The 56,567-nt window shown below is 62.5% G+C and carries 52 protein-coding genes, 1 tRNA gene and 1 other RNA gene (2 of these 54 cut by a window edge); 25 read left to right on the top strand and 29 right to left on the bottom strand.

Annotated elements, in window-relative coordinates:
* Positions 1–459, bottom strand: the 5' end (the start) of a protein-coding gene (locus BSY16_RS03700; protein WP_069058422.1) for a mechanosensitive ion channel family protein. Its footprint begins 2,028 nt before the window's first position; only the first 459 of its 2,487 coding nucleotides appear in the window; its start codon is at positions 457–459; its stop codon lies off the left edge, out of view.
* Positions 460–569: 110 nt separating this feature from the next.
* Positions 570–1,127 carry a DUF924 family protein gene (locus BSY16_RS03695; RefSeq protein ID WP_069058421.1) on the bottom strand — a complete coding sequence of 186 codons (558 nt, stop codon included), beginning with the start codon at positions 1,125–1,127 and terminating at the stop codon, positions 570–572.
* A 289-nt stretch (positions 1,128–1,416) separates the two neighbouring features.
* On the opposite strand from BSY16_RS03695, the gene BSY16_RS03690 reads away from it, so the two are divergent.
* On the top strand, positions 1,417–3,129 hold the full coding sequence (locus BSY16_RS03690) for a hypothetical protein (protein ID WP_150129865.1): 1,713 nt from the start codon (positions 1,417–1,419) through the stop codon (positions 3,127–3,129).
* 224 nt (positions 3,130–3,353) lie between these two features.
* Here the strand turns inward: BSY16_RS03690 and BSY16_RS03685 are convergent.
* From BSY16_RS03685 to BSY16_RS03675, 3 genes are all read right to left on the bottom strand, one after another.
* Positions 3,354–3,429: transfer RNA gene (locus BSY16_RS03685), tRNA-Lys, on the bottom strand.
* A gap of 119 nt (positions 3,430–3,548) precedes the next feature.
* Positions 3,549–4,466, bottom strand: a complete 918-nt coding sequence (locus BSY16_RS03680) for a PhzF family phenazine biosynthesis protein (RefSeq protein WP_069061349.1) — start codon at positions 4,464–4,466, stop codon at positions 3,549–3,551.
* 92 nt (positions 4,467–4,558) lie between these two features.
* Positions 4,559–5,665 (bottom strand): endonuclease/exonuclease/phosphatase family protein, encoded by a 1,107-nt coding sequence (locus BSY16_RS03675; protein WP_069058419.1) that lies wholly within the window; start codon positions 5,663–5,665, stop codon positions 4,559–4,561.
* A 157-nt stretch (positions 5,666–5,822) separates the two neighbouring features.
* Here BSY16_RS03675 and BSY16_RS03670 point away from each other — a divergent pair, with 157 nt between their 5' ends.
* Positions 5,823–7,439, top strand: a complete 1,617-nt coding sequence (locus BSY16_RS03670; protein WP_150129864.1) for a hypothetical protein — start codon at positions 5,823–5,825, stop codon at positions 7,437–7,439.
* A 1-nt stretch (position 7,440) separates the two neighbouring features.
* On the opposite strand, the gene BSY16_RS03665 is transcribed toward BSY16_RS03670, so the two are convergent.
* The gene (locus tag BSY16_RS03665) at positions 7,441–7,857 is read right to left on the bottom strand and encodes an Lrp/AsnC family transcriptional regulator (protein WP_069058417.1); all 417 of its coding nucleotides are present in this window, start codon (positions 7,855–7,857) and stop codon (positions 7,441–7,443) included.
* Positions 7,858–8,000: 143 nt separating this feature from the next.
* Between BSY16_RS03665 and BSY16_RS03660 the strand changes: the two genes are divergently transcribed.
* Positions 8,001–9,644: a M20/M25/M40 family metallo-hydrolase gene (locus BSY16_RS03660; RefSeq protein ID WP_069058416.1), complete on the top strand. Its 1,644-nt coding sequence runs from the start codon at positions 8,001–8,003 to the stop codon at positions 9,642–9,644.
* A gap of 106 nt (positions 9,645–9,750) precedes the next feature.
* On the opposite strand, the gene BSY16_RS03655 is transcribed toward BSY16_RS03660, so the two are convergent.
* From BSY16_RS03655 to BSY16_RS03645, 3 genes are all read right to left on the bottom strand, one after another.
* Positions 9,751–10,974 (bottom strand): aminotransferase-like domain-containing protein, encoded by a 1,224-nt coding sequence (locus tag BSY16_RS03655; RefSeq protein WP_069058415.1) that lies wholly within the window; start codon positions 10,972–10,974, stop codon positions 9,751–9,753.
* A gap of 556 nt (positions 10,975–11,530) precedes the next feature.
* The gene (gene ilvC, locus BSY16_RS03650; protein ID WP_069058414.1) at positions 11,531–12,550 is read right to left on the bottom strand and encodes a ketol-acid reductoisomerase; all 1,020 of its coding nucleotides are present in this window, start codon (positions 12,548–12,550) and stop codon (positions 11,531–11,533) included.
* 58 nt (positions 12,551–12,608) lie between these two features.
* Positions 12,609–13,256 carry a TetR/AcrR family transcriptional regulator C-terminal domain-containing protein gene (locus tag BSY16_RS03645; protein WP_069061348.1) on the bottom strand — a complete coding sequence of 216 codons (648 nt, stop codon included), beginning with the start codon at positions 13,254–13,256 and terminating at the stop codon, positions 12,609–12,611.
* A 400-nt stretch (positions 13,257–13,656) separates the two neighbouring features.
* Here BSY16_RS03645 and BSY16_RS03640 point away from each other — a divergent pair, with 400 nt between their 5' ends.
* The 5 genes from BSY16_RS03640 to BSY16_RS03620 all read left to right on the top strand — a co-directional run bounded on the left by BSY16_RS03640 (position 13,657) and on the right by BSY16_RS03620 (position 15,696).
* Complete coding sequence (locus BSY16_RS03640; protein ID WP_069058413.1) at positions 13,657–14,037, top strand: BRA0787 family protein; 381 nt, start codon at positions 13,657–13,659, stop codon at positions 14,035–14,037.
* Between the two features lie 134 nt (positions 14,038–14,171).
* Entirely contained in the window at positions 14,172–14,483 is a 312-nt protein-coding gene (locus tag BSY16_RS03635; protein ID WP_069058412.1) for a hypothetical protein, read from the top strand.
* Positions 14,484–14,622: 139 nt separating this feature from the next.
* Positions 14,623–14,919 (top strand): hypothetical protein, encoded by a 297-nt coding sequence (locus tag BSY16_RS03630; RefSeq protein WP_150129863.1) that lies wholly within the window; start codon positions 14,623–14,625, stop codon positions 14,917–14,919.
* Between the two features lie 10 nt (positions 14,920–14,929).
* Entirely contained in the window at positions 14,930–15,286 is a 357-nt protein-coding gene (locus tag BSY16_RS03625) for a DUF4087 domain-containing protein (protein WP_069058410.1), read from the top strand.
* A gap of 200 nt (positions 15,287–15,486) precedes the next feature.
* Complete coding sequence (locus BSY16_RS03620) at positions 15,487–15,696, top strand: cold-shock protein (RefSeq protein ID WP_069058409.1); 210 nt, start codon at positions 15,487–15,489, stop codon at positions 15,694–15,696.
* Positions 15,697–15,772: 76 nt separating this feature from the next.
* Here the strand turns inward: BSY16_RS03620 and BSY16_RS03615 are convergent, their stop codons facing one another.
* The gene (locus BSY16_RS03615; protein WP_069058408.1) at positions 15,773–16,237 is read right to left on the bottom strand and encodes an Lrp/AsnC family transcriptional regulator; all 465 of its coding nucleotides are present in this window, start codon (positions 16,235–16,237) and stop codon (positions 15,773–15,775) included.
* A 169-nt stretch (positions 16,238–16,406) separates the two neighbouring features.
* Here BSY16_RS03615 and BSY16_RS03610 point away from each other — a divergent pair, with 169 nt between their 5' ends.
* Positions 16,407–17,120 (top strand): aspartate/glutamate racemase family protein, encoded by a 714-nt coding sequence (locus BSY16_RS03610; protein ID WP_069058407.1) that lies wholly within the window; start codon positions 16,407–16,409, stop codon positions 17,118–17,120.
* A gap of 54 nt (positions 17,121–17,174) precedes the next feature.
* Positions 17,175–18,188: a bifunctional helix-turn-helix transcriptional regulator/GNAT family N-acetyltransferase gene (locus tag BSY16_RS03605; protein ID WP_069058406.1), complete on the top strand. Its 1,014-nt coding sequence runs from the start codon at positions 17,175–17,177 to the stop codon at positions 18,186–18,188.
* Here BSY16_RS03605 and BSY16_RS03600 read toward each other — a convergent pair.
* Together BSY16_RS03600 and BSY16_RS03595 are read right to left on the bottom strand one after the other, a co-directional pair.
* The gene (locus BSY16_RS03600) at positions 18,130–19,374 is read right to left on the bottom strand and encodes an FAD-dependent oxidoreductase (protein ID WP_069058405.1); all 1,245 of its coding nucleotides are present in this window, start codon (positions 19,372–19,374) and stop codon (positions 18,130–18,132) included. The two genes, BSY16_RS03605 and BSY16_RS03600, sit on opposite strands and share 59 nt — an antisense overlap.
* A gap of 33 nt (positions 19,375–19,407) precedes the next feature.
* Positions 19,408–19,815 (bottom strand): winged helix-turn-helix transcriptional regulator, encoded by a 408-nt coding sequence (locus tag BSY16_RS03595; RefSeq protein WP_069058404.1) that lies wholly within the window; start codon positions 19,813–19,815, stop codon positions 19,408–19,410.
* 173 nt (positions 19,816–19,988) lie between these two features.
* On the opposite strand from BSY16_RS03595, the gene BSY16_RS03590 reads away from it, so the two are divergent.
* Positions 19,989–20,876: an SDR family oxidoreductase gene (locus BSY16_RS03590; RefSeq protein ID WP_069058403.1), complete on the top strand. Its 888-nt coding sequence runs from the start codon at positions 19,989–19,991 to the stop codon at positions 20,874–20,876.
* Positions 20,877–20,914: 38 nt separating this feature from the next.
* On the opposite strand, the gene BSY16_RS03585 is transcribed toward BSY16_RS03590, so the two are convergent.
* Positions 20,915–21,667: a pyridoxine 5'-phosphate synthase gene (locus tag BSY16_RS03585; RefSeq protein ID WP_069058402.1), complete on the bottom strand. Its 753-nt coding sequence runs from the start codon at positions 21,665–21,667 to the stop codon at positions 20,915–20,917.
* 242 nt (positions 21,668–21,909) lie between these two features.
* On the opposite strand from BSY16_RS03585, the gene BSY16_RS03580 reads away from it, so the two are divergent.
* Positions 21,910–22,998, top strand: a complete 1,089-nt coding sequence (locus tag BSY16_RS03580) for a hypothetical protein (RefSeq protein WP_069058401.1) — start codon at positions 21,910–21,912, stop codon at positions 22,996–22,998.
* 320 nt (positions 22,999–23,318) lie between these two features.
* Positions 23,319–23,996: a MerR family transcriptional regulator gene (locus BSY16_RS03575; RefSeq protein ID WP_069061347.1), complete on the top strand. Its 678-nt coding sequence runs from the start codon at positions 23,319–23,321 to the stop codon at positions 23,994–23,996.
* Positions 23,997–24,074: 78 nt separating this feature from the next.
* On the opposite strand, the gene BSY16_RS03570 is transcribed toward BSY16_RS03575, so the two are convergent.
* Entirely contained in the window at positions 24,075–25,202 is a 1,128-nt protein-coding gene (locus tag BSY16_RS03570) for an ATP-dependent DNA helicase (protein WP_069058400.1), read from the bottom strand.
* A 117-nt stretch (positions 25,203–25,319) separates the two neighbouring features.
* Between BSY16_RS03570 and BSY16_RS03565 the strand changes: the two genes are divergently transcribed.
* Positions 25,320–26,435 carry an AbrB family transcriptional regulator gene (locus tag BSY16_RS03565; protein ID WP_083242819.1) on the top strand — a complete coding sequence of 372 codons (1,116 nt, stop codon included), beginning with the start codon at positions 25,320–25,322 and terminating at the stop codon, positions 26,433–26,435.
* Between the two features lie 58 nt (positions 26,436–26,493).
* Here BSY16_RS03565 and BSY16_RS03560 read toward each other — a convergent pair whose 3' ends face one another.
* Entirely contained in the window at positions 26,494–27,087 is a 594-nt protein-coding gene (locus tag BSY16_RS03560; protein ID WP_069058398.1) for a LysE family translocator, read from the bottom strand.
* A 124-nt stretch (positions 27,088–27,211) separates the two neighbouring features.
* On the opposite strand from BSY16_RS03560, the gene BSY16_RS03555 reads away from it, so the two are divergent.
* Positions 27,212–28,057, top strand: a complete 846-nt coding sequence (locus tag BSY16_RS03555; RefSeq protein WP_069058397.1) for an aldo/keto reductase — start codon at positions 27,212–27,214, stop codon at positions 28,055–28,057.
* A gap of 71 nt (positions 28,058–28,128) precedes the next feature.
* Here BSY16_RS03555 and ilvN read toward each other — a convergent pair whose 3' ends face one another.
* Together ilvN and BSY16_RS03545 are read right to left on the bottom strand one after the other, a co-directional pair.
* Entirely contained in the window at positions 28,129–28,701 is a 573-nt protein-coding gene (gene ilvN, locus BSY16_RS03550; protein ID WP_069058396.1) for an acetolactate synthase small subunit, read from the bottom strand.
* Between the two features lie 75 nt (positions 28,702–28,776).
* Complete coding sequence (locus tag BSY16_RS03545; protein ID WP_069058395.1) at positions 28,777–30,555, bottom strand: acetolactate synthase 3 large subunit; 1,779 nt, start codon at positions 30,553–30,555, stop codon at positions 28,777–28,779.
* Positions 30,556–30,902: 347 nt separating this feature from the next.
* Between BSY16_RS03545 and BSY16_RS03540 the strand changes: the two genes are divergently transcribed.
* Positions 30,903–32,996, top strand: coding sequence for an ATP-binding protein (locus BSY16_RS03540; protein ID WP_069058394.1), 2,094 nt, complete (start codon positions 30,903–30,905; stop codon positions 32,994–32,996).
* Here BSY16_RS03540 and miaA read toward each other — a convergent pair.
* A complete protein-coding gene (miaA, locus tag BSY16_RS03535; protein WP_150129861.1) occupies positions 32,983–33,897 on the bottom strand; it encodes a tRNA (adenosine(37)-N6)-dimethylallyltransferase MiaA in 915 nt (304 codons plus the stop codon). The two genes, BSY16_RS03540 and miaA, sit on opposite strands and share 14 nt — an antisense overlap.
* Here miaA and serB point away from each other — a divergent pair.
* Positions 33,896–34,789: a phosphoserine phosphatase SerB gene (gene serB / locus BSY16_RS03530; protein WP_069058392.1), complete on the top strand. Its 894-nt coding sequence runs from the start codon at positions 33,896–33,898 to the stop codon at positions 34,787–34,789. The two genes, miaA and serB, sit on opposite strands and share 2 nt — an antisense overlap.
* 97 nt (positions 34,790–34,886) lie before the next feature.
* On the opposite strand, the gene BSY16_RS03525 is transcribed toward serB, so the two are convergent.
* The 7 genes from BSY16_RS03525 to BSY16_RS03495 form a co-directional block, all read right to left on the bottom strand.
* Positions 34,887–36,416, bottom strand: coding sequence for a DegQ family serine endoprotease (locus BSY16_RS03525; protein WP_069061346.1), 1,530 nt, complete (start codon positions 36,414–36,416; stop codon positions 34,887–34,889).
* A 126-nt stretch (positions 36,417–36,542) separates the two neighbouring features.
* On the bottom strand, positions 36,543–36,731 hold the full coding sequence (locus tag BSY16_RS03520; RefSeq protein WP_069058391.1) for a DUF2065 domain-containing protein: 189 nt from the start codon (positions 36,729–36,731) through the stop codon (positions 36,543–36,545).
* Positions 36,732–36,735: 4 nt separating this feature from the next.
* The gene (hflC, locus tag BSY16_RS03515; RefSeq protein ID WP_069058390.1) at positions 36,736–37,686 is read right to left on the bottom strand and encodes a protease modulator HflC; all 951 of its coding nucleotides are present in this window, start codon (positions 37,684–37,686) and stop codon (positions 36,736–36,738) included.
* Entirely contained in the window at positions 37,686–38,825 is a 1,140-nt protein-coding gene (gene hflK, locus BSY16_RS03510) for an FtsH protease activity modulator HflK (protein WP_069058389.1), read from the bottom strand. Before hflK ends, hflC begins: the two co-directional genes overlap by 1 nt.
* Before the next feature lie 216 nt (positions 38,826–39,041).
* On the bottom strand, positions 39,042–39,563 hold the full coding sequence (locus BSY16_RS03505) for a dihydrofolate reductase (protein ID WP_069058388.1): 522 nt from the start codon (positions 39,561–39,563) through the stop codon (positions 39,042–39,044).
* A 20-nt stretch (positions 39,564–39,583) separates the two neighbouring features.
* Positions 39,584–40,378: a thymidylate synthase gene (locus tag BSY16_RS03500; protein WP_069058387.1), complete on the bottom strand. Its 795-nt coding sequence runs from the start codon at positions 40,376–40,378 to the stop codon at positions 39,584–39,586.
* 87 nt (positions 40,379–40,465) lie between these two features.
* Positions 40,466–40,777 carry a DUF2853 family protein gene (locus BSY16_RS03495; RefSeq protein WP_069058386.1) on the bottom strand — a complete coding sequence of 104 codons (312 nt, stop codon included), beginning with the start codon at positions 40,775–40,777 and terminating at the stop codon, positions 40,466–40,468.
* Between the two features lie 253 nt (positions 40,778–41,030).
* Here BSY16_RS03495 and BSY16_RS03490 point away from each other — a divergent pair, with 253 nt between their 5' ends.
* From BSY16_RS03490 to BSY16_RS03470, 5 genes are all read left to right on the top strand, one after another.
* Positions 41,031–42,362 (top strand): putative bifunctional diguanylate cyclase/phosphodiesterase, encoded by a 1,332-nt coding sequence (locus BSY16_RS03490; protein ID WP_171902380.1) that lies wholly within the window; start codon positions 41,031–41,033, stop codon positions 42,360–42,362.
* 26 nt (positions 42,363–42,388) lie between these two features.
* Positions 42,389–42,748, top strand: a transfer-messenger RNA (tmRNA) gene (ssrA, locus tag BSY16_RS03485).
* 200 nt (positions 42,749–42,948) lie between these two features.
* Complete coding sequence (locus BSY16_RS03480; RefSeq protein ID WP_069058384.1) at positions 42,949–43,470, top strand: SspB family protein; 522 nt, start codon at positions 42,949–42,951, stop codon at positions 43,468–43,470.
* A gap of 8 nt (positions 43,471–43,478) precedes the next feature.
* Complete coding sequence (locus tag BSY16_RS03475; protein WP_069058383.1) at positions 43,479–43,676, top strand: DUF4169 family protein; 198 nt, start codon at positions 43,479–43,481, stop codon at positions 43,674–43,676.
* Between the two features lie 70 nt (positions 43,677–43,746).
* Positions 43,747–43,974, top strand: a complete 228-nt coding sequence (locus BSY16_RS03470; RefSeq protein WP_069061345.1) for a ribbon-helix-helix domain-containing protein — start codon at positions 43,747–43,749, stop codon at positions 43,972–43,974.
* On the opposite strand, the gene BSY16_RS03465 is transcribed toward BSY16_RS03470, so the two are convergent.
* The 4 genes from BSY16_RS03465 to BSY16_RS03450 form a co-directional block, all read right to left on the bottom strand.
* On the bottom strand, positions 43,971–47,771 hold the full coding sequence (locus BSY16_RS03465; protein WP_069058382.1) for an AsmA family protein: 3,801 nt from the start codon (positions 47,769–47,771) through the stop codon (positions 43,971–43,973). The genes BSY16_RS03470 and BSY16_RS03465 overlap by 4 nt on opposite strands.
* Positions 47,772–47,822: 51 nt before the next feature.
* Entirely contained in the window at positions 47,823–49,235 is a 1,413-nt protein-coding gene (locus BSY16_RS03460; protein WP_069061344.1) for an FAD-binding oxidoreductase, read from the bottom strand.
* Between the two features lie 106 nt (positions 49,236–49,341).
* Positions 49,342–52,497 carry an efflux RND transporter permease subunit gene (locus BSY16_RS03455; RefSeq protein WP_069058381.1) on the bottom strand — a complete coding sequence of 1,052 codons (3,156 nt, stop codon included), beginning with the start codon at positions 52,495–52,497 and terminating at the stop codon, positions 49,342–49,344.
* A complete protein-coding gene (locus BSY16_RS03450; RefSeq protein ID WP_069058380.1) occupies positions 52,497–53,666 on the bottom strand; it encodes an efflux RND transporter periplasmic adaptor subunit in 1,170 nt (389 codons plus the stop codon). The genes BSY16_RS03455 and BSY16_RS03450 overlap by 1 nt, the downstream gene beginning before the upstream one ends.
* Positions 53,667–53,965: 299 nt before the next feature.
* Here BSY16_RS03450 and BSY16_RS03445 point away from each other — a divergent pair, with 299 nt between their 5' ends.
* From BSY16_RS03445 to BSY16_RS03435, 3 genes are all read left to right on the top strand, one after another.
* A complete protein-coding gene (locus BSY16_RS03445) occupies positions 53,966–54,787 on the top strand; it encodes a cyclase family protein (protein ID WP_069058379.1) in 822 nt (273 codons plus the stop codon).
* A 49-nt stretch (positions 54,788–54,836) separates the two neighbouring features.
* Entirely contained in the window at positions 54,837–55,250 is a 414-nt protein-coding gene (locus BSY16_RS03440) for a carboxymuconolactone decarboxylase family protein (RefSeq protein WP_069058378.1), read from the top strand.
* 103 nt (positions 55,251–55,353) lie between these two features.
* Positions 55,354–56,567 carry the start of an ATP-dependent helicase gene (locus tag BSY16_RS03435; RefSeq protein WP_069061343.1) on the top strand. Its footprint extends 1,246 nt past the window's final position, so the window shows 1,214 of its 2,460 coding nt (coding positions 1–1,214); its start codon is at positions 55,354–55,356; the stop codon falls past the right edge of the window.

The raw sequence follows: 56,567 nt of genomic DNA, 5'->3' as shown, positions 1-56,567 counted from the left end.
CGTAATGCGGTTGGAAAGCTTGGTAGCTTCGATCGAGAGATTTTCTGCCTCCCCCGTCAACGCATTGATCTCGTTGCGTTCGGCGGCAAGTTTCTTGCGCTCCGCGACGACGACGTCTGCTTCCGCCGGAGCGCCCTCGCCCGGCGGATCGCCGAGCTCGGCCTGGCGGGCCTTGATTGCCTCCAGCCGGGGGCGTGTCGCGATGGAGATTGACAGGATGGATCGGTTGAGGGCCTCCGCCTCGACCTTCAGTTCGACAAGGTGCGCATCGTCGTCCTTGTACCGCTCGACCTGGTCGCGGATGGTGTTGAGCTGTCCGCCCGCACGGTCGAGGTCGGTGCTCGCCTGCTCAAGCTGCGTCGCCGTCGCATCAGCGGCAGGCGCTGCTGCGGTCTGCGCGGCGACAGGTCCTGCGGCAAACGAAAGGATCAGCAGCAGGACGAAGAGAAGGCGGGACATTGGCAAAAGGCCATCCTCGTTGGACAGGAACAGACGACGCAGCGAAACCACGCGATTCCGCACCCTTCTAGCCATGATTGCGGCCATTTTAAACCATGCCGCCTGTGCGGCTAGAATCCAGCACCCGGTTTGGCAAGATAGGCCTCCTCCTCTGGCGTCGAAACACGGCCGAGGAAGGCGTTGCGATGCGGGAAGCGACCATATTCGGCGATCACCTCGTGGTGGCGGAGCGCATAGTCGAGATACATCTCGTCGCCATGCGCCTTGAAAAGCTCGACTGAGAGATCCTGGTCGGCGAGCACCTCCGAATGCTCGAACGGCATATAGAAGAAATGCCGGCGGTCATAGCCCACAAGCCTGTCCGCGCCCGCCTCCAGCGCCAGCCGCGCCTCGCGCCGGGCGATCCAGTCGGTTGCAAAGGCCATGGGCGATGCGCGGTACATGTTGCGAGGAAACTGGTCGAGCACGATAATGGCCGCCAGCCGCGCCTCGGGGCCTGCACGCCACGGCGCCGCCACGTCACGCGAAAGCGCCAGATGCGTTGCGGCAAATCGCTCGGTGACATGCGCATCAAGAGCCGGCGCCGATTGCCACCAATCCTTCGCCGTCAGCGTCTCGCACCAATAGGCAATCACCTCGTCCGGCGTTTCGACCGTGTTGTCGCTCATGTCGATCTCTCCATTCATTACACCGGGAATATGGCCGTGCGAAGGGGCATGGCAAGAGAAAAACGTTCATAGGCGCAGCTCTCATTTCCTCTGCCCGTTACTCCGCTGACCGCGCAAAACACCGAGTGTTGACGAAATTTTGGAGCGAATGGCCGCTGGCGAAACGCAGCTTCGTTTTCCTCACCATGATCGCGGCCCGTAGATTAGCGCTGTCGTCGGGGCGCCTCTCTTCGTGAGGCAATACGGTGGCACGACACAGCAACGCGCTATCATGTTTTTGGAGATCGAGATGACAGGTAACATCGAAACCGCCGCGACACGTACGGCCTTGAAAGCACTCGACACCACGCAAATAACGACGGCCTATCTCTCGCAAGCCGGCCGCGCGGGCATTTTCAACTTCCGCGCCGGGAACTATTCAGCACAGATCACCGCCGATACGGAAGAAGGACTTTACATCAAGGCGAACGCGGTCGCTGCGAGCGCAGGTGTCTGGGTCCGGTCCTTCGACGGGCTTCCAATGGTCAACTGGTGGGGTGCCCTTCCCTCCAATGGAGCCGCGGCGAATGATACGGCATTCAACGCCGCTATTTCCCTCATCCAGCAGCAGACGAACATCCAGCGCCGTGCTCTGGGGATTCCGCCCGGCCACTACATCGTCAGCGATCTGCGCGTTGAAAATACCGGTCTTCAGTTCACCCTGATCGGTTCAGGCCGGTTTGCAACCGCACTTTACCGCCCCGCAAGCGCCCCCGCCGCCCTGATCCGCGTGAAGGGGGAAGGCATTTCGTTTACCGACATGAGTATCCAGCAGGGATCCTTCACGTCGGCGGATGCCTCCATCGGCATCCTGGTCAAGAAGGACTATGGTCCCGTCAACCCGCCAACGGCTGACAGTGATTTTTCTCTTTCGCGCGTCAGAATCACAGGCTTCGCAACCGGCGTCGAACACTGGGGACGCGGCCTAAAGGCGGAAGATTGCGACTTCAACGCTTGCGGCTGGGGTGTCGTTCATGAGTGGCCAAGTGTCGGAGACTACATGCAGGACGACAGTCCGGTAAAACGAGACGAAACTGGTTTTCGCTATTTCCAATACGACAGCATCCGCGGTCACTCGAATCTATTCGGCCTATTTCGAAACGACGGGACCAATGCCGGCAAGATCAACGGCATCAATGCTTCCGGCATCGACATGGATATCGGCCGGTGTCTATGGCAGGGCGTCTTGCGCCAAGGTGTCATCAGCAACTTCACCGTCACGCAGACGCCGGTGCCAGCCTTCAGGCTGGCGGACGGATCGGAAAACTACATCATCGAAGGCGGCACGATTCAGGGCGACCCCATAGCGGAGCGCGTGCCAACCTATCTGATCGAACTGACAGGCAATCATGACAGCGGCGTGTTCAGGGATATCCTTGGCCGTTACTGCGAGAGCCACGGCATTTATCACGACGGCTCTGGTACAGCTACGGACATGGTTATCGACGGTCTGGATTTTTCTGAGGTTTGCAAGGAGGTTTCCGGCGCAAATCCGATCCGCTTCAACGGCGCCAATCACACCGGCTACATCGACAATGTAACCCTGGACACCGTTTCTCCCCTGACCGGGGTCATCCGCGGCACCTCGTCCTCAAACGCAATGAAGGTTGGCAGAGTAGCACATCTGCGTGCCCCTACCCCTCCTCTCGATCCGTCTTCGCTCGGCATTCGGATGGACAACGACACGTTCAGCAGCGCGCCCACAAACGGTAACTTCGCGACCTTCAAGGATCACGACAACGCGATACGCGGAACGATCGAAGCCTCCGGCGCAAGCAGCATCGGGATCTGGATGAACAGGGGTCTCGATGTCGCTATCCGCGTTGGGTCCGGAAATCCGGAGGGAACGCAAATGGCGGGTCGCGGATCACTTTACATCGACCTCGGAGCAGGCGTGAACCTCTACATGAAGAGCACGACGAGCGGCAATACGGGCTGGAAACTCTTCGCACGCGAAGCATGAAAACCGGCTTCGAAACAAGATGACTTTTGCAGCTGCAGCCAGCGTGTTGCGGCAATTGCCACGGTGAACCGGGCCGCGCAAGCGTAACCCGGTTCGCTGCTATGGCACCGACAGTGAAAGTCGCAAGAGGTCACTTCAAGGAGAAGAGAGTGACACCCGGCCAGCCGCTCTTTTGGGAGCGGCGCCTACCAAGCACTTGTTTAATCAGCGGAATAAGAAAGTTTTGGTGGGTGATCACGGGCTCGAACCGTGGACCCGCTGATTAAGAGTCAGCTGCTCTACCAACTGAGCTAATCACCCACACACAACCGTTTCAGCGGTCTGGAGGGGCGTATAAAGGCCTTCGCCAGGGTTGTCCATACCGCACCCGGAAAAAAGTGCGCCGGCGCGTGATTTTCTTTTGCAGCGCAAAACAAGTGTCACAAATCCAGCATTCCGGAGGCAATGCGCACGGCCTCGCCGCCGATGCGCGCGCTGGCGATCGCGCCCCCGGACACATCGAGATGCAGGTGAATATGAGACGGGCGGCCCATTTCGACACCCTGTTCAATGAGATACGGATGGTGGCCATCCACCAGCTTGTCGAAAAAATGGATGGCACCCGACAGGGCGGCGACCGCAGCCCCCGTCGCCGGGTCTTCGACTATGCCCATGTCGGGCGCGAACATGCGCGTGTGGAAACGGGCATTGTGGTTCACCCCGCCGCGACAATAGAGATAGGCAGAGGCAAGCCGCCCCTCGGCAAAGGGCGCACAGCGCTCCCAGAGTGTCGGATCGAACTCCACGGCGATTGCGGCCGCAAGGTCATGCACCGGGATCATCACAAAGGCGACGCCGGCGCTCCAGAGCGAAGGCACGTGGTTCTCGAAACCGATCTGGCCCGGTTTCAGGCTGAAGGCATCGGCGAGCGCCTGCCGGTCGAAGTTTGCATCGAGGCGGGCGGATTTGCGCGGCACGTCGAATTCGGCAAAGGCCGCGTTGCGGTCGCCGAGCCGGACGGCACAGCGCACCGGCCCGACATTCTCCTCGAGCACGCTCACCAGGTCGCGCGGCCCTGCCCTGTCGCTTTCGCCCGCTTCGGCGATGGCGATCGCCGCCCCCACCGTCGGGTGGCCGGCAAAGGGCAGTTCGCGGCCGGGCGTGAATATGCGCAGGCGTGCGCTGTGTGCCGGGTTTTCCGGCGTCTTCACGAAGACGGTTTCGGAGAGATTGAACTCGCCGGCAATGCGCTGCATCGCGCTATCGTCGAGATCGTCGGCATCGAAGACGACGGCCAGCGGATTGCCGGCAAGCCGCGTATCGGTGAAGACGTCATAGATGGCGTAGCGACGAGGCAAGGTATTCTCCGTGTTCAATTTTACCGCGATGCGTTCTCCTAAACGTGCCCGAGCCCTCCTCCGTGGGCAAGCGGAAATGACACGCTGAAAGGCTAGAGATCGAGCGTCATGACCACCGGGCAATGGTCGGACGCCTTCGGGCGGTCCCAGCCGACGCGCGGATAGCGCTCCACCTCCTGCCCCGGCGGAAAGATCGTGCGGAAGGGCTGGCCAGCGCGAATGATTTCAGGAACGTGCTGTGCATTGCGCTCGGCCAGCGACGGCGACAGCCAGATGTAATCGAGCTGGCACAGATGGCGCTCCTCCGGCCCGCGGCTGTGGTAGAGCGTCCAGCGATCCTCGACCGGTCGGCGCAGCACCGGATTGACCGCGAAACCATCGGCGCTGAAGACATCGAGCGCGCTGACCTCCTCATCCTTCGGGACGAAACGGTAACCGTTGCGCCGGTCTCCTTCAATCGCCAGCTTCGCCTTATAGTCGTTCATGTCGCCACAGATCGCGAAGGCCTTGTCCGCCGTCTTCCCGACGCCAAAGCGGTTTTCGATGATCCGCCGCACCGCCCGCGCTTCCGCCATGCGCACCGGCATAGTGGACTGGCGGCCATCCATGCCCTCCCGTCCCGGCCCCATCGATTTGAAATGCACGACATAGAGCGTCAGCGGGCGGCCGCCGATGCGCAGGTCCATTTCCAGGCAATCGCGTTTGAAAATCCTGTCGTCCGGCTTGAGCCCCTGCCCGAGGTCCGGCGTATGGAGATCGAAATCGCGATAGGTGACGGCGGCATGGCTGCGGATATCGACACATTCGATGCGCTGGCCGTCGCGTGTCTCCTCGCGCATCAGCACCGAAACGTCGATGCCGCGGCTGTCATTGCCCTCGATCAGGTACTTCTGGCGATAGCCGTTGCCGACCATGCGAAAGAGATAGCCGTATTCGAAGGCCTGCAACGCCGCCATGTTGTCGGTTTCCTGCAGGCAGAGAATATCGGCATCCGCATCGGCAATGGCGAGCGCCGAATGCTGGCGGGCATCGTCGGTATAGGCAATGGCACGCGCCTCCTCCAGCCGCTGGTATTCCGCCTCGTTGCGGATGTCGAACAGGCGCAGCACACGATCCTGGCGAACCTGGTTGCGGAAACCCGTGAAGTCGAAACGGGTCATGAGGTTTTCGATGTTGAATGTGGCGAGGCGTAGTGACATGAGGTCCTTCCGGGTATGCCGGCGAAGTGTAACCGGCTGCCCGGCAATGGAAAGCGCCTTTTCGCGGTGACGCACGCCCTGCCGGAATAAACCGGCTTGCAACGCCGTTACCCAGCACGGATGATGCGCATTCCGGTGGCAGACGGAGGGAACGCTCATGGGACGTCTATCCAGCACGATACGTGCCTTGCTGGCGGCCTGGCTGGGCCTCTTGCTGCTCGCCGGCGTGCCCGCCCGCGCAGCCGAGAACTATATCACTGCACCGGGTGAAGCCGCCCGGGCGGTCGAGCGCATCGTCGGGGAACTCGGCCGGGCGCCGGCAGTGCACACGATCCGAATCACCGACAAATCGGTTTCCGTGCTGCTCGGCGGGTCGCGGCCGGACGACGTGGAGGAATGGCAGGTCCGGCAGGCGTCGCGCCTCATCTTCTTCGAAACCGAAGTCGTGGCCGGCCCCGCCGCGCGCGCCGCACCGGGCATGGTGGACGATGTTGCCAGCGGCCTGTTCTCTCTCGACGCAATCCCCCTCGACAAGACCGATGATGTTGCAAGCCGCGCCGTGGCCTATGCCAAGCTGGAAGGCGGCGGAAGCGTCCAGTCGATCGAAATTGCGAGGCGCGTCAGCCTGCTGCCGACGCCGTCCTACGGCGATATCCGCTGGTCAATCTATGTCGCCTCGCCGCGGGAAAGTGCAACGGTCTATGCGGATGCTCAGGGCACGATCATCGGCGGCGACCTGTCCAATACCGCGCGCGCGCGGACCATGCATTTCATCAACGACGAGGATTGGCCCAAGGAGGCGGCAATCGAAAGCCTGACCGGCGTCATCAGCGGCAAGCCGATCATCCGGGACATCACGATCTACCCGAAATCCGTGCAGGTGAAGGCCGACCATCCGTCGCTCAAGGAGACCACAGTCGGCTATTCGTGGGATATATCCGGCGTGACGCGCTCGCCGATCGCCTCGCCGATGTTTCCAGGTACTGCAGCGGAACCGGCCTTTTCGCTTGCCGATGTCGATCTCTGGCAACTCGGGAAAATCCGGGATGCCGCGAAAAAGGCCTGGGGCAACGACAAGTCGACAATGAACTACATGATGCTTCGGCTTTTCTCCGGCGGTCCTGGCAAGCCTGAACTGCGCTGGACCGTTCACTTCACGGATTGGACGCAATCCGGGGAGATCGCGTTGTTTTCCAACAGCGGAACCATCGAGCTGACGACCGACGGTACGGTGCGCGCCGCCAACCTGCCTGCCGCACGCCAGCCGAAGCGCAACTGGCTCGATCCGAAGACGACGCACGACACCCTCGCCGTGATCAGCGAGCAGTTCGGCAAGAACGCGCGGTTCGCCGAACTTAGCATCAGTCATGATTCGATGCAGATCCTCGCCGAAGTGCCGGATGCACCGGGCAAGATGCGCAGCTATACAGCCAACGACCGTGGCATCACCGCCATGACGATGATGATGCCCTGGGATTCGGAGTTCCGCCCGGAGCGGCTCTACCGGATGGGCGATCTCGCCTTCTTCTCTGCGGAAAAACTCAACGAACTGACAGCGCGAACCTTCTCGCGGCTGCAGGTCGGTCCGGAGATGGCGTTGTCGCGCTACACCTTCTCGGTCGGCCAGTTGATGACCCCGGACGGCAGCTTCATGGTGCCCTCGCCGGATGGCAAGGTGACGCTGGAAATCCGCCTCGAAAGCCCGGACGGCTGGAAGGGCGGTCGCGTCACCTATTCCTCGACGGGCGAGGAAATCGACATCGTGATGCCGTAGGTTAAAGCGTGGTGAGCAACAGGCTGGTTTCGGATTTCGAGACGCCATCCATGGCGCGTACCCCGCGCAGCACCCGTTCGAACTCGACCAGGTTATCAGCCTGAATCTCGGCAATAAGGTCCCAGGCGCCGTTCGTCGTGTGCAGCGCGCGGATTTCGGGAATGCCGCGCAGGGCCTTTATGGCGGAGAGTGTCTTCTGGCCGGTGATCTCGATCAACATGACGGCGCGAACGGCATGCGGATCGTCGGCAGCCGTCACCCGCACGGTAAAGCCGGCGATGACGCCGTCGCGCGTCAGCCGCTCGATGCGGTTCTGCACCGTGCCGCGCGAGACGTTCAATTCGGCAGCCAGCGCAGAGAGCGAAGCACGGCCATCCTTACGAAGGAGGGCGAGGAGTTTTCGGTCGATCGTATCCATATCCACTACCAAAATGTCAGTTCGGGATGACGAAACGGCAATTCAGATAGCGATTTTCTCAAAATATTGCCATTTCGCTTGCCGTTCTCCTTGGCTAGCCTAGCAGCAATCTCGACGCAACTGCTTCCGACAGGCCGATCCCCATGACCGATGAAACCACGCTCCACACTGCAGCCTCACGCGCCAAAAACCTCTCGCTGCTGATGACCCGCTGGCCGAGCGTGACCGGTTCACCGGACGAAGCCAGCTTCTCCGAAAAGCTGCGGGCGCATCTCGCGGAAACACCCTATTTCCAGCGCCACCCCCAGCAGCTTTTTACCGTGGACAGCCACGGCGAGCCGATGACGCAGAACGTCGTGGCTCTGGTGCGCGGCAGCGGGCGGCGCACAGTGGTGCTGGCCGGCCATTTCGACACCGTCTCCATTGCCAATTACGGCACGCTTGCGCCGCTCGCCTGCGATCCGGAACCGTTGACGGAAGCCCTTATGAAGGAACTCCGCAGCCGCCCGCTGAACGGCGCGGAGACGAAGGCCCTCAAGGATTTCGAGAGTGGCGATTTCATCGCCGGGCGCGGTCTGCTCGACATGAAGAGCGGCCTTGCCGCCGGCATCGCGGTGCTGGAGCGTTTCGCCGGGCTGGAGACACCGGAGGGGAACATCCTGTTCGTCGCAACCCCTGACGAGGAAAACCGCTCGCGCGGCATGCGCAGCCTGCGCAATGCGCTGCCGGAGATCGCGCGTCGTTTCGATCTCGACATCGTCGCCGGCATCAATCTCGATGCGTCGAGCTGCGAGCGCGATGGCGAGGAAGGCCGCGCGGTCTATCTCGGCTCCATCGGCAAGTTCGCCCCCTTCGCCTTCGTCATCGGCCGCCCGACCCATGCCGGCTATCCGTTCAATGGCACGAGCGCCCACCGTATCAGCGCCGAGATCATCCGTGCCATGGACACCATGCCGGAACTCAGCGACGAGGCGTTCGGCGAGCGCTCTCCGCCGCCGGTGTGCCTGGAAGCCCGCGACATCCGCGATGGCTACGACGTAACGACGCCGGATCGCGTCTGGCTCTCCTTCAACTGGCTGACACACCGCCGCAGCGCCGCCGAGATTTTCAGTGACTTCCGCACGCTGGTGACCGGTGCGTTGAACACAGCACTCGAAACACAGGACGCGCATCAGGCGCGCTACCGGGGTCGCCCGGCAGGAAAGACGGAAGGCAGCGTGCTGACCTATGCCGAGCTTCTAGAGCGGTTGAAGACACGCGGTGGCGACGCGCTCGATCGTCTTTCGGCGCTCGACCGGTCCCTCTCCGGCGGCACCGATCCCTTGAAGGTGAGCCGCGAGATCGTCGCGGCCGCGGCGACCGAAGCAGGCATCGAAGGCCCGGCCGTCATCATCGGCTTCGGCAGCCTGCATTATCCGCTGGTGCATCTGGAACGCGCAGGCGACACGGGGCGCACCATGCGTGACCGGCTTCAGGCGGTCATGGAGAACGTCGCGACGCGGCATGGCACGTCGATCAAGTTCAAGCAGATTTTTGCCGGTATTTCCGACATGAGCTTCTTCGGCCACCGGCCGGACGCCGGCGAAATCGGCCTGCTCGCCACCAACACGCCGTCAGCGGCCTTCACCGACGATGCAAGGCAAGGATTGCTCTCCTTCCCGACGGTCAACATCGGCCCGTGGGGGCGTGACTATCACCAGAAATGGGAGCGCGTGCATGCGCCCTATACGTTTGAGGTTCTGCCGGATCTGGTGTTCGAAGCGGCACGCTCGTGTCTCGCTGACTAGGCGAATTGGCCCCTCATCCGGCTTCCGCCACCTTCTCCCACTTCGTTGGGCAGGCCACCTTCTCCCCGCTTGCGGGGAGAAGGTTAGAGGCTACCTACATCGCCGATCAGGCAGCGAGGCGCTCGTTGGAGAGCAGCCGGCCAAGGCGGGAGATACCCTCCTCGATCGTCGCGGCGTCGGCGCAGGAGAAGCTGAGGCGCAACGTGTTGGCGCCGCTGCCATCCGCGTGGAAGGCCTGGCCGGGCACGAAGGCGACCTTTTCCGTTTCGATGGAGCGGGCAAGCAGCGTCGCGCCGTCCATGCCGGCCGGCAGCGTGACCCAGACGAACATGCCGCCTTCCGGTTTGGTCCAGGTAACACCATCCGGCATGTACTTCTGGAGCGCCGCCAGCATGGCGTTGCGGCGGGCGCTGTAGGCGGCACGGATCTTTGCGACCTGTGCATCGAAGCCGCGTTCGGCAACGTGGGCGATGACCATCTGGTTGATGGTCGAGGAATGCAGGTCCGCCGCCTGCTTCATCAACACCAGCTTGCGGATGACGGGAGCTGCCGCGACGATGTAGCCAACGCGCAGCCCCGGCGCGAGCGTCTTGGAGAAGCTGCCGCAATAGATGGTGCGCGCCGCGTCGATATCACCCTTGCGGGCGATTTCCAGCGCCAGGATCGGCGGTACGGCTTCGCCGTCGTAGCGCAGGGACTGATAGGCGGCGTCCTCGATAACAGGGATGTCCAGTTCTTCCGCCAGGTCGAGCAGCTTTTCGCGCCCGGCGCGGTCGACCGTTTCGCCGGTCGGGTTGGCAAAATCGGCGGAAAGGTAGGCAAACTTGACACGGCCGCCGGCTTCCGTCGCCGTTGCGCGATAGGCATCCGGGGTGCGGTTGCCGGAAAGATTCAGCCGGTCGTAGGTCGGCTCATAGGCATTGAAGGCCTGGAGGGCGCCGAGATAGGTCGGCCAGGTGACGAGGGCCGTATCCTTCGGCGAGAGGAAGAGCTTGCCGAGATAGTCGAGGCCCTGCTGCGAGCCGGAGACGATGAAGACGTTATCGGCCGAACAGGCGATGTCGAGCTTGGCCATTTCGCCGGCGAGCCATTCGCGCAGCGGCTTGTAGCCCTCGCTGACGGAGTACTGCAGACCGGCGGCCGCGCCCTCGCCGGCGAGGATATCGGCATAGGCGGCGGCGAAGTCTTCTTTCGGAAACAGGGCCGGATCGGGAATGCCGCCTGCGAACGAGATGATGTCGGGCCGTTCCAGCAGTTTCAGCAATTCACGGATTTCAGACGCCTTCATCCGCGACGCGCGCGTCGCGAAGGCCTGTTCCCATTTGAACATCGGGGTTTCCTCGGGCTTGTTGTTTGGACGTACCTCATCACGGCGCTGTTTTTATGTCAATAATGCTGACCTAAATATTCGCACCAAGAGAAGTTGCGCACGACCCAAGATTTCGCGCGACTTTATTCTCGCCGGAGCGGGTGCACTCCGGCGGCCATTTCAGGCACCCGACACACTCAGGTGGTGCGGTCGCCGTAGAGGCTGAGCAGCACAAGCATGGCGATACTGCCCAGGATTAAGAGATCGAACCAGGCGAAGTATTGGACAATGGTGGTCATTGCACGATCCTCCCGACAACTGAACGAAACACTTGCGTATTCTGTTCCTGTTTGCCGCTTCAGGCAAGCGTATTACTTGCTGCACCGCAATGGCGCCGAAGGATGCACTGCATTATTTCAGGTTTTCTGAAATAAAAGGCCGGGCGAAAAACCGCCCGGCCGATTGCTCTGCACGGAATGCAGAAACGTCTAGTTGCCAGCCTTATCGACCGGCTTGTTCTTGCCGATCACCGTATTGCCGCAGGCATGCCAGCGGGTAACGGGGATCGGCTCGTCACTTAGTTGACGGCCTTGTCAACCAGCTTGTTCTTGCCGATCCACGGCATCATGCCACGCAGCTTCGCACCGACTTCTTCGATCTGGTGCGAGTCGTTGTTGCGGCGGATGCCCTTGAAGCGTGCGCCGCCGGCCTTCCATTCCTGCATCCACTCGGAGGTGAACTTGCCGGTCTGGATGTCAGCGAGGACGCGCTTCATTTCAGCCTTGGTCTCGGCAGTGATGATGCGCGGGCCGGTGACGTATTCGCCCCACTCGGCCGTGTTGGAGATCGAGTAGTTCATGTTGGCGATGCCGCCTTCATAGATCAGGTCGACGATCAGCTTTACTTCGTGCAGGCATTCGAAATACGCCATTTCCGGCGCGTAGCCGCCTTCGACCAGCGTTTCGAAGCCGGCGCGGATCAGTTCGACGAGACCGCCGCACAGAACGACCTGCTCGCCGAAGAGGTCGGTTTCGCACTCTTCCTTGAAGTTGGTCTCGATGATGCCCGAACGGCCGCCGCCAACGCCGCAGGCGTAGGAGAGCGCAAGGTCAAGCGCGTTGCCCGAAGCGTTCTGGTGAACGGCAACGAGGCAGGGAACGCCGCCGCCCTTCTGGTATTCGCCGCGAACCGTGTGGCCCGGGCCCTTCGGCGCGATCATGACGACATCGACCGAGGACTTCGGCTCGATGAGGCCGAAATGCACGTTGAGGCCGTGGGCAAACGCGATGGCAGCGCCGTCACGGATGTTGCCGGCGATTTCTGCCTTGTAGATGTCGGCCTGGAGTTCGTCCGGCGTCGCCATCATCAGGAGGTCGGCCCACTTGGCGGCTTCGGCAACCGTCATGACCTTGAAGCCATCGGCTTCGGCCTTCTTGATGGTCGGCGAACCGGCCTTGAGCGCGATCACGACGCCGTTGGCGCCGGAATCCTTGAGGTTGAGGGCGTGGGCACGGCCCTGCGAGCCATAGCCGACGATGGCGACATTCTTCGCCTTGATGAGGTTGAGATCGGCATCACGATCGTAATAGACGCGCATCGATGGTTCCTTCCCTTGCTGTCTGTTTAATCTGAACCGGCGGCTTGTCCCGCCGGCCTTACCCTTTCGCGCCGTGAAGCGTCAGGAAGGCATCCACTGCCTTCTCCGCGCGTGGCGAGAATTCCTTTTTCAGCGCTGCGGCATCTTCCCCAAGCAGCATCCGCAGATGCATGTCGGAAACGATCAGGCCGTAGAGCGTGCCGTATGCCTCGTCGGCACTGTCGAATGCAAGCAGCTTCGCCTTGCGACCGGCTTCCAGCAGCGCCGCAGCGCGCTTTCCGATCTGCCGGCGACCGCGCTCCTGCAACAGGCGGCCGAGGCCTGCGCCCTCGCGGCTCGCCTGGCCGATGGCGAGACGGTTCAGCGCCAGCGAGACGTCGCCGGACAGCACGTCGATCAGGTCGCGCGCAAACGCCAGAAGATGCTTGCGCAGCGTCTCCGCGGTCAGGGCGCCAGCGGCAACCTCGACCGTGCGGACCTTGCCGGCCTGAAAGGTGATCATCGCCGAGATCAACCCGTCGCGATCGCCGAACCACTTGTAGAGGCTTTCCTTCGAACAGTTCGCCGCACGCGCCACACCGGCGGTCGTCAGCGCCCGTTCGCCGCCCTCGACGAGCAGACCAAGCGCACGCTCCAGCACCGCGCCCTGACGTTCCGTCAGTCCGCTGGCTGCTGCGCCTGCCCTGCTCTGCTCCGCGATCTGCAAGATGCCCACCCATTAATCCGCGTACCGTACCGTACGGTTCGGCATTTTCTAGCGATGTCTGGCTTTCGGGTCAACACCCTTCTTGCAAAGCGGTGAAATCAGGTGATTTGCCCGGCCAAACCCGACGAATTGGCCTGCTGCGCCACACAATTATGACCGCAACGCACAACGCAGAAGAAATTTTCTTTCCGCTATCTCGCTGATTTGAAACAGAAGTCGCTTGAAACTGGCAAGTCCGCGCGGTCTCGACAAAATTTTTCGCTTCCCAAGACGTTTCCTGTTGTTAAGATTTGTGAGACCTGCGGTGCAGCAAGCCGCTCACATTGCGAGCGGCAGCCGGCATCGAGGCCTGAGTACAGGAGTACGAAAGAGAAACGCCCTTACGCCAAGGAGACAGAAAATGTTGAATTTCCTGCCAGACCTTCACGAAGGACATGCTCCCATCACTCTGCAGCAAGCGTTCGGTGATGCCCTGGAAGCTTTTGATGCCTGGGAAGACGAACGCGCCGAACCGATGGTGATCTACGAAGACACGATCGTTCCCATCGGCACCGTCTTTGAAAGCATGCGAGACTGCACCGATCTCCTGCCACGCACCATGGCGGATCTCGTTGCCGATGCGCTTGCCCGCAATCCGGCAGCCGCGGCCGCGCAAATCGCCACCTTCGGCGATGCTGCCCGCCTTGCCACCGCCCTTGTCGAACAGCGCCGCCTCTACGGTGAAACGGCCATCGCGACCTTCCTTGACCATCATCGCGTGGACAAACGTCGCCCCGCCTGACACTTTTCAATGAAAAGGCCCCGGTTTCCGGGGCCTTTTTGTGCCCTGTTTCTCCGGAGACAGCGGCTCGCCGACCGACATGAGACTGTTCTCCCGAGCGCGAAACAGACGCTCTGCAACTCAAGGAGAAGTCCATGCGCAAGTTTGTTCTCGTTTCCATCGCCCTCGCGACGGCCATCGGTTCCTTCGCCACCCCGTCGCTGGCCCAGAAATCAGGCCGCGGCGACAATGGTAACGACAGAAGCGACAGAGGCTCGAGCGGCCGCGGTGAGTATTACCGCACCGTCGAGCGTGAGCCGTTCACCCATGTCCGCAAGAAGCACCGGGTCATCCTTGCGAATAGCGGCGCCTATTGCTCGACGAACTGGGCCGTGCTCTTCGATCGGAGCGGCCACCGGACGAAAGTCCGCCATTGCGATGATCGCCTGCCGATCGACGTCAGATAGACTGTCCAGCATCGAGACAAGGCCCGGCCGCTTTGCCGGGCCTTTTACCATTGCGCGAGAATAAGCCATCTGCTTCAACCGTTCTTTGCTCGTAAATTTCCACATACTCTACGCGCTCCAGAACGGGACATCCGCCGCCATGCTTCGTCTCCTCGCAGCTCTCGTCGTTTCCGCCCTGCCCGCTCACGCCAGCGAAGAGCCGCCCTATGTCGGCACCTGGGATTGCGAGGTCTCCACCTTCACCTTCACCACGGACACCTACGATTCCGGTGAGGGACCGATGCCGATCCTCAAGAGCGAGAAGGATGGCGGCGCCTACATCCTGACCTTTGCCGACGACTACCGCATCGGCCTCGCCAACATTACCGACACGGACATGGACTGGGCTTCGGAAACAAGCGGCGACACATTCCACTGCAAGAAAACCGGCATGTGAGGGCAAAACCATGAAAAGACTGCTGATATGTGCCCTTCTCGCCCTCGCCGCCACGGGCGCCGACGCTGCCGAAACCCGTTGCGGCTGGCTGCAAAACCCGACGCCCGCCAACTGGTGGCTGGACGACAGCGAAGGCACCTGGACGATCATGACGCAGGGTGGCGGCAATGAGCCGGACGGCATCGAGAACATTCCCGACATCTCCGAAGGTGACTATGTGCGCACCAACGGCAACTACGGTTATGCCTGCGCCTGCATGAAGGTGGAGACCGATACCGACGAGGAACGCATCATCGCGATCCACTCATTCCGCCAGTTGCCGATCTCACAGTGCGAGAATGACTCGGCGCTTTCCGCACCGGAATAAAGACCATGAATCGTCGTATTGGGCCATCTTGACCGAAGATGACGAACCACTTATTTCTCCCGCATCGAGATTTGAACGTTGACTTCTGCATTTGCAGGCCCTGTGCCTGCAGTTACGAACCTACCCTTCAAATTCGACCTCCCATGGTTGCCGCTGTTGGCAGCCCAAGATTGATTTGACGGCTTAGGAAAGGTTTCGTCATGGCAACTGGTACCGTAAAATGGTTCAACACCACCAAGGGCTACGGCTTCATTCAGCAAGACAGCGGTGAGCCGGACGTATTCGTCCACATCTCCGCCGTTCAGCGCGCCGGCCTCGCTGGCCTGGACGAAGGCCAGAAGGTCAGCTTCGAGCTGATCCGCGACCGCAAGTCCGGCAAGATGTCGGCCGATCAGCTCGTCGCAGCCTGATCCGCCGCCTACGGCAAAAAACGAGAAAGGCCGGTTTCGATCGGCCTTTTTTGTGCCCGCTTTCGCGGGAATTCCTTTACTCGGCGTGCTCCACCGGCAGGCGAGACCCGCTTTTCAGTACCTCCATCGAGATGGACGCGGACACGTCGAAAAGCTCGACCTTGCGCACAATGCGCTTGTAGACCACGTCGTAGTGCTCGACCCGCGGCAGCACGATCTTCAGGATATAGTCGTAGTTTCCCGTCAGCCGGTGCGCCTCGACGACCTCGGGAATGTCTGCAATGGCGCGCGAAAACAGTTCGATCCAATCGTCGCTGTGATGCGCCGTCTTGATGAGCGCAAAAACCGTCGTCGGCACGCCCATCTTCCTGCTGTCGAGCAGCGCGACCTTTCCGGCGATATATCCGCTTTCCTCCAGCCTCTGGATGCGGCGCGCGCAGGCAGACAGCGACAGATTGACTTTGTCCGCCAGCGTGGCGACGGGCGCACCGGCATCCTCCTGGAGCAGCGCCAGCAATTTCCTGTCTCGTTCATCCAGCACGCCGAGATTCCCTTTCAATCCTCGCCCATGCGCAAGAAAAGCGCGCATAAACGCTGACAAGCAAGAAAAATCCTCCCGACATCGCAAAAATCCTCGAAACTTTGCGAACAATCACCGCCGTGTTCACGGCATTCTGGTTGTCATCGAAACAATCAACGGGGAAACGACCATGAAGACGATCGGCCTTATCGGCGGCATGAGCTTCGAAAGCACGGCGGTCTATTACCGCATGATCAACGAAGCGGTGCGCGCGCGGCTCGGCGGCCTTCATTCGGCGGAGATACTGGTGCATTCGGTCGATTTCCAGTCCATCGTCGACCTTCAGAAGGCCGGCCGCTGGGATGCCGCGGGCGAGCGCCTTGGCAACGTTGCCGCAGGCCTCGAAAAGAGCGGCGCTGAATGCGTGCTGATCTGCACCAACACCATGCACCTCGTTGCAGACGCCGTGCAGGCTGTCGTCAAGGCGCCGTTGCTCAACATCATCGACGAGACCGCACGCGAAATTTTCGCGGCTGGCAAACGCCGGCCCCTCCTCCTCGCCACGCGCTACACGATGGAGCACGGCTTCTACGCCGATCGCATGAAGACGGCCGGCCTCGACGTCATCGTACCGAATGAAGACGGCCGCACGCTGATCCACGACGTCATCTTCAACGAACTCTGCCAGGGCAAGGTGCTCGAGAGCTCCCGCGACCGCGTTCTCGCCCTTATCGAGGCTGCCCGCGCTGAAGGCGCCGACTGCGTCATCCTCGGCTGCACGGAAATCTGCCTGCTGCTCGATCCGGATGCACTGCCGCTGCCCGGCTTCGATTCGACGGCCATCCACGCCCAGGCCGCCGTCGATTTCGCCCTAGGGCCGATGGCTGTCAGCGAAGCTGCCTAAAAATAGTTGACTCAGTCCAATAAATTGCAATCATGGTGATCGAAGGAGATCACCATGATTGCAATGCCTCCCGGAAATGGTGGCGCGGACACGATTGAAACCATCCGCGCCTTCAACCGCTTCTACACCAATCGCATCGGCGTGCTCGACCGCGCCTATCTCGACACGCCCTACACGTTGACCGAAGCGCGCGTCATCTACGAACTGGCGGCCCGCGGCTCCACGTCCGCATCGCAACTCACAGAAGAACTGTCTCTCGACCCGGCCTATCTCAGCCGCATGTTGAAAGCCTTTGCCGGCAAGGGCATGGTCGATGCCCGAAAAGACCCGGCGGATGGGCGCGGACGGCTTCTCAGCCTCACGGAAAGCGGTCATGCGGTCGCCGCGGATCTTGCAATCCGCTCCCGGGAGAGCATTTCCACCCTCATTGCGCCGCTCGACGAAGCGGAACGCCTCGCCCTCGGCGCGTCTCTCTGCAAGGCCACGAGACTGCTCGGCGGCGGCGAGAACGGCGATCCGATCGTTCTTCGCGACCACCGCGCCGGCGACATGGGCCGGGTGATCGCCAGCCAGGCGAAAAGCTATGTCGAAACCTACGGCTGGAATACGGAATACGAGGCGCTCGTCGCCGAAATCTGTGCAAACTTCCTGCGCAATTTCGATCCCTCCCGCGAACGCTGCTGGATCGCCGAGCAGAACGGCGACCTCGTCGGCAGCATCTTTCTGGTGAAGGGCGGCAAGAGCACCGCGAAGCTGCGCCTGCTGCATGTCGATGCGGCCGCTCGGGGCCACGGTCTCGGCACGCGGCTGGTGACGGAGTGCATTCGCTTCGCGCAAGAGGCGGGCTACGGGCGGCTGGAACTCTGGACGAACGACATCCTGACAGCCGCGCGCCGCATCTACCAGTCCGCCGGCTTCAGGCTGGAGAAGGAAGAAGCGCATCACAGCTTCGGCCAGGATCTCGTCGGCCAGATCTGGGCGCTCGACCTCGACGGCTGGCAGGCGCCGGTCAGGCCTCTCGAAGCACAGTCTCCAGCCAGCGGCATTCCTGAAGCCCAGCCGGCGTGAAGGGATCGGCAAGCGTGCCGGAAACGATGGCGGCGAGGATCTGCGGGGCCGGTGGGATTTTCGCGACGGTCGCCACCAGCCGGTCGCGCAGCCAGGCGATCGCTCGGGAATCGGACTGGTAGAACGGTGTGAAGACATAGGACAGCAGCTGGAACAGCTGGACGTGACGGCGGCGGGCCGCGGCGTAGGCGGCAAGCGCCTCCTCCACGGTGGCCGCCGACGAAAGCGCATGCGCCAGCGTCGCCGCGTCGAGCAGCGCCATGTTCGCCCCCTGCCCAAGCTGCGGGCTGGTGGAATGGGCGCTGTCACCGATGAAGGCTATGCCGTCCGCATAGGGCGGCAAGGTGGTACGATGGGCATAGCGGGCGAGCGTCAACTGGTCCCAATCCGAAATCTGCGCGAGAAAAGGCGCCGTCTCCGGCCAATGGCTGGTGATGCCGGCCTTCCATTGCGCAAGCCCGGCGCGCTTCACGGCGTCGGCATCCGCCGTCTTGAGGCTCCAGAAGAAGGCGGCCTTGCGGCCCTCGCCCGGATGCGCCCGGCCAACCGGCAAGATGCCGATCATGACTTTCGCGGCATCATACCGCTGGGCGAGCGCCCGGTCGTCATGCGCAATGCCGTCGCAATCCAGCGTCGCCCAGAAGGCGCCCCAGGGCAGTTCCGTCACCTTCGGTGCGACGACGGAGGCCGCGACGAGCTGCGAGCGCGCGCCGGTCGCGTCGATCACAAGATCATAGTCGCCGACGATCTCGCCGTCCGGGTCGTGCAGTGCCGTGCGGGCCTGCCGGGTTTCGGCTTTTGCCAGCGTAATGCCGGTACGGATCGGCAATCCTTCCACCACCACGGCATCATGCAGCGTCGAAAACAGCGCCGCGCGATGCACCGCCAGCCCGTAACGGCCGCCGGCCAGCGCGTCGTAGCGCACATCGAGAACGGTGCGGCCACTGCGCGCGTCCGCACCATGCAGCCGGTCGATGCGGTTGCCGAGGGCGTGGATCGTCGGGGAAAGACCGAGCGCATCGAGCACCGTCAGCCCCGTCGGCTGCATCAGCAGGCCGGAGCCGACCGGCGATGGACAGTCGAAACGCTCAATGAGCTCCACCCGATGACCGGCGCGTGCAAGAAACAATGCTGCAGCAAGCCCCGCAGGCCCCGCGCCGGCAATGCCGATATCCAGTGGCTTCATGCCCTTCCCCGAAACGGCCAGGAGGCCGGATTGTCAGTGCGCTTCTGCGTCGTAGACCGACCGGGCAGCCCGGATCGCAGCGTGGTTTTCGGTAGACCAGTGCACCAGGGAGCGCAGGAGTGCAAGGAAGGATTGGCCAAGCGGCGTCAGCCGGTATTCCACGCTCGGCGGCTGGGTTGGATAGACGGTGCGCGTGATATAGCCATCGCGCTGCAGGTCGCGTAGGGTCTGTGTCAGCATGCGCTGCGAAATATCCGGGATGAAGCGGCGCAGCTGCGAGAAACGGCGCGGTCCGTCGGCAAGGCCGAGGATCATCAGCGAAGTCCACTTCCCGCCGACGCTGTTCAGCACGTCGCGCACGGGACAATCGTCCATCGACATGGCAACACCGTCGATCATCAACACCCGCTCGCCTTCGGCCCGTTCGACCATCTTGTTCATAGCCGGTTCCCTCCAGGTAACCACCGCAGAAAAAACTGCCTCCTTTACAGGCTCTACCAGATTACCAGATAAGAGCAAGTCTCGATAAGAGACCAACCAGCAGGATGGACGGCGCCTCCCCGCCACGCCTGCCCGAAAGGCCCCTCAGAACGGCCCCACACAAAGGTAAAGACATGACCGACACAGTTCTCGTTACCGGCGCCTCCGGCCAGCTTGGCCGCCTCGTCCTCGATACGCTTCTCGCCTCCGGCAAAGTTGCACCGGAAAACCTCATCGCCACCACGCGCGACACCACCAAGCTCGCCGACTATGCCGCCAAGGGCGTCTCCGTGCGCACCGCCGACTTCGACGACTCGGCCTCGCTCGATGCCGCCTTTGCCGGCGCCGGCAAGGTGCTGATCATCTCAACCGACGCACTCGACGCGCCCGGAAAACGCCTCGCCCAGCACAAGGCCGCCGTGGCCGCGGCGGAAAAAGCCAGCGCCAAGCACATCCTCTACACGTCCATGCCGCAGCCGGACGATTCGCGCGTCACCTTCGCGCCGGACCATCTCGGCACCGAGGAAGCCATCAAGGCGACCGGCATCCCCTATACGATCCTGCGCGATGGCTGGTATGCGGAAAACCTCTTCATGTCGCTGCCGCACGCGCTTGCAACCGGCTCATGGTACACCTCGACCGGCGAAGGCAAGATCGCCCATATCACGCGCGCCGACACCGCCGCCGCCCTCGCCGGCGCCGTCCTGAAGGCCGGCAATGAGAGCAGGACCTACACGCTGACCGGCACGAAGAGCCGCACGGCCGAAGAGATCGCCGCGATCGTTTCCGCCGCAACCGGCAAGCCGCTCGCCGTCGTCCATGTCACGGATGCCCAGTTGACCGAGGGCCTGAAGGCCGCCGGCCTGCCGGAAGGCTTCGTGCCGACCATCGTCTCCTTCGACGCCAACACACGGGACGGCAAGATCGCCATGGTCACCGGCGATGCCGAAACACTCTCCGGTCGCCCGCTGACGGCGTTCGAGGATTTCGTTGCCGCCAACAAGGCAGCCTTTCTGGGCTGAGGCAAAAGACGCGGCGCTCCGTTCGGGGCGCCGTGCCGTCAAACGTCCTGGCCGCAGGCGCGGCAGAAGCGGCGCACCGTCTCCGCCATGCCGTACTGCAGCGCATCCGACGTCAGACCATGGCCGATCGAGACTTCCGCAAGCCGCGGGATGCGCGCGACAAGCGCCGGCAGGTTGGCAACCGTCAGGTCATGGCCGGCATTAACGTCAAGGCCAAGATCGTGGGCAATGTCGGCTGTCTCGCCCAATAGATCGGCAAGGCGCGCTGCCTCGGCAGGATTGTCGTAGCAACCGCCGTAGGGACCGGTATAGAGTTCGATCCGGTCTGCGCCGATGTCCTTTGCGATGGCCAGCGCCTCGCGGTCCGGCTCACCATCGGCGAAGACCGAGACGCGCAGGCCGAGCTTCTTCAGCCGGCCGACGACGTTTCCGAGCAGGTTGTGGCTCTTGCGGAAATCCCAGCCATGATCGGAGGTCGCCTGCGCCGGATCGTCCGGCACGAGCGTCACCTGTTCGGGGCGATGCTCCTCGACGAGGCGCATGAAGCTTTCTTCCGGGAAACCTTCGATATTGAATTCGGTGCTGGAAAACTCCGTGTCGATCAGCATGCGGATCGGTGCCAGGTCGCTGAAACGCACATGTCGCTGGTCCGGCCGCGGATGCACGGTCAACCCGCTGGCACCGGCCTCGAGCGCGATCCGGCCAAGGTCGGTGACGCTTGGCCAGGGCAGGTCCCGGCGGTTGCGCAGCATGGCGATGGCGTTGAGATTGACCGACAGTTTCGCAGGCATGACGCAGCTCACTCCTTTTGCTATACACAGGTCTAGCCTGTTGTTTCCACAAGGGCAATCGCCGTGAGAGCCAGCTTCCCGATGCCTGCGCGCTATTTATCCGCCGAGCCCGCCCCGCCCCTTGCTCATGATCAAGAATCACCGGTAAACTCCCGTGAATTTTAGGGATGCTGCGCCGTGGCACCTCTTGCTGGAATGGAAGGAAATCAGGCAGCGACGATGGCCCCCTCTGTGGCAACACCATGAGCAGGACCGACAGGCCGGCGTGCGATCTCGTGCGGCGTGCCCTGCATGCCGTCGTCACCAGCGAGACCTTCGCCCGCTCCGAGCGCTTGCGATCATTCCTTTCCTATGTCGTCGAGTGTGAGCTTTCCGGCAAGGCGGCACATCTGAAGGGCTACAGCATCGGCATCGATGTCTTCGGCCGCCCGCCGGGGTTCGATGCCGGCAACGATCCGCTTGTCCGGGTGCAGGCCGGCAAGCTGAGAAAGCTGCTGGATCTATATTACGAGACGGAGGGCGCATCTGATCCTCTGCGCATCCGCGTTCCGCTGGGCAGCTATGTCCCGGAATACGCGTTCACCGCAGCCCAACCGGCAGCGACCGATGATGCGGGACCGCCTCCACGCCCCGAACAGGCTCGCGAAAAACCTGTACCGCGCCGGTCGTGGCTGCCTGCGCCGATCTCTTCGCCGCTCGCGCTCTTTTCATTGCTACCCTTGTTCTTCCTGGCGCCCTCGGTCTATCCGGAGACGACCAATGCGGCGATCGCCAAGGCGCAGCTTGTCCTATCGGTCCAGAACCGGTTCGCCGGCCAGACCCAAGCCCTGCCGAGCCTGTATATCCAGCAATGCTGGCCGGCCGGCGGTGAATGCAACGCCTTCGCTCGCGCCATCGCAAATTCCGCCGGCTATCACAGGACGGTGCATCTCACTGATTCCCGTAAGTCGAATGCGTTGCACGCGCTGTCCTATGCCATCCGCATCGAGAACCGCGCTGATGGGCGCGGCATCTACGCCCGGCTGATCCATGAACAGTCCGGCGCCACGATCTATGTACGGCACTTCTCCCGCGAACAGCTTCGCAGCGAGGCCGGCATTGCCTTTGAAGCCGTCAATTTTGCCGCCCGGACGCTTTCGGCGAGTGGCCCGCTCTATCGCCACGCAATGCAGATCGGCACGGCAAGCCGCATCATGCAATGTCTCACGCGCACCGAGCCGCACCCGGGCACACCCCGCGCCGGACAGCACGTGACTTGCGATGCGCATTCGCCTGCCGCGCTTGCAGAAGCGACCGCGCATGACGAGGCCGGCGCCGTGGTGACGCGCTAAACCCTACACGCCGCGCGGGCACAGAAAATACATCCCTAGATATAACGATAGGCACGCTCGCCCCTTCGGTTTACTTTATGAACCTGGGCGGATCGGTAGTGTGTGCCGCCTTGGTTCAAAATCCGGAACATTTTAATCAAGAATCGGATCGAGAATCGTCGCGCGATTGCATACAGTTCCTTCGGTCTGCACAGCCGATAGAACAGTGACAGGGCACTATCCACCGATTCGGATTCCCGCCTTCAGGGTGAAGCGGGTTTTGCATCGGTGACCGGGGATATTCACATGATCATTCTTCTTTTTGGCGGGCCGCTTTCATGATGACCAATGAGTCCAAGAAAGCGGACGGCCGGACCGGCGCACGCAAGACCATCCGTTTCCTGCCCGTGGCACCGCTGCCGGAAAACCTGCCGGAAGGGCGCCTTGCAATTGCGGACATGGCGAACGCCTTCGGCGTGACGCACCGCACCCTGCATTTCTACGAGGAAAAGGGCCTGCTGCGGGCAGCCCGCGTCGGCCCCATGCGCGTCTATGGGCCGGAAGAGATCCAGCAGATGGCGGTGGTCAACACCTGCCGCGAGACCGGCATGCCCGTTGCGGTGATCCAGGAACTGCTGGATCAGCTTTCCGCAGCCGACAGCCAGGATGAAGCCGACACCATCTTCCGCACCGCCATGACCGCACGCAAGCGGGAGCTGGCTGCCCAGCAGTCGACGATCCGCCGCCAGATGCAGCAGATCAACGAACTTTTGGATTTCAGCGCCGCCCACGAGATCGAAACGAACGACAACACGCCGCATTGCAGTTTCTCGCAGGTCGAGTTGCGCTGCCTCACATTGATGGCGGAAGGCTACCCGACAAGCCGCATCGCGCGCGCGCTCGAAGTCGAGCCCGGCGAAGTGCAGGTGATGGAAAAGACCATCATCTCCAAGTTCAACAGCAACAACCGTTTCCAGGCCGTCGCAAAGGCGGTCATGCTCGGGATCGTCGGTCATTAAGACCGGCGTATGCGGCCGGACATGATGACCGGCCCCTCAATCCGCTTCCTGATAAGCGGTCCGTCGTGCGGGTCCTGATTATCGTACGATGGTGAGCGTTTCCGCGGCGCGCGTAATGGCAGTGTAAAGCCAGCGTTCACGTGTGTCGCGGAAAGCAAAACTTTCATCGAACAGCACGACATTGTTCCACTGCGAACCCTGCGCCTTGTGCACGGTCAGCGCATAGCCGAAATCGAACTCGTCGTAGCGCTTGCGCGTCGACCACGGGATTTCCTCTTCGAGATTCTCGAAGGCGGCCTTGAGAAGTTTGATCTTGGCCGCACCGCGGTCCATGTCGTCGTCTTCCGGCCGGATCATCAGGTTGATGCCGGGCTTCACCGTTTCCTTGGACGAACTCATCACCTGCCAGAGCGAGCCGTTGAGCAGGCCCTTGGCCGGATCGTTGCGCAGGCACACCAGCTTGTCGCCGGATTGCGGATACTCGGTGGTAAACCCCTTCAGCTCGCGCAGGCGCTGGTTGTAGCGCCGACGCGTGCGATTGGTGCCGACCAGTACTTGGTCGGCCTCGAGCACAAGCGTCTGATCCACCTCGTTACGCCCGATGACACGCGCTGCACCGTAATCGCCGTAGCCGATATCCTTGCCTTCGCGCACCTGCATGGCGAGATGGATGATCGGATTGTCGCGCGCCTGCCGGTGAATGTCCGTCAGAAGGTAATCCGGGTCCTGGTTTGTAAAGTAACCGCCACCGGAAACCGGGGGAAGCTGACCGGGATCACCAAGCACGAGGATGGGCGTACCGAAACTCATCAGGTCCTTGCCAAGCGCCTCGTCCACCATCGAGCATTCGTCGACGACGACGAGTGCGGCCTTGGCGACCGGGCTCTGGCGATTGATGGAGAACATCGGCGAGATCGAGGTTTTCCCCGTCTCCTCGTCCGACACTTCCTCTTCGCCGCGCGGGCGGTAGATCAGCGAATGGATAGTTTTTGCGTTCGAGGCACCCTTCGAACGCAGCACCTGCGCCGCCTTGCCGGTGAAGGCCGCAAACAGGACGTCGCCATCGACATTCTCGGCGAAATGGCGCGCAAGCGTCGTCTTGCCGGTACCGGCATAACCGAACAGCCGGAACAACGGGTCCCGCCCGGCCTTCAGCCATTGGGCAACGGCTTTTAGCGCTTCATCCTGTTGGGGTGCGAATTCCATGACCGGACTTGGCAGGATTCGCACGGCAGAGGCAAGGGGCAGCGTGGAGAGTACACAGGCGGACACGACACCAGCCCTCCCCTGATTTGGCCCTGTTCCCCGATGGCCCGACGATGTATGCAGTGCACTACCGCCCGGAGCCCTGATTTGCCGCCCGCCTCTTCAAGCCCGAACGAGAACGCGCCAACCGGCGCCGGCAGATTGCCGGCCTGGCTGCAATGGTGCCTTGTCGGCTGTCTCTCCATCGCAACGACGGCGCCCCTCGAAGTCGCCGGCTTCCCCGCAGCGCTCCTGATGGGGCCGATGATCGCCGGCATTTTCGTGGCGCTCGGTGGCGGGACGATCCGCCTGCCGCGCATCTTCTTCTTCGGCGTGCAGGTCGTGCTCGCGCTGATGATCGCCACCATGATTTCCAAGGATTTTCTCGGCACCTTCGCCGAAAACTGGCTGCTGATGCTGTTCGTGGTGATCTCGGTGATCAGCGTCAGCACGCTCTCCGGCTGGATGATCGCGCGCACCGGCGTCCTGCCGGGCACAACGGCGATCTGGGGCTCTTCCGCCGGCGCAGCCTCAACGATGATGATCATGGCCGAAGCCTACGGCGCCGACGCCCGTCTCGTCGCCTTCATGCAATATCTGCGCGTCGTCTTCGTCGCGACCTGCGCTACCCTCGTCGCCCATTTCGGCGGCCATGACGGGGCGGCGGTGCCGCCGCATGCCTGGTTCGAGCCTGTGCCGATGCTGCCCCTCGTCGCCATGCTCGGTATTGGCATCCTCGCCGGCCTTCTTGGCCAGAAGCTGCGCGTGCCGGCCGGCGCCTTTCTGGTGCCCTTCGCGCTCGCCGCGGTGCTGAACTCGTCCGGCACGGTGACAATCGTGCTGCCGCAATGGTTGCTGGTCATCGCCTTCACCTTGCTCGGCTGGAATATCGGCCTCGGCTTCACGCGCGCCATCCTCATGCATGCCCGCCGTGCCCTGCTGCCGACGGTCGCCTCGATCATCGTGCTGATCGGATTCTCGGGCCTGCTCGCCGGGTTGCTGATCCTCGTCCTCGGCATCGATCCGCTGACCGCCTATCTCGCGACCAGCCCCGGCGGCCTTGATTCCATCGCCGTCATCGCCGCATCAAGCAATGTCGACGTCGCCTTCATCATGACGCTCCAGACGGCGCGGCTGATCCTCGTAACCATCCTCGGGCCATGGCTTGCCCGCTTCATGGCGGACCGCGCCTAGAGTTTGTCAGGGAAAAGTGGAACCCGACAATCGAGAATCAGTCTGACTCAGACTGATTCTAGCGCAACATCGGCCAAAGGCTGGCGACGAGCAGCAGGGCCATCGTGATGTTGAACCATTTCAGCCGCACCGGATCGGACAGCCACTGGCGCAAGGCCGAGCCGAAGCCGGCCCAAGTGGAGACGCTCGGGAAATTGACGATCGCGAAGGCACTGCCGACGATGAGCACGCTCATCGTATAGTTCGCCGAATTCGTATAGGTCGCCATGGCGGAGACGGCCATGACCCAGGCCTTCGGGTTGACCCATTGGAAGGCGGCAGCCGCCAGAAAACTCATCGGCTGCGCACCCGTCTTGCCCTCGCCGAGGGTGCGCGACGTGCCGATCTTCCAAGCGATCCACAGGAGATAGGCACCGCCTGCGAACTTCAGCACCGTATAGACCAGCGGTACGGCCTCCAGCAGCGCGCCGAGACCGAAACCGACGGCAAGCAGCAGCACGAGGAAGCCGACGCCGATGCCGCACATATGCGGGATCGTGCGCACGAAACCGAAATTCACGCCCGAGGCAAACAGCATCATGTTGTTCGGGCCCGGCGTGATGGACGTGGTGAAGGCGAAGACCAGCAGCGCCAGAAAGATTTCAATCTGCATGGTAGCTCTTGTTATCCGGATTGTTTTTTCCGATTGATAAGCCATCTCTTGGCAACGACCAGCCAATTCTTGTCATGCATGCAATTCCCATTGTGATGCATGACGGTTGAAAATGGAGTGCAGCATGAAAGCGGAACTACCGGCAGTCACCCTTCCCGGCGGGCGGCAGATACCGGCGCTGGGTCTCGGCACCTGGCACATGGGCGAAAGCGGCGCTTCGGCGGCCGACGAGGCCGCAAGCCTGCGCGCCGGGCTCGACCTCGGCATGACAGTAGTCGACACAGCGGAAATGTACGCTGACGGCGGCGCGGAGACCGTGGTAGGCGAAGCGATCAAGGGGCGCCGCGAAGGCGTGTTCCTCGTCAGCAAGGTCCTCCCCCACAATGCCAGCCGTACCGGGACGATCGCAGCCTGCGAGGCGAGCCTCAAGCGCCTCGGCACCGACCATATCGAACTCTACCTGTTGCATTGGCGCGGCCAGCATCCACTCGCCGAAACCGTCGAAGCATTCGAGACGCTGAAGGCGCAGGGCAAGATCGGCGCCTGGGGCGTTTCCAATTTCGATGGCAGCGACATGCTGGAATTGCTCGACGTGGCGGAGCCGGCGCGCCCCATCGCCAATCAGGTGCTCTACAACCTCGCCCGGCGCGGCATCGAATACGACCTGCTACGCTGGAGCCAGGTACAGGGCATTCCGATCATGGCCTATTCGCCACTCGACGAAGGGCGCCTCGTCGGGCATCCGACGCTGGAAGAAATCGGCCGCATCCATCATGCAAGCTCGGCCCAGGTCGCACTCGCCTACCTGCTGACGAAACCGGGCGTCATCGCCATCCCGAAATCCGGCTCGCCGGAGCGCGTGCGCGAAAATTACCGCGCCGCAGAAATCCGCCTGACATCCGAGGATATGAACCTGCTGGACGAAGCCTTCCCGCCGCCGACCCGCAAGCAACCTCTGGAAATGATCTGAAATGAAAATGGAGCCTTCCACACCGGCGGAAGGCTCCATCGAAAGCTTGGTTATTTCATCCCTCGAAGGGCTTACATGCCCTGCGGACCGCGGTTCATCGCGGCGATGCCCGTCCGGCACACTTCGGAGAGACCGAGCGGCTTCATGACGGCCACGAACTGGTCGACCTTGGACGACTTGCCGGTGATCTCGAAGATGAAGTGATCGACCGTCGCATCGACGACCTTGGCATGGAAAGCATCGGCAAGGCGCAGCGTTTCCGCGCGCATTTCGCCCGAGCCGGTAACCTTGACCAGTGCCACTTCGCGCTCGATCGGGCGCTCCTGTCCTAGGATCTTGGCGCGGACCGTCAGGTCGACGACCCGGTGCACGGGCACGATGCGCTCGAGCTGCGACTTGATCTGCTCGAGCACGCCCGGCGTGCCGCGCGTCACGATGGTGATGCGCGACAGGTGTGCCTCATGCTCGGTCTCGGAGACCGTGAGGCTCTCGATGTTGTAGCCGCGGCCGGAAAACAGGCCGATGACACGGGCGAGCACGCCCGGCTCGTTGTCCACGAGGATGGAGAGCGTGTGGCTCTCCGCGACCTGGGTTTCCTTGGCGATGAAATAGGCGGAGCCCGTAGGCTGTAGGTGTGCGTTCATTGTCGTTCTCTTTCCTCACGCAATCCCAACCGCAAAACCGCTCACGCACTTTTGCTGGAATTGCTCTCCTCTTCATCAAACGAGCTGGCGGCCCTTGGCGTCGATCGCATTGGCAACCGCTTCGTCCGTGGCCTCGTCGGGCAGCAGCATTTCGTTATGCGCCTTGCCGGACGGGATCATCGGGAAGCAGTTCGCCAGATTGGCCACGCGGCAGTCGAAGATGACCGGACGCTTGACGTCGATCATTTCCTGAATGGCAGCATCGAGATCACCCGGCTTGTCGCAGGCAATGCCGACGCCGCCATAGGCGTCCGCGAGCTTGACGAAGTCCGGCATTGCTTCCGTGTAGGAGTTCGACAGGCGGTTGCCATGCAGCAACTGCTGCCACTGGCGCACCATGCCCATGTACTGGTTGTTCAGGATGAAGATCTTGACCGGCAGATTATACTGAACCGCACAGCTCATCTCCTGGATGCACATCTGGATCGAGGCGTCGCCGGCAATGTCGATGACGAGGCTGTCGCGGTGCGCGACCTGCACGCCGATCGCCGCCGGGAAACCGTAACCCATCGTGCCGAGGCCGCCGGAGGTCATCCAGCGGTTCGGCTGCTCGAAACCGTAGAACTGTGCCGCCCACATCTGGTGCTGGCCGACTTCCGTCGTGATGTAGGTGTCACGGTCCTTGGTCAGCTCGTAGAGCCGCTGGATCGCGTATTGCGGCATGATCACGTCATTGCTCTGCTTGTAGGCAAAGGAATTGCGTGCGCGCCACTTGGTGATCGAGGTCCACCAGTCGGCCTGGACCGCCCTGTCATAATCCTTGCTGCCAGCGCGCCACAGGCGAACCATATCCTCGAGAACGTTGCCGACATCGCCCAGGATCGGAATATCGACGCGGACGTTCTTGTTGATCGAGGACGGATCGATATCGATATGGATCTTCTTCGAGTTCGGCGAAAACGCATTCAGGCGGCCGGTGATACGGTCGTCGAAACGCGCGCCGATGCAGACCATGACGTCGCAATCGTGCATCGCCATGTTCGCCTCGTAGGAACCGTGCATGCCGAGCATACCCAGCCAGTTCTTGCCGGAGTGCGGATAGGCACCGAGGCCCATCAGGGTGGAGGTGATCGGGAAACCGGTGATCTCGACCAGTTCGCGCAGCAGGCGCGAGGCTTCCGGGCCGGAATTGACGACGCCGCCACCGGAATAGATGATCGGACGGCGGGCCGTCTTCATCAGCTGAACGGCGGCTTCGATCTGCCGGGCATCGCCCTGCAGCTTCGGCTGGTAGCTCTTCTGGATAGGAGCGGCAGACGGCGGCGTATAGGTGCCGGTCGCAAACTGCACGTCCTTCGGAATATCGACGACGACCGGGCCTGGACGGCCGGACTGCGCGACGCGGAAGGCCTCATGGATGATGCGGGCGAGATCGTTGACGTCCTTGACCAGCCAGTTGTGCTTGGTGCAGGGGCGCGTAATGCCGACCGTGTCGCACTCCTGGAAGGCATCCGATCCGATGAGCGTGGTCGGAACCTGGCCGGTGAGGCAGACGAGTGGGATGGAATCCATCAGGGCGTCCTGCAAGGGCGTGACCGCATTGGTCGCCCCCGGACCCGACGTGACCAGCATGACGCCGACCTTGCCGGTGGAGCGGGCATACCCTTCGGCCATGTGGCCGGCGCCCTGCTCGTGACGCACGAGGATGTGCTCGATGTCGTCCTGCTGGAAGATCTCGTCATAGATCGGCAGGACGGCACCGCCCGGATAGCCGAAGATATGCTCTACGCCGTTGTCTCGCAGGGCCTGCAAGACAATTTCGGCGCCCGTCATCTGGTTTTCTGTTCCACTCATCGGATATTCCCGTCCGTCTCTTTAGTATTTCCGGTGTGATTATCGAATTTCTGGGCATAAAAAAAGGCCCCTTGGAGGAGCCTGCTTACCGCGCATGGGTGCTTTCGCCGGGTGGTTACACCACCCTGCCCATGCGCGTTCCCACCACAAGAATGTTTGCCGTCAGATTTTTCATGGGGCGAAGTGTTAGCCACAAAGTATATCCACGTCAACGCTTTTCCAGTCGTACCGAAACGGCACGAAATCCGGCGCATACGGCAAAACGCGATCCAGAAGCGCGCCAGCCCGAAACGTCTTATTAAGCGGCGGCGGCTAGAATTCTCCTTTGATGGCAAGGAGTGCCGTGTTTGCTGAACAGTGATTTTCAAAGTTCCATCGTGGCGGGCGAACAGGATCGCCGGGACGACGTTGCTCCGGGCAACCGTCTGATGGGACGAGTCGTCGCCTGCAACGGTTCGCACGCCACCATCAGCGCCGTCGCCGAAGGCGGTCAGACGGCAATGACGGAACTGTGGTCCGTCGGCCGGCTCATCTCGATTTCCGTCGGCCGCAACCGCATCGTCGCCCTCGTCTATTCCATGGCCACCGACCAGCAAAGCTGGGTGGAAAATCACGACACGGTCTTCCGCATCGAAGTCGAGCTTCTGGGCGAGGTTCATGTCAGCGCGGACGGACGCGAAGAATTCTCCGCCGGCATTACCGACTACCCCCATCTCGGCGCCATTGCGCACCGCATCCGCGCCTCGGACCTCGCCAAGGTCTACGATACCGGCAAGAGCGATGTCTGGGCCATCGGCAAGCTGACCCAGGATGAAAGCATCGATGCGACGATCCATGTGCCCTCCATGCTGGAGAAGCATTTCGCCATCGTCGGCACCACGGGCGTCGGTAAATCGACGTCGGTCACCCTGCTCCTGCACAAGGCCATCCAGTCCGATCCGCGCCTGCGCGTGCTGATCCTGGACCCGCACAACGAATTCGCCTCCGCCTTCGGCGACCTTTCGGTCATCATCGACACGGACACGCTCGACCTGCCCTTCTGGCTGTTCCGCCTCGAAGAGCTGGCCGAGGTGATCTTCCGCGGCCGCCCACCGATCCCGGAAGAAATGGATATTCTGCGCGACCTGATCCCTGAGGCCAAACGCGCCTTCCGCGGCGCCAGCGACAACGGCCTGATGCGCCGCACCAGCGAAAAGAGTTCGGTGACGGCCGACACGCCGGTGCCGTTCCGCGTCGCCGACCTGCTCGCCTTGATCGACGAACGCATCGGGCGCCTCGAAGGCCGGGCGGAGAAGCCGCACCTGCGCTCACTCAAGGTCAAGATCATGTCGGCGATCAACGACCCGCGCTACCACTTCATGTTCTCCTCGAACACCATTACCGACACGATCCTCGACACGATCGCGCGCATCTTCCGCATTCCGGGTGACGGCAAGCCGGTGACGACGTTCCAACTCGCCGGCATTCCTTCGGAAGTCGTCAATTCGGTCGCCTCCGTGCTCTGCCGCATGGCCTTCGAAATCGGGCTCTGGAGCAATGGCGCCGTTCACATGCTGGTCGTTTGCGAAGAAGCACACCGTTACGTGCCGGCCGATCCGAAACTCGGTTTTTTGCCGACACGCCAGGCAATTGCCCGCATCGCCAAGGAAGGCCGCAAGTACGGCGTTTCGCTCGGCATCATCACCCAGCGCCCCGGCGAACTCGACCCGACCATTCTCTCCCAGTGCTCGACAATCTTCGCGATGCGTCTTGCCAACGACCACGACCAGGAAATCATCCGCTCGGCGATCCCAAACTCGTCGTCCTCGACCACGAGCTTCATCTCGTCGATCGGCAATGGCGAGGCCATCGCATTCGGCGAGGCCGTTGCCGTGCCGATGCGCATGCGCTTCTCGCGCGTCGAGACGAACCGCCTGCCAAAGGCCAACGGCACAGGCGTGAAGATCAACGACGAGACGCCGCAAAACGTCGACCTGCGCTCCATCGTCTCGCGCATGCGCGCGATTTCCGGACCGGACATTTCCGGCTTCCAGAACGCCTACATCAGCGCCCAGGGCCAGAGCGGCTCATTGCCAACCGGCTACGAGGATGCGCCCTACGAGGACGAGGAAGACTATATCGATACGCTCCAGGCAGCGGCGGCGGCAGCAGCAATCCCGGCACCACAGCCGTCTGCACCGGAACCCTACCGGCCGGACATGCTGCCCGGTGCACAAGGTGCCTACGACCAGTCGCCTCAGGAACGCTTCGAGTCCATTCGCCGCGAATTGACATCCGAACCGCAACGGCCCGCTGCGGATCCTTACCGCCAGCCCGCAGATCCTTACCGTCAGCCGACGCGCCCTGCCCCCGCCTTCGGCGAGCAGCAGGAACCGCGGCGCGAAGGGTCGATACGCGACCAGCTCCTCAAGAAGCCGCTCAGCAGCCTCATCCGGCGCTAGACGCCAGAGGATCGACCCGCGTCCAGCTCTCGTCGAGCTGGTTGCGGAACCAGGTCATCTGGCGCTTGGCATATTGGCGGGTCGCGGCCGCGCTCCGCTCGATGACGGACGCCTCGCTCATCTCGCCTGCCAGCATCGCCGCTATCTGCGGCACGCCGATCGCCTTCATCACCGGCATGGCAGGGGAAAGATCGAGCGCGAGCAGCGCCTTCACCTCCTCTACCGCACCGGATTTCAGCATCGCGGCGAAACGTCGGTTGATGCGGGCAGCGAGCACCGCGCGGTCGGGCAGCACCACGATTTTTTGCGCCCGGGCGGGATCGATCACGGTTGGCCCGGTCGCCGTCTGGAACGCGGCAATCGACTGTCCCGTCGCCTCCAGCACTTCGAGCGCGCGGACGATGCGCTGGCCGTCACCCGGCTTCAGGCGATTGGCGATTTCGGGGTCACGCTCGGCAAGCTCCCGATGCAGGGCCTCGGCGCCCTCGGCGGCAAGCTTGGCGCGAACCCGCTCCCGAACCGCGTCGGGAATGGTCGGCATGTCCGATAGCCCGCCCGTCAGTGCGCGAAAATACAGGCCCGTGCCGCCGACGAAGACGGGAAGTTTGCCGCGCGCATGCAATTGCGCCACGATGCCGCTCGCTTCGCGCAGCCAATCGCCGGTGGAGTAAGCCGCCCCAGCCGGCACATGTCCATAGAGCAGGTGCTCGATACCGCCCATATCTGCAGGCTGCGGGCGGGCGGTGAGAACATTCAGCGTGTCGTAAACCTGCATGCTGTCGGCATTGACCACCACGCCATCGTGCTCAGCCGCCAGTCGCACGGCAAGCGCGGACTTGCCGCTCGCCGTCGGGCCCGTTATCAGGATCGCATCCTGCATTCGATCAAGGTTTCTCATCATGGCTTTCGTTGCCACGCTTGTCGCCAATCCGTCAAATCCTGTTCTGACGCCTGCCATTGCCGAAAAGGCTGCCGATCAGGTCAAGGCCTCCGGTCTCTACTGGCTCGCCGACGGTATCGCCTGTGACATTGCCCTGCGGGATGGCAGCGATATCCACGCGGCCCGCGATACGATCCTCGCTGCAATCGGCGGCCAGCCGATCGACGTCGCTGTCCAGGCGGCCGAGACGCGGCGCAAGAAGCTTCTGATCGCCGACATGGATTCGACGATGATCGGCCAGGAATGCATCGACGAGCTGGCGGCCGAGGTCGGCCTCAAGGACAAGGTCGCAACGATCACCGCCCGCGCCATGAACGGCGAGATCGCCTTCGAACCCGCCTTGCGCGAACGCGTCGCGCTGCTGAAGGGCCTGCCCGTCTCCGTCATCGACGAGGTCATCGAAAAGCGCATCACGCTGACGCCCGGCGGGCGTGAACTGATCGCGACCATGAAGGCCAAGGGCTACTACACCGCGCTCGTCTCCGGCGGCTTCACAGTATTTACCAGCCGCATCGCCGCCACCCTCGGCTTCGACGAGAACCGCGCCAACCTGCTGCTCGATGCCGACGGAAAACTGACCGGCGAAGTGGCCGAACCGATCCTCGGCAAGCAGGCGAAGGTCGATGCCCTCATCGAAATTGCCGAGCGCCTCGGCATCTCGCCGGAAGACGCCATGGCCGTCGGTGACGGCGCAAACGATCTCGGCATGCTGCACGTCTCCGGCGCCGGCGTCGCGCTGCATGCCAAGCCCGCCGTCGCCGCAGAAGCAAAGATCCGCATCGACCATGGCGACCTGACGGCGCTGCTCTACCTGCAGGGCTATCGCAAGTCCGATTTTGCGATCTCTTCCTGAGCGGTGATACAAAAAGGCCGCTGAAGCAACGCTCCAGCGGTCTGACTCAATCTCTCGACAGATACCAGCAAGCCCCTGACGGGACTCGCCTTTTTTGTCAGTCGATGCGCACGGTGATGTAGCGCAGCGCGCCGGTGCGGTTGGCGATCATCATGAGGACGTTGCGGCGGTCCTCCGTCTTCAGCTTGGTGATGCGGGTCTTGACCTCGTCTGCCGTCGTGACGGCTTCCTGGCCGATTTCGACGATCACGTCACCCGGTACGATGCCACGCTCAGCCGCTGCCGAATCCGGCGTGACCTCGGTGATGACCACACCCTTGACGCTTTCGTCGATCGAGAAGGTCTTGCGCGCGTCCTCGTCGAGGTCGCCGATACCCATGCCGAGAACGAGGTCGGCCTTCTCCGGCTCGGCCTGCGCGCCGGTGTCAGGCGCCGTGCCCTCTTCCTTCGTTCCCTCGTCCTGCGTCGCCGCGTCCTCGGCGTTCGCCTGCTCCTCGCCGTCCTCGAGCCGGCCGAGCGTAACCTTGACCGTCATCTCCTTGCCGTCGCGCAGCAGCACGACATCCACGGCCTTGCCGACCGGGCTTTCGGCAACGACACGCGGCAGGTCGCGCATTTCATCGACATCCTTGCCGTCGAATCGAATGATGACGTCGCCGGTCTCGATCGACCCGTTGTCCACCGGGCCGCCCTTTATGATGCCGGCGACAAGCGCCCCCTTGGCCTCCGTCATACCGAGGCTTTCGGAAATATCGTCGGTCACCGGCTGGATGCGCACGCCAAGCCAGCCGCGGCGCGTCTCGCCGAATTCGCGCAGCTGCGTGAAGATGTTCTGTGCCAGCTCCGTCGGAACGGAAAAGCCGATGCCGATCGAGCCGCCGGACGGCGAGATGATCGCCGTGTTGATACCGATGACCTCGCCCTTCATGTTGAATAGCGGGCCGCCGGAATTGCCGCGGTTGATGGCAGCGTCCGTCTGGATGAAGTTGTCGTAGGGGCCGGCATTGATGTTGCGGCCGCGCGCGGAAATGATGCCGACCGTCACCGAACCGCCGAGGCCGAACGGATTGCCGATCGCCATCACCCAGTCGCCGATGCGCATGGTGCGGGAATCACCGAACGGTACGGCCTTCAGCGGCGCCTTCGGTTCCACCTTGAGGAGGGCAAGGTCGGTCTTCGGGTCGGTGCCGACGAGCTTGGCCTTCAGCTTCGAGCCGTTGGCGAAATTCACCTCGATATCGTCCGCGCCCTCGATGACGTGGTTGTTCGTGGCGATGAAGCCGGACGGATCGATGACGAAGCCCGAGCCGAGCGAATTGACCGTCTGCCCCTGGTTCGAACCCTCGCCGCCATCGCCCTTGAAGAATTCGTCGAAGAAATCCTGGAAGGGCGAGCCTTCCGGCACCTGCGGAACGGGCGCCTTGTCGTCGCTCTTGACGTTCTGCGAGGTGGAGATGTTCACCACGGCATCGAGCAGGCCCTCGGCGAGATCGGCTACGGAATCAGGACCCGCCGGCTGCACCTGTGCGACCGCTGGCGCGGCAAACGGTCCCCCGGCGGTCAGCGAAAAACTCACCGCGAGCGCGAGTGCCGCATGGGCTGCGCTGGACCTCGTCTTCAAAGCCATGTTCGGCATCCTCTTTCGTCTGGAGTTCGTGACGAGTGTTTGCCCTGGATACGGCAAAAATCAGTCCGCCACGATGATTTGATCGGAAGTCTTGCCCGTCTTCGCCGCCGGTCGCAAGGCCGGCTTTCACGCGCTACGAATGAACCACACCATCAGCACGCCGAGGGCGACCGCAATCAGCCCCGAGACGCGCAGCTGGCTTTCCGGAATCTTCGGCAGCATTTCCGCCATGCGCTTCAAAACCGAAGGGGCCAGTGCGTACACCAGCCCCTCGATGATCATGAAGAACGCGATTCCCGTGAGGAAATCGGCCACGGCCTCAGTTTGCCGTCGATGGCGTCGTTGCCGTGCCGTTCGTCGTTCCCGTTGCTGCGTCCGAGGTTGCGGGCTTCGAGCCCGTCGCATCCTCGAAGTAGCGGAAGAACTCCGACTGCGGCGACAGCACCAGCGTGGTGTCGGACGAGGTCATCGAGTTCCGGTAGGCGCTCATCGACCGGTAGAAGTCGAAGAAGGCCGGATCCTGCGAGAAGGCCTCGCCGAACACGCGGTTACGCTCGCCTTCGCCCTCGCCTCGCAGGATTTCCGAATCACGCTGCGCGGCAGCCACGAACTCGACGACCTGACGGTCGGCGATGGCGCGGCGGCGCTGGCCCGCTTCATTACCGCGGGCGCGGATGAGTTCGGCTTCGGCAAGGCGTTCGGCCTTCATGCGCTCGAAGGTCTGTTGCGAGACTTCCTGCGTCAGATCCGTACGACGGATACGGACGTCGGAGATCGTCAGGCCGAGGTTCGATGCGTCATTCGCCAGTTCGCCGCGAACTTCACGCATCATCGAAGCGCGCTCTTCAGACAGAGCGGATTCGAAGCCGCGCAGACCGTAGACGCGACGAAGAGCAGCGTCGAGACGCGTGCTCAGACGCGCTTCGGCCGAAGCCCGATCGCCCGAAACGGTTTCGCGGAAGCGACGCGCGTCGGTGATCTTGTAGACCACGAACGCGTCGACCTCGTAGAACTTGCCGCCCGAGACCTGGACGCGGATGTTGTCGAGGTCGAAGCGCAGGGCCTGATCCTGGATGTACTGCACGCTGTCGGCATCCATGAAGCCGAAGGGCAGCTTGAAGTACAGGCCCGGCTCGGTCTTGACGTCCTGGATCTGGCCGAAGCGGATGACGATCGCCTGCTGGCGCTCGTTGACGACGAAGACCGAGGAATAGACGATGAAAAGGAGAACGCCGACGGCGATCAAAATGGCTGGTATACGGTTGCCCATTACTGAGTGCCTCCCGTGCTCTGCTGCTGCTGGGTCGTTGCACGGCCGAGCTCATTGAGCGGCAGGAAAGGAACGACGCCCTGTCCGCCCTGCTTCTCGTCGATGATGACCTTCTTCGAGTTCTTCATCACGTCTTCCATCGTTTCGAGGAAGAGACGCTTACGGGTGACGTCGGGCGCGACCTTGTACTGTTCGTAGATCGACAGGAAGCGTGCTGCTTCACCTTCTGCTTCCTTGACGACACGGTCCTTGTAGGCGGCTGCCTCTTCGCGAACCTGTGCGGCCTGACCGCGAGCGCCACCGAGCTTCTGGTTGGCGTACTGGTTGGCTTCCTCGAGGAAACGGTCTTCGTCCTGCTCAGCACGCTGCACTTCGTCGAACGCATCGGCCACTTCACGCGGCGGTGCTGCGTCTTCGATGGCGACGGTGTTGATGGAGATACCGGCGCCATAGGCGTCCATGGTCGCCTGGATCGTCGCCTTCACGCCTTCGGCGATCGCCTGACGGTTATCGCGGAAGATGTCCTGCGCCGGACGGCGGCCAACGACTTCGCGCATGGCGCTTTCGGAGACCTGCTGCAGCGTTTCGGCCGGGTATTCGAGGTTGAAGAGATAGGATTGCGGGTCGGTGACCGTGTAGAGCACCGAGAACTGCACGTTGACGATGTTCTGGTCGCCGGTCAGCATCAGGCTGGAATTGTCGGAAGAACCGGACGCAGCCGCGCGACGGCCGATATTCTGCTGCTGCTCGGTGATCTTGACGAGTTCGACGGTCTCGAACGGCCACATGTGGAAATGCAGGCCGGGCATGGAGACTTCCTGCTTCGGCTTGCCGAAGCGCAGTTCGACGCCGCGCTCGTCCGGCTGGACCGTGTAGATCGCGTTCATCAGCCAGAAGACGCCGACGAGCAGCAGCGCGATGACCACCACGCCGCCATTGATGCCACCGGGCATGACGTTCTTCAGCTGGTTCTGGCCGCGCCGGATGATTTCCTCAAGGTCGGGCGGGCCACCGTTGCCGCTACCACCGCCGCCACCGCGGGGACGGTTCGGTCCCTGGCCCCAGGGTCCTTGATTGTTTCCACCACCGCCGCCGCCGCCCCAAGGGCCGCCGCCGCCATTTTGATTGCTCCAGGGCATCAATACCTCTTTCTTTCAAATCCCCACGGAGCCTATCCACATTTCTTAGAAACGCGAACAAGCTCCAATTCGTTGTTTCCGCACAGGTCGCGGATTGTTTCGCCGCGCTACGCAAGGTGAACCCGTTATAGGTATCCCCCGGGCACCTTTCAACAAATCCGCGAGGCCTAGCGCCCTTGTGCGGCAAAATAGTTCGTGATCGACACGATTTATGGCTTACGCGGCCGTTTTCCGGCGCCAGGTGACGAAGCGCATGGCATGACTGTCCTTCTCGCCCTGGGGAATGGGCTCTTCCACGGCCTTCTCGAAAATGGCCGGATCGATCTCCGGAAACCGGGTATCGCCATCCACGTCGGCTTCGACATGCGTGACGTGCAGAACATCCGCCCCGTCGAAGACTTGCGCGTAGATCTGTCCACCACCGATGACGCAGATTTCATCGACACCAAGCTTCTCAGCCTCGCGCCGTGCTGCGGCAAGCCCCTCCTCCAAGGACGGCACAACGTCGGCGCCTGGCGCCAGGAATGTGGCATCCCGGGTAATGACGATATTCGGTCGCCCTGGCAGCGGCCTGCCGATCGAGGCCCATGTCTTGCGACCCATCAGAACCGGCTTGCCAAGCGTCAGCTGCTTGAAGCGCTTGAGATCCGACGGCAGGCGCCACGGCAGGTCGCCGTCACGACCGATGACGCCGTTCTTCGCCACGGCCACGACGAGGACGATCTTGGCTGCGCTCATGGTTCGGCTTTCCTGGATAATCAGACGGCGATCGGCGCCTTGATGGTTGAATCGGCTTCATAGCCGATCAGGGTGAAGTCCTCGAATTTGAAGGAGAAAAGATCCTTCACCTCCGGATTGAGCTTCATGAAGGGGAGCGGCTTCGGCCGGCGCGTCAACTGCGTGCGCGCCTGCTCGAAATGGTTGGCATAGATATGCGCGTCACCCAGCGTGTGCACGAAATCGCCGGGCTGGAGCCCGCTCACCTGTGCCACCATCATGGTCAGCAGCGCATAGGAGGCGATGTTGAAGGGCACGCCCAGAAAGATGTCGGCAGAACGCTGGTAGAGCTGGCAGGAAAGCTTGCCGTTCGCCACATAGAACTGGAACAGGCAGTGGCATGGCGGCAGTGCCATCTCGTCGACCAGTGCCGGGTTCCACGCCGATACGATATGACGGCGGGAGTTCGGATTGCGTTTGATGCTGTCGAGGACGGCGACGATCTGGTCGAGGTGCCGGCCGTCGTGGGTCGGCCAGGAGCGCCACTGGTAGCCGTAGACCGGGCCAAGCTCGCCCTCGGCATCGGCCCATTCGTCCCAGATGCTGACGCCGTTTTCGTGCAGATAGGCGATGTTCGTATCGCCCTTCAGGAACCACAAGAGTTCGTGGATGATCGAGCGCAGGTGCAGCTTCTTGGTGGTCAGCACCGGAAAACCTTCGGAAAGGTCGAAGCGCATCTGGTGGCCGAAGACGCCGCGCGTGCCCGTGCCCGTGCGATCACCGCGGTCGGTGCCGTTTTCCATCACATGGGCGAGAAGATCGAGATATTGCTGCATGGTCGCCGCCGATTCGTTGTCCAGCACAATATATAAGGGCGAGAGCGGCGGCGGCCAAAGCGTGAAATCGGGTTGTCCCGGATTTCCTCAGGCGAGCGCGCCCAGCTTTCCGAGTTCCTTGGCGGTGAGATAGTAGAAGGTGACGCGCGATTTCGTGCGATCGTCGGCCATCGCCTTGCAAACGGCTTCCACCGCGTTGTCGGCAGCATCGCCCGTAACGCCGAACTTCTTGGCGCACCATTTTTCCTTCACGCGGTTCAGTTCCTCGGGATCGGAGCAGGAGACGAGCGAAGAGTCGCGGTTGCGCAGCGCTATGCCGAGATGGCTCACGATCTTCTTGACGATGGCCTCGTCGGCACCGCCGTCATATTTGCGGACATCTGCGAGATAGTCGGTCATGCTGTCTCCTCTGCGATCACTCGGCTTCCGCCATCATGCCGGACCCGCCGCAGGCGCATGTTTTTCCCGCAAAGATGGCAAGTCAAGGGCGAATGAACACCAGCTGTGCGATGGTAACGCTTTGCGCCTCGCCAACAATCTCCCGCTGTAGTTTCAAGAGACTGGCATTTTTGCACTTTCTGAAGGAATGTCCGGTAGTGGTCTATCGATGCGGCTGGCCAACGCGCCAGACGACAACGGACGGTCATCGCGTGTGAAACAGGCTGAAGACTACTCGCACCGGTTCCGGCTTGCCTATGGCATGGCCGCTCTTGCTGTCGGCGCCCTGACAGCGGGCTGGGCTATTGTCTTTGCGTTCATGCAGGCCTGGTCGCTGGTGGTGATGGATGGTGCCGTGGTGACGGTGGCGTTCGTCAGCTTCTTGCTGGCGCGCCGCCATCAGTTTTCCGCAGCGCTGCTGTTTTCGCAGATTTCCTTTTTCGTCATAACCGTCGTCTTCTGCCTGCTGTTCGATGTCCCGAGTGAGGCGGCACCGCGCGTGTCGCACCTCTTCCTGCTCGTTCTGGCACTGCTCGGCTACATCAATTACCGGCGCGAGAGCTCTGCCTTGCAACTCGTCATCGTCGGCCTGTGCCTCGCCGCCTTCGTGGTCTTCGCCAGCACGAATGCCGCCCTGCCCTTCGCCGAGCCGATCGCCGATCACTTCCGGCTTTACGGCTCGTGGGTGAACACCATCATCGCCGTCGCCATGCTGTGCGGCGGTGTCTATGCGATGCAGCGGGAGTTCGCCCGGGACCTCGATCAGGTGCGGGAGATCAAGGCGGCGCTGACCAACCGCGAATTCGAGCTGTTCTACCAGCCGCAGGTCGACGAAACCGGCGGGTTGACCGGTGCGGAGGTGCTGCTGCGCTGGAAGCGGCCGGGTGGCGGTTACGTCTCACCCGCCGAATTCATCCCCATTGCAGAACAGGCCGGGCTGATGCCACGCATCGGCGACTGGGTGCTGACGCAAGCCTGCAAGACGCTCGCGGCCTGGCAACAGGAAGAGGCCACGCGCGGCCTGAAAATCGCGGTCAATGTCAGCGTCGACCAGTTCATGGAGGCGAATTTCGTCGATGCGGTGCTGAACCGCATCCGCACGCTCGAGCTTGATCCGACCCTGCTCAAGCTCGAACTCACCGAAAGCATGATGGCGACGGACGTCGCTACGATCGTCGAGAAGATGCGGGCGCTGCGTGCAGCCGGCATCACCATCTCGCTCGATGATTTCGGCACCGGCTACTCCTCGCTCAGCCACCTGCGCCAATTGCCGATCCACGAGATCAAGATCGACCGGTCCTTCGTGCAGGATGCCCCCGGCAACAAGCGCAACCGCCTTCTCCTGAAAAGTATCTTCGATATCGCCAACATGCTGGAACTCTCCGTGGTCGCGGAGGGCATCGAGACGAAGGAACAGCTCCTGCTGCTGAAATCCTTCGGCTGCACCGCGTTCCAGGGGTTCTATTTCGGCCGCCCCGTGCCTCTGGCCGAATTCCAGGGGCAATGGACGAGCGACATGCCGCCACCGCTTGCCGAAACCGCCTGAACCGAATTGCGAATTCCTTTCACAAAGTCCTTTTCTTGGGCGGCGGTAATGCCTATATGTAGGTTGCTGCCTCGGCAGCTATGGCAATAAATGAGCGGTGTAATAAACCCATTGGACCCGGGGGCGGTACCCGGCGCCTCCACCAAAAACCGGTCAGGTCAACCGACCGGCTTTTGATGGGGGCGAAATAGGATCGACAAGGGCGTAAAGATCGACTTTTTGCTCGGCATTGTACCGCCGTTATCGGGCTAAACTTGTAGTTGCAAACGACAACTATGCGGAAGCTCGTCTCGCTGCTTAATCGCGGTGTGACACTTCAAATCAAGTCCTAAGGGGTCGCACTCTTAGGCGGGGTTCGGAGGCACCTGGCAACAGAAGCCTTCACCTTCTCCAATCCCTTGAAATGGTCTATAGCTGTGCCAGATGACTCGTGTCGCAAGGCGTGGGACTGGAGCAATTCCGGCAAAAGTGCATGGCGATTTCGCCGCCGCAATTGCGTCGAAACAACGGATGGAGCATTTTGCGATTCGCAGAAATGCCCTAATGAAATGCCTGAATACAAAGGCAGGAAGAAAGACAGGAACGGATGGCGCAAGACCACATTCGATACGACATTCTCGCCCAGGACGCGCTGCGGAGCGTCATTCGCAAGGTCTTGTCCGAAGTCGCGGTCACGGGGCATCTCCCCGGCGAGCATCATTTTTTCATCACCTTCCTGACCAATGCCCCCGGCGTGCGCATCTCGCAGCACCTCAAGGCAAAATATGCCGAGCAGATGACCATCGTCGTCCAGCACCAGTTCTGGGACCTGAAGGTCACCGAAAGCCTGTTCGAAATCGGCCTGTCCTTCTCCGACACGCCGGAAAAGCTTGTTATTCCGTTCAATGCCATCCGCGGTTTCTATGACCCGTCGGTCAGCTTCGAACTGGAGTTCGACGTTCCAGCCGTAGAGGAAGAGGAAGAACATTCCGCCGAGATCACGGCCTATCCGGCCGCCGCGGAAAAGACCGAGGACGCCACCGAAGAGCCGACGCCCCCGACCGATGGCGACGACAACAACAAGGGCGGTTCGGTCGTCTCGCTCGATTCCTTCCGCAAGAAGAACTGAGCCTTGCGATGAGCGGCGACGTCGTCAATCTCCGCCAGTTCCGCAAGCAGAAGGCACGCTCCGAAAAAGAGACGCAGGCCGAGCAGAATCGCGTCGCTTTCGGCCGTACCAAGGCGGAGAAGACACTGACGCGCGCGCTGAATGAAAAGGCGCAAAAGACCCTCGATCAGGCCCGCCTGGAGCGGCCCAACGAGGATAAAGGCTGAACTTTCAAAGCCTTGTCGCAAAATTGTGATTCGATCTGCCAATCCCCTGAATCAGCGCGTAAAGATGGGCATGATCCGCAAATACTCCACCACGCTGCACGGCCATCGCACGAGCTTTTCGCTCGAACCCGCCTTCCATGACGAGCTGAAGGCCATCGCCGAGGAACGCGGCGTCCCGGTCGCAGCACTCATTCGCGAAATCGACGACGCACGCGGCGTCGACGGCAACCTTTCCTCGGCGCTCCGCCTCCATGTGCTGGACTGGCTGAAGCGACAGGCTGGCGACGCCGCGGCTTAATTGACGCCCGGCAGCGAGTCGAAGTTCAGGTTCTGGCCGCTATCGAGCGGTGATAACTCGCCGCCGCGCTCGACGCCGTCTTCAGGCGACACCGGCAGTCGGCGGCGTGTCGCCTCATCTTCCGCTCTTTTGGCCTCTTCGGCAGCACGCTGTTCGGCAAGGCGGCGTGCCTGCTCCTGTGCCTCCAGGAGAAGACGGGCGTCATCTGCCGCCTTGCGGCGGGTGCGTTCGGCCTCTTCCGCGGCCGCGCGGGTCGTGCGCTCCTCATCGGCCCGTTTACGCGCTTCGACGCGGCGGCGTTCTTCCTCTTCCGTCTGAAGACGCATGGCCTCGGCAAGTGCTGCACGCGCCTCCGTCCGCGAGCGGTAAAGGGCAGCTTCACGCCGCAACCGCTGCTTCTCGAGCACATTGGCCTGGAGCGTTTCCACGCGCCGGCGTTCCGTTTCGAAACGGCGAAGCGACAGGTAGTTGGCAAGCGGCTGGACATCGAGTTCGACACCCGGCGCTTCGATAAGGCCGCGATAGGAGAGCGCGACCTCGGGATCGGCGCCGGCAAGAGCCTCGTCGCCGGCCTTGTAGGTGACCGCCAGCTTTCCGACCATCGTATCATTGGCAAGATCGATATCCGCATCGCCGACAAGCGCTGCGCGGCTATCCTCTCCGGTTACGCTCTGGACGCGCAGCTTGCCGCCCGCAAGCGCAAAGGGAATGCGCACCGCGCCCAAAGCCGCCTCGCCCTTCAAAATCACATCGGATGCGAAAGCCGCCACGCGCTCCGCCGTGATATCGCCGTCGAGGCGATCCGCTTCCGCCAGGAGTGCGGGCAGCGCGCCGGTATCCAGCCCGTTCACAACAAGATCGGAGACCTGCACCTCGCCCGAACCGCTCGCACCTTCGACCATGGCGCGCACACTCTTGCCGGATGCGTCGACGGCAAGCGTCACATCTGCCTTGCCCGTGGCAACCGTGCCTTTCGGCCCGGCCCAGACGATTTTCGAAAGATCGGCACCGGAAAGCGTGGCGCGTGCCTCGAACAGCCCGTTTTCCTCCGCATTGGCGACCTTGATCCGGCCGGACAATTTTCCGCCCAGCCAGTCACCGGCCATGTCGGTCAGCGTCAGTTCACCGCCCTTCCAGATGAGATTACTCTTGAAACCTCCCACTGCGCCATAAAGGCCCGGCCAGAAGGATCCTGCCTCCAGGGCAATGGACATGTCCGCAGTATCCTGGAGCGGCTGCACAAGCGGTGCAGGATTCAAGCCGCCCTCGACCATATCCGTCACCGGACCTGCCACCGCTTCGGCGAGAAACGGAAAGTCGACCGTATCGAAGCGCAGCGTGCCCGTGCCTTTCAGCATCGCCGCGGTTCGGTCGAGTGTCAGCGCGCCCGAAAAGGCATTGCGGTCGGCCTCGCCGACAATATCGCTGATCGCGATGGCCTCGGCGCTGGTGGCCACGGCAGCCTGCAAGGTCAGCGGCAGGCCAGCCCCCACCTGCGGCAGGGCGATCGCGTTCATCATCAGGTAGGGTTCGATATCATCGCTCTTGGCGGAAAGAGCCAGCGAACCACTCAGGAAACTTTCCGCCGACAGGGCCGCCTTGCCCTTCGCCGAAATCGAAGTGTTGCCGGCATTGAAGGCGGCCGAAACATCAGCCGGCCCCGCTTCCGGTTGCGCGGCCCGGAATGTCACGCTGGCATCCGGATCGGCATCGAACGGCAGCGGATCGAGCCCGATTTGCCCGGCCAGCACGACGGACTGCGGATTGAAGATGCTGCCGTCCAGCTCGAAATTGCGGCCGCGCAGCAGATCGGCAAGCGTCGCAGCCGACAGTTTCAGTTCAACGCGGCCCTCGTTGACGGGGCCATTCACCGTGACGGTCGCCGGGCCTCCGTCTTCGCCGGAAACGGCGGCCCGGACCGTGAGATCGGCATTGTCGTAGTAGCCGGCATTGGCGACAAAGCGGCTGAGCACGGGATGTGCCGGGAGATGCCGCGACAGAAGGTCCGCGACCGGACGCATCACAGCCGCCTTCACCGTCATGTCGAGCCCGGCGCTTGGCGCGAGAAGCGTGCCCCCGAGCGTACCGCTTGCCGAAAGCTCCACTCCCTCCAGCGAGGCGACCATGAGCCGGTTCAGCGTCAGCAGGCCATCCTTGACGGTAAGGGCGGCATTGACGCCCGAGGCGGCCTCACCAAAGGCGTTGAAACGATCTGCCTTGATGTCGAGCGCGATCGAGTGCTCCAGCACTGTCGAAACGGATGCATCGCCCGCGACGAGGCCGACCAGGGCCTGAAGGGATTCCAGTTCGACTTCGTTGCCGTGCAGTTGGAGCGACAGGGTGGGCGACGCGTCCGCGCGGGATTCCCGTTCCAGTCGGCCCAGCAGCGAGGCCTCGCCAATCGCGATTTCGAGATTTTCAAACCGCTGCAACTCATCCGTCAGGTTCACCTGGGCGGAGAAACCGGCCGTCTTCAGCTTGCGAATTTCAGGATCGACGGAACCGGCAAGCCAGGTCGCAAGTCCCGATGGCTGATTGGAGGCAACCAGGAGATCGCCGACGAAGCCGCGGTTTTCCCGCAGCATCAGCCGCCCTTTTGCTTCAAGCGCGGTGCGCCCGGGCAGAAGCGCATCCGCCCGGTCGATTTTCCAGCCGTCGCCGTCCGGCTTCACGTCGAGACGCACTTCGCGCACCGTCGTATCGCCCACCACCACGGCGGGCAGGAAGAGGCTCGCGCGGCCCGGCACCTGCGGGATCGGGATATCGGCGGCAATGGCGAGCAGCGCCTGAAGCCGTTGGCGGACGGTGACCTGCGGATTGCGGCCAGTCTTGCCCGCCTCGCCGCTGTTGCCGATGCGGCTGACATCGATCTGCTGGCCATCGGCGATCAGCAGGAATTCCGGCGCGCGGCCGGTATCAAGGGTCGCCTCGCCGGTGACGACATAGGGGTCGTCCCGCGGCCCGGCTTCCAGACGGTATTCGGGGATGCGGATGCGTTCGTTGGAGAGCTCGAACTTGCCGGCGACGCGGATCGGCTCAGGCGCCCCCTCGCCCTTCGGCCGCGGCTTTTCCGACAGGGTGAAGGCGCCGTCATAGAGCGGGCGGAAATCGACAACCCTCAGCGCGCCGTCGAGATCGGCGGTGAAGGAAAGCCGGTCGGGCACCACGCGGGCGCGCATCGAGAGGGCACCGTTCTCCAGTTGCCCGCTCGAAAGCTGGAACGCGCCGCTCTCGCCATCGAGCGCCGCTCGGCCATCGATGCGCCACGGGCCGCCCAGCGACTTGGCCGAAATCTGCGCATCAAGCCCGGTGACATGGCGCGTGCGGCCGGTCTGTTCGTCGACGAACTCGATCTCGCCGCCGCTGATCTCGACATTTTCGAGGATGACGGTGCGGGCCGGAATATCGGATTTCCGACCACGCGCCCAGTCGAGCGTGCCGTCCTGGAAGAGTTTGATACGCGCCTTGGGGCCTTCGATGCGCATGTCGAAGATCAGTGCCTCGCCGGACAAAAACGGCGCCAGTTCCGCATCCATGGAAAAGCGCGCGATTTCGACCAGCGGCTTGCCCTCTTCCGGCGCGCCGACGCGCACGTCGTTGAGTGTCACCGAGGGAAACGGGATGAGCCGCGCATCGACGCTGCCGTGCACGGTGACGGGGCGTCCCATGATGCGGCTCGCCTCGCGCTCGAAATCCTGCCGAAAGCTGGTCCAGTCGACGAAAAGCGGTGCAAGCAGCGCCGCAAAGAGCGCCACGACCACCAAGCCGCCAACGAAGAGCATGATCCTAGAAAGCACGCAGCCTGCCTTGAATTCCGTTTCGTTCCGTCAGGATAACGCGAACGTCCGCTAGAGGGTCGAAAAAATCTTGCCCGGGTTCAGAATGTTGTCCGGATCGAGCGCCTGCTTGATCTGCTGCATGAGCAGAACCGAGCCGCCAAGCTCGCCCGGCAGGAAGGATTGTTTGCCCTGCCCTATACCATGTTCGCCGGTGCAGGTGCCGTCCATGGCAAGCGCACGGGCATTGAGCCGGCCGACAAAGGCCTCGACCTGGGCCACATGGGTGGGGTCCTTGTCATCGAAGACGAGGCTGACATGGAAGTTGCCGTCGCCCGCATGCCCGACGATCGGCGCCAGCAGGCCATGTTCCTCGATATCGGCCTCGGTTTGCGCCACGCAGTCGGCGAGCCTGGAGATCGGCACGCAGACATCGGTCGCGATGACGGAGTAACCCGGCCGAAGCGCCTTGGCCGCCCAATAGACATTGTGCCGCGCCTTCCAGAGCTTCGCGCGCTCCTCGGCATCCGAAGTCCACTGAAATTCGCCACCGCCGCATTCCCCGGCAATCGCGCCGAATTCCTCAGACTGCAGGCGAACACTGTCCTCATTGCCGTGGAATTCCACGAACAACGTCGGTTGCTCCGGCAGCGTGAGGCCCGAATAGGCGTTGCAGGCCTTGATCTGCAGGGTGTTGACCAGCTCGATCCGCGCGACGGGGATGCCGAGCTGGATCGTCATGATCACGGCATCGCAGGCGTCCTTCAAGGTCGGAAAGCCGCAAATGCCGCCAGCGATGACAGACGGAATGCCCTGGAGGCGTAGCGTGATAGAGGTCAAGACGCCGAGCGTGCCCTCGGCACCGACGAAGAGGCGTGTCAGGTCATACCCCGCCGACGACTTTCGCGCACGGCGGGCGGTGCGGATTTCCTCGCCGGTTGCCGTCACGGCGGTCACGGCCAGCACGTTGTCCTTCATCGTGCCGTAGCGAACGGCATTCGTGCCGGAGGCCCGTGTCGAGGTCATGCCGCCGAGCGAGGCATTGGCGCCCGGATCGATCGGGAAGAACAGGCCGGTATCGCGCAGATAGGTATTCAGCTCCTCGCGGGTGATGCCCGGCTCGACCGTGCAATCGAGATCCTCGGCGTTCACCTCCAGCACGCGCTTCATATTGCTGAAATCGATGGAGATTCCGCCGTGCGGCGCATTCACCTGCCCCTCCAGCGAGGAGCCGGTGCCGAAGGGTATGACCGGCACCTTTAGTTCCGCGCAGAGACTGACGATCGCCTTCACCTCTTCGGCAGTCTCGACGAACACGACACCATCGGGAAGCTGGGCGGGGATATAGGTCGTGGTGTGCGCATGCTGGGCGCGGATCGCTTCGCCGGTCTGGAAACGTTGGCCGAAACGCTCGGCAAGACGCGGCAATATCTCGGCAATGCCCTGCTCGTTGCGCGTGCCACTCCTGATATCCGCCAATGCCATCGTCATACCCTCACTGCCTGTGGGGTTTACTCAGCAAATTGGCGCCCGGCTGTCCAGCAGCAATATCCGATCCTCATCAGCATTTCCGGCCGCGACTGTCCGGCCGTCACTCCGCCGGTTGCGGCAGGGCGCCGTCGCCGCCCTTGGAAAGGGTCTCGGCGTGCTGCAACTCGGCGGCAAGGCGCCGTTCCTCGTCGGCGTGCGGGCTGGTAAAGCGGGCGATCACCAGATAGGCGACGGGTGTCAGGTAGAGCGTGACGACCGTCGCAAGGCCAAGGCCACCGACGAGCACCCAGCCGAGCGAGACACGCGCCTCCGCACCCGCGCCGCTTGCCAGCACCAGCGGCACGGCACCGACGACGGTGGCGATCATCGTCATCATGACCGGGCGCAGGCGGATGTTCGAGGCGTTTTCGATGGCACTGCGGATATCCTGTCCGCGGTCGCGCAGCTGGTTGGCAAATTCGACGATCAGGATGCCGTTCTTAGCCATGATGCCGACGAGCAGGACGAGCCCGATCTGGCTGTAGATGTTGAGCGTCGTGCCCGTCAGGATCATTGCGAAGACGGCGCAGGCAAGCCCGAGCGGCACCGTCACCATGATGATGATGGCGCTGACGAAGCTCTCGAACTGCGCGGCCAGCACGAGGAAGATGATGATGAGGGCGAAGCCGAAGGTGACGGCAAGGCCGCTCGAATTCTCCTGCAGCGTCGCCGCTTCCGCCATCGGCATCAGGCGCGAGCCTTCCGGCAGCAGCGGCTCGGCCATCTCCTGCACCATCGCAAGCGCATCGCCGAGTGCAAGGCCATCCTTGAGACCGGCCGAGAGCGAAACGGCGCGCAATTGCTGCTCGCGCGAAAGCTGCGGCGCGACGGCCTTCTCTTCCAGCGAGGCGATCGAGGACATCGGTACGATCTTGCCATCGCCGGTCTTCAGGAAGATGTTTTCGAGATCCATCGGATCGTTGATCGGCTGGGTCGTCGAGGAGAGTTTGACGGGATAGGCCTGCCCCTCGACATAGATATCGACGACGCTCGTGCCTTCCAGCATCGCCTGCAAGGCCGTGGACAGGCCGGTAATGTCGATGCCGAGGTCGGCGGCACGTTCGCGGTCGATCGTCACCGAGAGCTGTGCCTGGTTGGCCTCATAGTTCAGGCGCACGTTCTGGAAGCGACCGCTGTCCTCGATCTTGCGCACGAGTTCGGCCGCGGCGTTGCCGAGCTTGGTATAGTCGTTGCCGACGAGCGCGACCTGGAGGCCGTTGCCGGCGCCGCGGATGCCGAGACTGTTCGGCTGCATGGCGAAGGTGCGCACCGAAGGCACTGTCGCGACCGCCTGGTTGATATCCTGCACGATCTGCTGCTGCGCGCGCTCGCGCTCGCTCCAGGGTGCCAGCGTCAGCACCATGAAGCCGCTGTTCGAAGACCCACCCTGCCCGGAAATCGAGAAGATGTTGACGATCTCCCCGCTGTCGTAGAGCGGACGAAGCTTGTTCTCGATCAGCTTCATCTGGTCCTGTGCGTATTCGAGCGACACGCCCTGCGGCGCATTCACGCGCAGCATCACCATGGACCGGTCCTCGCTCGGCGTCAGCTCGGACTTGATGGTGAAGAAGGAGGTCGCGCCAGCCGCGGTGAAGAGCAGCGCCACGATGAAGACGATGAAGGGCGCACCGAGGCAAGCGCTCAGCGTCGAGCGATAGAAGCGCGAGGCCGCGCCGCCGATGCGGGCAAGCACGCCCGTGTGCTCGTGCGTCATGTCCTTCGTCAGCATGCGGGAGGCAAGCATCGGGCACAATGTCAGCGCCACGAACGAGGACAGCAGAATGGCGAAAGCCAGCACGAAGCCAAACTCGCGGAAGAGCCGTCCCGCCTGGCCCGGAAGGAAGGAGAGCGGAATAAAGACGGCTGCCAGTGTCGCCGTCGTCGCAATCACGGCAAAGAACACTTCCAGCGTGCCGAGGATCGCCGCCGCGCGCGGCTTCAACCCCTCCGCCCGCCGGCGCACGATGTTTTCCAGCACCACGATGGCGTCGTCCACCACAAGGCCGGTCGCCAGGACGATGGCCAGCAGCGTCAGGATGTTGACGGAGAAGCCGGCCATGTAGATCGCCGCGATCGTACCGATCAGCGCGATCGGCATGCTGATCGTCGGGATCAGCGTCGCCCGCCAGTCGAGCAGGAAGAGGTAGATGACGAGCGTCACGATCAGCACTGCGACGACCAGCGCGATCTCCACTTCGTGGATTGCGCCTTCGATGAAGACGGCGTCGTCGCTGGTGATCTTGATCTCGGTGCCTTCCGGCAGGATGGTGCCGAACTGCGCCACCATCTGCTTCACGCCGGTGGAAATATCCAGCGTATTCGATTGCGCCTGACGGATGATGCCGAGCCCGATGCCCTGTCGCCCATTGGAACGCAGCGCGGTCGAGCCCTCGTCCGGCCCCAGCGTCACCATCGCGATATCGCCGAGGCGCACCCGGTTCTTGATCATCAGGTTTTCGAAGTCGGCCGGCTTGGTGAGGTCTGCCGTCGCCCGCACAGTGATATCCTGGCTCTGGCTCTTCAGTGAGCCGGCGGGCACGTCGAAGGAGGCGGTCGCCAGCGCATTGCGCAGGTCCGCCACTGTAATGCCGCGCGCCGCCAACTTCGACTGGTCGACGTCGACGCGAAAAATCTTCTCCTGGTCGCCATAGACGACGACATCCGCGACACCCTCGACGGAGGCGAGCCTGTCGGTGATCTCGTTTTCGGCAAGCAGCGTCAGGTCTTCCAGCGACTGGGTATCGGAGGTCAGTGCGAGACGCATGATCGGCTGGCTGTCGGCATCCGCCTTGACGACGCGCGGCTCCTCGGCGCCGTCCGGAAGCTGGTTCGATACGCGGCCGAGCGCATCGCGCACGTCATTCGCCGCCTGGTTGACGTCAGTCGTATCGGAAAATTGCAGGGTAACGCGGCTGCGGCCGAAGGACGACTGCGAGGAAATGTCCTTGATGCCTTGCACGCGCGAGACGGCACCCTCGACAACGTCCGTCAACTCGCGATCGACCGTCTCGGGCGAGGCGCCCTCGAACTCGGTGGACACGCTGATCACCGGCTGATCGACGGAGGGAAGTTCGCGAATTTCCACGCCGTTGAAGGCGGCAAGGCCGGCGACGACGATCAACGTGTTCAGCACAAGCGCGAAAATCGGCCGACGGATGAAGAGTGCGGTAAACCCCGCCTTGCCGGACGTATCGAGCCCGTTCGCGTCCCCCGACATTACGAGCCCTCCGCCACGGAGGACGTTGCCTGGCGGTCCTGCTCGGCGGTGCGCACCGCGCCGCCGGGACGCAGCGTCTGCACGCCTTCGGTGACGACCTGATCACCCTCGGCAAGTGCTGCCTTCACCAAAACCTTGTCGGGATTGCGCTGGACGATATGGACCGGCACGCGCTCGACCTTCTCGCCGGCTACCCGCCATATGTAGGAACCATCCGAACTCCACTGCACTGAGAGCGGATCGACGCTCGGATAAAAATCGCCGGCGAAGAGCATGTTGACCTGGAAGGACATCCCGGCGCGCAGCACATCCTCGGGATTGTCGATGCGGGCGCGCACACGGAGGGTGCGGCTTTCCTGGTCGATGCGGTTGTCGATCGCCTGCACCTCGCCCGAGAAGGTTTCGCCCGGCCGAGCCACGGCCGTCGCGGTGATATCGCCGCCGACACGCACGCTCGTTGCAAAACGCTCCGGCACCCAGAAATCGACGAGGATTTCCGAACGGTCATCAATGACGGCAATCGGGCTCGACGTCGTAACATAATCGCCGGAATTGACCGAGATAATGCCGACCACGCCGCCATAGGGTGCAATGATATCGCGCCGGCGCAGCGTCAGTTCGGCATTCTGCAGCACAAGTTCAGCCGCCTTCAGCGCGGTTTCGGCATCCTGCAACTCCGCGACACTCATGGAGGACTTGAGGTTCTGGATACGCTTGAGCTTCTGGTCAGCGCTTTCACGCGCCACGCGCGCCTGGTCGGCGGCGATGCGCTGTTCGTCGCTGTCGAGACGAGCGATGACCTGCCCCTGCTCCACCCGGTCGCCGGATTTGACCAGCACGTCCGTCAGGTTACCGGTCGCATAGGGCGTCACGGTGACGGTGCGGATCGCCTCGCCGTTGCCGATGGCATTGAGCCGGTCATTGACCACGGCCATGGCGACAGGTTTCGTGGCAACGAGCACCGGCCCGCCGCCGAAGCCGCCGCGCCGGCCGCCCTGCTGTCCGCCGTCCGCCTGCCCCTCGCTCGCAGGAGCGATCGCGGCAACGAGCGTGCTCGGCAGGCCGGCGGCCTCGAGCATGTCGTTTGCCCCAGGCACGAAGCGGCCCCAGAGCAAAACCCCGGCCGAAATGACGCCAAGGCTTATGAGGAGCTGTTTCCAAACCCGCATGCAATCTCTCTCCGATGAAAGCGAACCGACACCTGTCGAGATGCGGCATAGAGCAAGTATCCTGCTTTGGAAATGAACCGGCAATGAAAGAATCGGATCATTACCGAAATGTAAGATTGGCGGGCCGCTCTGTTACCGAAATGTAAGAAAACGTGGAGAAATCTTCTCTTCCCGCTCCTTTGGCGAGCATGGTCGTGACTGGACCATCCTTGCGCTTGTGATACTTTTTCCACGGCCCGCGTGGCCAAGCCTATTTCAGTATTCTTTCATCAACGCATTGACCGACAGGGGGAAAATCCATGTGTGACGCCTGCGTCATCGAATCCGTCAAGAACCGCATGCTTTCGAGAAGAAGCTTCTTCCGCGCTGCCGCCGCGGGTGCTGCTACCGTTGCCGCTGCCAGTTCCGGTGCATTGAGCCCGGCTTTGGCTCAGGCACCGACGAATGCCACGGACCTCACCCATGAACTCTACGAAGAGTTTCCGACCTTTTTCGGACAGCAGCAGTTCTGGCGTGAGCAGAAGTTCAACTACAAGGAACACAAGTTCAATCTGTTCGAACTGCGCGTCAACGAGCACACCGGCACGCATCTCGATGCGCCGCTGCACTTTTCCGAAGACGGCAAGTCGGTCGCCGAAATCCCGGTCTCCGATCTCGTCGTGCCGCTCGCCGTCATCGACATCCGCGCGAAGGCCGATGCCAACCCGGATGCACAGTTGACGCCGGACGACATCAAGGCGTGGATCGCCACCAACGGCGACCTGCCGGAAAAGGCCTGCGTGGCGCTCCTCTCCGGCTGGGGCAAACATCTCGGCACGGACAAGTTCCGCAATGCCGACGCCGAGGGCAAGATGCACTTCCCCGGCTTCCATGTCGAAGCCGTGCAGTATCTGGCGGAAAATTCGAGCGCCGCCGGCATCGCCGTCGATACACTGTCGCTCGACTACGGCATCTCGCCGGACTTCGCCACGCACTATGCCTGGCTTGCCTCCGGCCATTGGGGACTTGAAGCTGCCGCCAATCTGGACCAGCTTCCGGCCAAGGGCGCGACACTCATCGTCGGCGCGCCGAAGGTGCGGGGCGGCACGGGTGGCCCGTCGCGCGTCATCGCGCTGGTCTAAACGACATCGGCCGGCGGATTTTCCGCCGGCCTTTCCTTCAGGAGAAACCATGAGCACCGTCAAGCCCGCCGAAGACCTCGAAGCCGATCCGCGCGTCAAGGCGGTGTTCGACGACATCCGCACCACCCGCAAGTCGGATTTCGTCAACAATATGTGGCGCTACCTCGCCTTTGATCCAGCCCTGCTGGAGCGCACCTGGGCCGAGGTGAAAGCCGTGATGGCGACGCCGTCCACGCTCGATCCGCTGGTCAAGGAAATGCTCTACATCGCCGTTTCGGTGACGAATGGCTGCAGCTATTGCGTTCACTCCCACACTGCCGCCGCCAAGGCGAAGGGCATGACGGATGCGCAATATGCCGAATTGCTCGCCATCGTCTCGCTCGCCGGCAAGACGAACCAGCTTGCGACGGCCCTTCAACTGCCCGTGGACAATGTCTTCGATGCCGACCGCGCAAAGGCCTGAACGGGCGTCGCTTTCCACATTCTTTCGGCTGTCGTTTCCCCGTAGGGAATAAAAGCAGAACAGAAAACTGGTCTTTCGAACCCGAATCACTACATTGAACCGCATGATCAGCGGTTACGACGACATTCCCTTCTTCGACGAAGACCCGCAACTCGCCAAGAAACCCGCAGCGCCGGCGAAACCGGCCGGCGGCGGCATTGCTGCGCGCGCCATGGCAGCACGGGATTCCGGTCGGGCGCCGGACTATCTTTCCGGCCTCAATCCCGAGCAGCGCGAGGCGGTGGAAACGGTCGACGGCCCCGTTCTGGTGCTCGCCGGCGCCGGCACGGGCAAGACGCGCGTGCTGACAACGCGCATCGCCCATATCCTTGCCACCGGCCGCGCCTTCCCCAGCCAGCTGCTTGCCGTGACCTTCACCAACAAGGCGGCGCGCGAGATGAAGGAACGCATCGGGCTTCTCGTCGGCGGCGCCGTCGAGGGCATGCCCTGGCTCGGTACCTTCCACTCCATCGGCGTCAAGCTCCTGCGCCGCCATGCCGAACTCGTCGGCCTGCGCTCGGACTTTTCGATCCTCGACACCGATGACGTGGTGCGCCTGATCAAGCAGATCCTCCAGGCCGAAGGCATCGACGACAAGCGCTGGCCGGCAAAGCAGTTCGCCGGCATGATCGACGGCTGGAAGAACAAGGGCCTCGACCCGGCGCAGATCCCGGAGGGTGACGCCCGTGCCTTCGCCAACGGCAAGGGCCGCGAACTCTACATTGCCTACCAGAACCGCCTGAAGACGCTGAACGCCTGCGACTTCGGCGACCTGCTGCTGCATCCGATCCGCATGTTCCGCGCCAATCCGGACGTGCTGGCCGAATATCACCAGAAATTCCGCTACATCCTCGTCGACGAATACCAGGACACCAACACCGCCCAGTACATGTGGCTGCGCCTCCTGGCGCAGCGCCCCAAGGGCACGCCGCAGAACGTCTGCTGCGTCGGCGACGACGACCAGTCGATCTATGGCTGGCGCGGGGCGGAAGTGGACAACATTCTGCGCTTCGAGAAGGATTTTCCCGGCGCGAAAGTCGTCAAGCTGGAGCGCAACTATCGCTCCACCGCCCACATTCTCGGCACCGCCGGCCACCTGATTGCGCACAACGAGGACCGTCTCGGCAAGACGCTCTTCACTGACCGCCACGATCCCGACGACGACAAGGTCGTCGTGCATGCCGCCTGGGATTCCGAAGAGGAAGCCCGTGCCGTCGGCGAGGAAATCGAGCAGTTGCAGCGCAAGCAGCACAAGCTCAACGACATGGCGATCCTCGT

Origin of the sequence: Sinorhizobium sp. RAC02 (genome assembly GCF_001713395.1) — a bacterium.
Taxonomy (GTDB): Bacteria; Pseudomonadota; Alphaproteobacteria; order Rhizobiales; family Rhizobiaceae; genus Shinella.
The sequence above is the reverse complement of the archived record's forward strand: the minus strand, read 5'-3'. Positions and strand labels throughout refer to the sequence as shown.

Excerpts from the sequence above, each read along its gene's own strand:
- BSY16_RS03695 (WP_069058421.1), bottom strand. The coding sequence starts at position 1,127 with ATGAGCGACAACACGGTCGAAACGCCGGACGAGGTGATTGCCTATTGG.
- BSY16_RS03690 (WP_150129865.1), top strand. The coding sequence starts at position 1,417 with ATGACAGGTAACATCGAAACCGCCGCGACACGTACGGCCTTGAAAGCA.
- BSY16_RS03675 (WP_069058419.1), bottom strand. The coding sequence starts at position 5,665 with ATGTCACTACGCCTCGCCACATTCAACATCGAAAACCTCATGACCCGT.
- BSY16_RS03670 (WP_150129864.1), top strand. The coding sequence starts at position 5,823 with ATGGGACGTCTATCCAGCACGATACGTGCCTTGCTGGCGGCCTGGCTG.
- BSY16_RS03665 (WP_069058417.1), bottom strand. The coding sequence starts at position 7,857 with ATGGATACGATCGACCGAAAACTCCTCGCCCTCCTTCGTAAGGATGGC.
- BSY16_RS03660 (WP_069058416.1), top strand. The coding sequence starts at position 8,001 with ATGACCGATGAAACCACGCTCCACACTGCAGCCTCACGCGCCAAAAAC.
- BSY16_RS03655 (WP_069058415.1), bottom strand. The coding sequence starts at position 10,974 with ATGTTCAAATGGGAACAGGCCTTCGCGACGCGCGCGTCGCGGATGAAG.
- ilvC (WP_069058414.1), bottom strand. The coding sequence starts at position 12,550 with ATGCGCGTCTATTACGATCGTGATGCCGATCTCAACCTCATCAAGGCG.
- BSY16_RS03640 (WP_069058413.1), top strand. The coding sequence starts at position 13,657 with ATGTTGAATTTCCTGCCAGACCTTCACGAAGGACATGCTCCCATCACT.
- BSY16_RS03635 (WP_069058412.1), top strand. The coding sequence starts at position 14,172 with ATGCGCAAGTTTGTTCTCGTTTCCATCGCCCTCGCGACGGCCATCGGT.
- BSY16_RS03630 (WP_150129863.1), top strand. The coding sequence starts at position 14,623 with ATGCTTCGTCTCCTCGCAGCTCTCGTCGTTTCCGCCCTGCCCGCTCAC.
- BSY16_RS03625 (WP_069058410.1), top strand. The coding sequence starts at position 14,930 with ATGAAAAGACTGCTGATATGTGCCCTTCTCGCCCTCGCCGCCACGGGC.
- BSY16_RS03620 (WP_069058409.1), top strand. The coding sequence starts at position 15,487 with ATGGCAACTGGTACCGTAAAATGGTTCAACACCACCAAGGGCTACGGC.
- BSY16_RS03610 (WP_069058407.1), top strand. The coding sequence starts at position 16,407 with ATGAAGACGATCGGCCTTATCGGCGGCATGAGCTTCGAAAGCACGGCG.
- BSY16_RS03605 (WP_069058406.1), top strand. The coding sequence starts at position 17,175 with ATGATTGCAATGCCTCCCGGAAATGGTGGCGCGGACACGATTGAAACC.
- BSY16_RS03600 (WP_069058405.1), bottom strand. The coding sequence starts at position 19,374 with ATGAAGCCACTGGATATCGGCATTGCCGGCGCGGGGCCTGCGGGGCTT.
- BSY16_RS03595 (WP_069058404.1), bottom strand. The coding sequence starts at position 19,815 with ATGAACAAGATGGTCGAACGGGCCGAAGGCGAGCGGGTGTTGATGATC.
- BSY16_RS03590 (WP_069058403.1), top strand. The coding sequence starts at position 19,989 with ATGACCGACACAGTTCTCGTTACCGGCGCCTCCGGCCAGCTTGGCCGC.
- BSY16_RS03585 (WP_069058402.1), bottom strand. The coding sequence starts at position 21,667 with ATGCCTGCGAAACTGTCGGTCAATCTCAACGCCATCGCCATGCTGCGC.
- BSY16_RS03580 (WP_069058401.1), top strand. The coding sequence starts at position 21,910 with ATGAGCAGGACCGACAGGCCGGCGTGCGATCTCGTGCGGCGTGCCCTG.
- BSY16_RS03575 (WP_069061347.1), top strand. The coding sequence starts at position 23,319 with ATGACCAATGAGTCCAAGAAAGCGGACGGCCGGACCGGCGCACGCAAG.
- BSY16_RS03570 (WP_069058400.1), bottom strand. The coding sequence starts at position 25,202 with ATGGAATTCGCACCCCAACAGGATGAAGCGCTAAAAGCCGTTGCCCAA.
- BSY16_RS03565 (WP_083242819.1), top strand. The coding sequence starts at position 25,320 with ATGCAGTGCACTACCGCCCGGAGCCCTGATTTGCCGCCCGCCTCTTCA.
- BSY16_RS03560 (WP_069058398.1), bottom strand. The coding sequence starts at position 27,087 with ATGCAGATTGAAATCTTTCTGGCGCTGCTGGTCTTCGCCTTCACCACG.
- BSY16_RS03555 (WP_069058397.1), top strand. The coding sequence starts at position 27,212 with ATGAAAGCGGAACTACCGGCAGTCACCCTTCCCGGCGGGCGGCAGATA.
- ilvN (WP_069058396.1), bottom strand. The coding sequence starts at position 28,701 with ATGAACGCACACCTACAGCCTACGGGCTCCGCCTATTTCATCGCCAAG.
- BSY16_RS03545 (WP_069058395.1), bottom strand. The coding sequence starts at position 30,555 with ATGAGTGGAACAGAAAACCAGATGACGGGCGCCGAAATTGTCTTGCAG.
- serB (WP_069058392.1), top strand. The coding sequence starts at position 33,896 with ATGGCTTTCGTTGCCACGCTTGTCGCCAATCCGTCAAATCCTGTTCTG.
- miaA (WP_150129861.1), bottom strand. The coding sequence starts at position 33,897 with ATGATGAGAAACCTTGATCGAATGCAGGATGCGATCCTGATAACGGGC.
- BSY16_RS03525 (WP_069061346.1), bottom strand. The coding sequence starts at position 36,416 with ATGGCTTTGAAGACGAGGTCCAGCGCAGCCCATGCGGCACTCGCGCTC.
- hflC (WP_069058390.1), bottom strand. The coding sequence starts at position 37,686 with ATGGGCAACCGTATACCAGCCATTTTGATCGCCGTCGGCGTTCTCCTT.
- hflK (WP_069058389.1), bottom strand. The coding sequence starts at position 38,825 with ATGCCCTGGAGCAATCAAAATGGCGGCGGCGGCCCTTGGGGCGGCGGC.
- BSY16_RS03505 (WP_069058388.1), bottom strand. The coding sequence starts at position 39,563 with ATGAGCGCAGCCAAGATCGTCCTCGTCGTGGCCGTGGCGAAGAACGGC.
- BSY16_RS03500 (WP_069058387.1), bottom strand. The coding sequence starts at position 40,378 with ATGCAGCAATATCTCGATCTTCTCGCCCATGTGATGGAAAACGGCACC.
- BSY16_RS03495 (WP_069058386.1), bottom strand. The coding sequence starts at position 40,777 with ATGACCGACTATCTCGCAGATGTCCGCAAATATGACGGCGGTGCCGAC.
- BSY16_RS03480 (WP_069058384.1), top strand. The coding sequence starts at position 42,949 with ATGGCGCAAGACCACATTCGATACGACATTCTCGCCCAGGACGCGCTG.
- BSY16_RS03475 (WP_069058383.1), top strand. The coding sequence starts at position 43,479 with ATGAGCGGCGACGTCGTCAATCTCCGCCAGTTCCGCAAGCAGAAGGCA.
- BSY16_RS03470 (WP_069061345.1), top strand. The coding sequence starts at position 43,747 with ATGATCCGCAAATACTCCACCACGCTGCACGGCCATCGCACGAGCTTT.
- BSY16_RS03460 (WP_069061344.1), bottom strand. The coding sequence starts at position 49,235 with ATGGCATTGGCGGATATCAGGAGTGGCACGCGCAACGAGCAGGGCATT.
- BSY16_RS03455 (WP_069058381.1), bottom strand. The coding sequence starts at position 52,497 with ATGTCGGGGGACGCGAACGGGCTCGATACGTCCGGCAAGGCGGGGTTT.
- BSY16_RS03450 (WP_069058380.1), bottom strand. The coding sequence starts at position 53,666 with ATGCGGGTTTGGAAACAGCTCCTCATAAGCCTTGGCGTCATTTCGGCC.
- BSY16_RS03445 (WP_069058379.1), top strand. The coding sequence starts at position 53,966 with ATGTGTGACGCCTGCGTCATCGAATCCGTCAAGAACCGCATGCTTTCG.
- BSY16_RS03440 (WP_069058378.1), top strand. The coding sequence starts at position 54,837 with ATGAGCACCGTCAAGCCCGCCGAAGACCTCGAAGCCGATCCGCGCGTC.